The sequence below is a fragment of the Microbacterium sp. NPDC058269 genome (assembly GCF_042881445.1).
Classification (GTDB): domain Bacteria; phylum Actinomycetota; class Actinomycetes; order Actinomycetales; family Microbacteriaceae; genus Microbacterium.
Window position 1 is genome coordinate 394,413 of the sequence record NZ_JBHVXT010000001.1, and the last position, 56,778, is coordinate 451,190.

At 68.5% G+C, this 56,778-nt stretch carries 53 protein-coding genes, 2 tRNA genes and 1 other RNA gene (2 of these 56 running past the window's edge); 12 read left to right on the plus strand and 44 right to left on the minus strand.

Translation table 11 applies throughout. From position 1 onward, the window contains the following. The 5 genes in view from ACFVWL_RS01900 to ACFVWL_RS01920 are tightly spaced (at most 60 nt apart) and all read right to left on the minus strand, a layout consistent with a single transcriptional unit that may run on beyond the window. A protein-coding gene (locus ACFVWL_RS01900) for a helicase (protein WP_387177807.1) crosses the window boundary here: on the minus strand, positions 1-225 show its 5' portion. It extends 102 nt beyond the left edge of the window; 225 of the gene's 327 nt are visible here — the first part of the coding sequence; the start codon lies at positions 223-225; the stop codon falls past the left edge of the window. Then, complete coding sequence (locus tag ACFVWL_RS01905) at positions 225-575, minus strand: TadE family type IV pilus minor pilin (RefSeq protein WP_387180897.1); 351 nt, start codon at positions 573-575, stop codon at positions 225-227. Before ACFVWL_RS01905 ends, ACFVWL_RS01900 begins: the two co-directional genes overlap by 1 nt. A 44-nt stretch (positions 576-619) precedes the next feature. Further along, positions 620-817, minus strand: coding sequence for a DUF4244 domain-containing protein (locus ACFVWL_RS01910; RefSeq protein ID WP_387177810.1), 198 nt, complete (start codon positions 815-817; stop codon positions 620-622). 60 nt (positions 818-877) lie between these two features. Beyond that, on the minus strand, positions 878-1,774 hold the full coding sequence (locus tag ACFVWL_RS01915) for a type II secretion system F family protein (RefSeq protein ID WP_387180900.1): 897 nt from the start codon (positions 1,772-1,774) through the stop codon (positions 878-880). Next, positions 1,774-2,781 carry a TadA family conjugal transfer-associated ATPase gene (locus tag ACFVWL_RS01920; RefSeq protein ID WP_387177813.1) on the minus strand — a complete coding sequence of 336 codons (1,008 nt, stop codon included), beginning with the start codon at positions 2,779-2,781 and terminating at the stop codon, positions 1,774-1,776. The genes ACFVWL_RS01915 and ACFVWL_RS01920 overlap by 1 nt, the downstream gene beginning before the upstream one ends. Positions 2,782-3,188: 407 nt before the next feature. Between ACFVWL_RS01920 and acs the strand changes: the two genes are divergently transcribed. Beyond that, positions 3,189-5,156, plus strand: a complete 1,968-nt coding sequence (gene acs, locus ACFVWL_RS01925) for an acetate--CoA ligase (RefSeq protein ID WP_387177816.1) — start codon at positions 3,189-3,191, stop codon at positions 5,154-5,156. An 87-nt stretch (positions 5,157-5,243) separates the two neighbouring features. Here acs and ACFVWL_RS01930 read toward each other — a convergent pair whose 3' ends face one another. Both ACFVWL_RS01930 and ACFVWL_RS01935 read right to left on the minus strand, forming a co-directional pair. Then, positions 5,244-5,702 (minus strand): RidA family protein, encoded by a 459-nt coding sequence (locus ACFVWL_RS01930; RefSeq protein ID WP_387177819.1) that lies wholly within the window; start codon positions 5,700-5,702, stop codon positions 5,244-5,246. Next, positions 5,699-5,923, minus strand: a complete 225-nt coding sequence (locus ACFVWL_RS01935) for a hypothetical protein (RefSeq protein ID WP_028503378.1) — start codon at positions 5,921-5,923, stop codon at positions 5,699-5,701. Before ACFVWL_RS01935 ends, ACFVWL_RS01930 begins: the two co-directional genes overlap by 4 nt. Before the next feature lie 89 nt (positions 5,924-6,012). Between ACFVWL_RS01935 and ACFVWL_RS01940 the strand changes: the two genes are divergently transcribed. The 6 genes from ACFVWL_RS01940 to ACFVWL_RS01965 all read left to right on the plus strand — a co-directional run bounded on the left by ACFVWL_RS01940 (position 6,013) and on the right by ACFVWL_RS01965 (position 11,828). Then, positions 6,013-8,574, plus strand: a complete 2,562-nt coding sequence (locus ACFVWL_RS01940) for a transglycosylase domain-containing protein (protein ID WP_387177822.1) — start codon at positions 6,013-6,015, stop codon at positions 8,572-8,574. After that, positions 8,565-9,506 carry a metallophosphoesterase gene (locus ACFVWL_RS01945; protein WP_387177824.1) on the plus strand — a complete coding sequence of 314 codons (942 nt, stop codon included), beginning with the start codon at positions 8,565-8,567 and terminating at the stop codon, positions 9,504-9,506. Before ACFVWL_RS01940 ends, ACFVWL_RS01945 begins: the two co-directional genes overlap by 10 nt. Before the next feature lie 55 nt (positions 9,507-9,561). Beyond that, a tRNA-Pro gene (locus tag ACFVWL_RS01950) sits at positions 9,562-9,638 on the plus strand. Between the two features lie 66 nt (positions 9,639-9,704). Continuing rightward, complete coding sequence (locus ACFVWL_RS01955) at positions 9,705-10,181, plus strand: VanZ family protein (RefSeq protein WP_387177825.1); 477 nt, start codon at positions 9,705-9,707, stop codon at positions 10,179-10,181. Then, entirely contained in the window at positions 10,178-10,933 is a 756-nt protein-coding gene (locus ACFVWL_RS01960) for an HAD-IIB family hydrolase (protein WP_387177828.1), read from the plus strand. The genes ACFVWL_RS01955 and ACFVWL_RS01960 overlap by 4 nt, the downstream gene beginning before the upstream one ends. Positions 10,934-10,985: 52 nt before the next feature. Beyond that, positions 10,986-11,828: a DUF1295 domain-containing protein gene (locus ACFVWL_RS01965; protein WP_387177831.1), complete on the plus strand. Its 843-nt coding sequence runs from the start codon at positions 10,986-10,988 to the stop codon at positions 11,826-11,828. 46 nt (positions 11,829-11,874) lie between these two features. Here the strand turns inward: ACFVWL_RS01965 and ACFVWL_RS01970 are convergent, their stop codons facing one another. From ACFVWL_RS01970 to ffs, 16 genes are all read right to left on the minus strand, one after another. Next, positions 11,875-13,134 carry an alpha-hydroxy-acid oxidizing protein gene (locus ACFVWL_RS01970; RefSeq protein WP_387177834.1) on the minus strand — a complete coding sequence of 420 codons (1,260 nt, stop codon included), beginning with the start codon at positions 13,132-13,134 and terminating at the stop codon, positions 11,875-11,877. Positions 13,135-13,144: 10 nt separating this feature from the next. Beyond that, on the minus strand, positions 13,145-13,867 hold the full coding sequence (locus ACFVWL_RS01975; protein ID WP_387177836.1) for a FadR/GntR family transcriptional regulator: 723 nt from the start codon (positions 13,865-13,867) through the stop codon (positions 13,145-13,147). A 214-nt stretch (positions 13,868-14,081) separates the two neighbouring features. Continuing rightward, positions 14,082-14,735, minus strand: a complete 654-nt coding sequence (locus ACFVWL_RS01980) for a thymidine kinase (protein WP_387177839.1) — start codon at positions 14,733-14,735, stop codon at positions 14,082-14,084. 9 nt (positions 14,736-14,744) lie between these two features. Continuing rightward, positions 14,745-16,217: a malate:quinone oxidoreductase gene (locus ACFVWL_RS01985; RefSeq protein WP_387177842.1), complete on the minus strand. Its 1,473-nt coding sequence runs from the start codon at positions 16,215-16,217 to the stop codon at positions 14,745-14,747. Between the two features lie 83 nt (positions 16,218-16,300). After that, the gene (locus tag ACFVWL_RS01990) at positions 16,301-17,371 is read right to left on the minus strand and encodes an aspartate-semialdehyde dehydrogenase (RefSeq protein WP_387177845.1); all 1,071 of its coding nucleotides are present in this window, start codon (positions 17,369-17,371) and stop codon (positions 16,301-16,303) included. A 180-nt stretch (positions 17,372-17,551) separates the two neighbouring features. After that, complete coding sequence (locus ACFVWL_RS01995; RefSeq protein WP_387177848.1) at positions 17,552-18,832, minus strand: aspartate kinase; 1,281 nt, start codon at positions 18,830-18,832, stop codon at positions 17,552-17,554. Between the two features lie 122 nt (positions 18,833-18,954). Beyond that, a complete protein-coding gene (locus tag ACFVWL_RS02000) occupies positions 18,955-19,872 on the minus strand; it encodes a DMT family transporter (protein WP_387177851.1) in 918 nt (305 codons plus the stop codon). Next, positions 19,869-20,462 (minus strand): recombination mediator RecR, encoded by a 594-nt coding sequence (recR, locus tag ACFVWL_RS02005; protein ID WP_017829084.1) that lies wholly within the window; start codon positions 20,460-20,462, stop codon positions 19,869-19,871. Before recR ends, ACFVWL_RS02000 begins: the two co-directional genes overlap by 4 nt. Beyond that, positions 20,462-22,753 (minus strand): DNA polymerase III subunit gamma and tau, encoded by a 2,292-nt coding sequence (locus tag ACFVWL_RS02010; RefSeq protein WP_387177853.1) that lies wholly within the window; start codon positions 22,751-22,753, stop codon positions 20,462-20,464. Before ACFVWL_RS02010 ends, recR begins: the two co-directional genes overlap by 1 nt. 45 nt (positions 22,754-22,798) lie before the next feature. Next, the gene (locus ACFVWL_RS02015) at positions 22,799-25,303 is read right to left on the minus strand and encodes a glycoside hydrolase family 65 protein (protein WP_387177855.1); all 2,505 of its coding nucleotides are present in this window, start codon (positions 25,301-25,303) and stop codon (positions 22,799-22,801) included. After that, on the minus strand, positions 25,300-26,058 hold the full coding sequence (locus ACFVWL_RS02020; protein ID WP_387177858.1) for an HAD family hydrolase: 759 nt from the start codon (positions 26,056-26,058) through the stop codon (positions 25,300-25,302). Before ACFVWL_RS02020 ends, ACFVWL_RS02015 begins: the two co-directional genes overlap by 4 nt. Before the next feature lie 100 nt (positions 26,059-26,158). Beyond that, positions 26,159-27,379, minus strand: a complete 1,221-nt coding sequence (locus ACFVWL_RS02025) for an acetate/propionate family kinase (protein WP_387177861.1) — start codon at positions 27,377-27,379, stop codon at positions 26,159-26,161. Next, positions 27,376-29,508 (minus strand): phosphate acetyltransferase, encoded by a 2,133-nt coding sequence (gene pta, locus ACFVWL_RS02030; protein WP_387177863.1) that lies wholly within the window; start codon positions 29,506-29,508, stop codon positions 27,376-27,378. Before pta ends, ACFVWL_RS02025 begins: the two co-directional genes overlap by 4 nt. 66 nt (positions 29,509-29,574) lie before the next feature. Then, positions 29,575-30,279: a hypothetical protein gene (locus tag ACFVWL_RS02035; protein WP_387177865.1), complete on the minus strand. Its 705-nt coding sequence runs from the start codon at positions 30,277-30,279 to the stop codon at positions 29,575-29,577. Further along, a complete protein-coding gene (locus ACFVWL_RS02040; protein WP_387177868.1) occupies positions 30,276-30,887 on the minus strand; it encodes a rhomboid family intramembrane serine protease in 612 nt (203 codons plus the stop codon). Before ACFVWL_RS02040 ends, ACFVWL_RS02035 begins: the two co-directional genes overlap by 4 nt. 66 nt (positions 30,888-30,953) lie before the next feature. Then, an RNA gene (ffs, locus tag ACFVWL_RS02045) (signal recognition particle sRNA small type) lies at positions 30,954-31,050 on the minus strand. 144 nt (positions 31,051-31,194) lie between these two features. Between ffs and ACFVWL_RS02050 the strand changes: the two genes are divergently transcribed. The 3 genes from ACFVWL_RS02050 to ACFVWL_RS02060 are packed head-to-tail and all read left to right on the plus strand — an operon-like array spanning position 31,195 to position 35,637. After that, positions 31,195-32,184 carry an AAA family ATPase gene (locus tag ACFVWL_RS02050; RefSeq protein ID WP_387177871.1) on the plus strand — a complete coding sequence of 330 codons (990 nt, stop codon included), beginning with the start codon at positions 31,195-31,197 and terminating at the stop codon, positions 32,182-32,184. An 11-nt stretch (positions 32,185-32,195) separates the two neighbouring features. Then, on the plus strand, positions 32,196-33,386 hold the full coding sequence (locus ACFVWL_RS02055; protein ID WP_387177874.1) for a DUF58 domain-containing protein: 1,191 nt from the start codon (positions 32,196-32,198) through the stop codon (positions 33,384-33,386). Further along, complete coding sequence (locus ACFVWL_RS02060) at positions 33,373-35,637, plus strand: transglutaminaseTgpA domain-containing protein (protein WP_387177876.1); 2,265 nt, start codon at positions 33,373-33,375, stop codon at positions 35,635-35,637. Before ACFVWL_RS02055 ends, ACFVWL_RS02060 begins: the two co-directional genes overlap by 14 nt. A gap of 49 nt (positions 35,638-35,686) precedes the next feature. Here ACFVWL_RS02060 and ACFVWL_RS02065 read toward each other — a convergent pair whose 3' ends face one another. The 13 genes from ACFVWL_RS02065 to mpaB (ACFVWL_RS02125) form a co-directional block, all read right to left on the minus strand. Continuing rightward, entirely contained in the window at positions 35,687-36,577 is an 891-nt protein-coding gene (locus ACFVWL_RS02065; protein WP_387177878.1) for a rhodanese-related sulfurtransferase, read from the minus strand. A gap of 64 nt (positions 36,578-36,641) precedes the next feature. After that, positions 36,642-37,376 (minus strand): hypothetical protein, encoded by a 735-nt coding sequence (locus tag ACFVWL_RS02070; RefSeq protein ID WP_387177881.1) that lies wholly within the window; start codon positions 37,374-37,376, stop codon positions 36,642-36,644. After that, on the minus strand, positions 37,373-38,101 hold the full coding sequence (locus ACFVWL_RS02075; protein WP_387177882.1) for an ABC transporter permease: 729 nt from the start codon (positions 38,099-38,101) through the stop codon (positions 37,373-37,375). The genes ACFVWL_RS02070 and ACFVWL_RS02075 overlap by 4 nt, the downstream gene beginning before the upstream one ends. Beyond that, entirely contained in the window at positions 38,098-38,814 is a 717-nt protein-coding gene (locus ACFVWL_RS02080) for an ATP-binding cassette domain-containing protein (RefSeq protein WP_387177885.1), read from the minus strand. The genes ACFVWL_RS02075 and ACFVWL_RS02080 overlap by 4 nt, the downstream gene beginning before the upstream one ends. A 2-nt stretch (positions 38,815-38,816) precedes the next feature. Next, positions 38,817-40,499, minus strand: coding sequence for a daptide biosynthesis intramembrane metalloprotease (gene mpaP, locus ACFVWL_RS02085; RefSeq protein WP_387177888.1), 1,683 nt, complete (start codon positions 40,497-40,499; stop codon positions 38,817-38,819). Continuing rightward, complete coding sequence (mpaM, locus tag ACFVWL_RS02090) at positions 40,486-41,313, minus strand: daptide-type RiPP biosynthesis methyltransferase (RefSeq protein WP_387177891.1); 828 nt, start codon at positions 41,311-41,313, stop codon at positions 40,486-40,488. The genes mpaP and mpaM overlap by 14 nt, the downstream gene beginning before the upstream one ends. A gap of 63 nt (positions 41,314-41,376) precedes the next feature. Further along, positions 41,377-41,496, minus strand: a complete 120-nt coding sequence (mpaA3, locus tag ACFVWL_RS02095) for an MpaA3 family daptide-type RiPP (protein WP_387177893.1) — start codon at positions 41,494-41,496, stop codon at positions 41,377-41,379. Positions 41,497-41,531: 35 nt separating this feature from the next. Then, on the minus strand, positions 41,532-41,657 hold the full coding sequence (gene mpaA2 / locus ACFVWL_RS02100; protein WP_387177896.1) for an MpaA2 family daptide-type RiPP: 126 nt from the start codon (positions 41,655-41,657) through the stop codon (positions 41,532-41,534). A gap of 39 nt (positions 41,658-41,696) precedes the next feature. Further along, on the minus strand, positions 41,697-41,831 hold the full coding sequence (mpaA1, locus tag ACFVWL_RS02105) for an MpaA1 family daptide-type RiPP (RefSeq protein WP_387177899.1): 135 nt from the start codon (positions 41,829-41,831) through the stop codon (positions 41,697-41,699). Between the two features lie 57 nt (positions 41,832-41,888). Beyond that, the gene (gene mpaC / locus ACFVWL_RS02110) at positions 41,889-43,016 is read right to left on the minus strand and encodes a daptide-type RiPP biosynthesis dehydogenase (protein WP_387177902.1); all 1,128 of its coding nucleotides are present in this window, start codon (positions 43,014-43,016) and stop codon (positions 41,889-41,891) included. After that, complete coding sequence (gene mpaD / locus ACFVWL_RS02115) at positions 43,013-44,266, minus strand: daptide-type RiPP biosynthesis aminotransferase (RefSeq protein ID WP_387177905.1); 1,254 nt, start codon at positions 44,264-44,266, stop codon at positions 43,013-43,015. The genes mpaC and mpaD overlap by 4 nt, the downstream gene beginning before the upstream one ends. Further along, positions 44,263-45,312 carry a daptide biosynthesis RiPP recognition protein gene (mpaB, locus tag ACFVWL_RS02120; protein WP_387177907.1) on the minus strand — a complete coding sequence of 350 codons (1,050 nt, stop codon included), beginning with the start codon at positions 45,310-45,312 and terminating at the stop codon, positions 44,263-44,265. The genes mpaD and mpaB (ACFVWL_RS02120) overlap by 4 nt, the downstream gene beginning before the upstream one ends. Next, positions 45,312-46,385: a daptide biosynthesis RiPP recognition protein gene (mpaB, locus tag ACFVWL_RS02125; protein WP_387177910.1), complete on the minus strand. Its 1,074-nt coding sequence runs from the start codon at positions 46,383-46,385 to the stop codon at positions 45,312-45,314. The genes mpaB (ACFVWL_RS02120) and mpaB (ACFVWL_RS02125) overlap by 1 nt, the downstream gene beginning before the upstream one ends. Before the next feature lie 182 nt (positions 46,386-46,567). Between mpaB (ACFVWL_RS02125) and ACFVWL_RS02130 the strand changes: the two genes are divergently transcribed. Continuing rightward, positions 46,568-46,655, plus strand: a tRNA-Ser gene (locus ACFVWL_RS02130). A 67-nt stretch (positions 46,656-46,722) separates the two neighbouring features. Here ACFVWL_RS02130 and ACFVWL_RS02135 read toward each other — a convergent pair. The 8 genes from ACFVWL_RS02135 to ACFVWL_RS02170 all read right to left on the minus strand — a co-directional run bounded on the left by ACFVWL_RS02135 (position 46,723) and on the right by ACFVWL_RS02170 (position 55,825). Further along, positions 46,723-47,325 carry a GNAT family N-acetyltransferase gene (locus ACFVWL_RS02135; protein ID WP_387177912.1) on the minus strand — a complete coding sequence of 201 codons (603 nt, stop codon included), beginning with the start codon at positions 47,323-47,325 and terminating at the stop codon, positions 46,723-46,725. A 29-nt stretch (positions 47,326-47,354) separates the two neighbouring features. After that, a complete protein-coding gene (locus ACFVWL_RS02140; RefSeq protein ID WP_387177914.1) occupies positions 47,355-47,984 on the minus strand; it encodes a phosphatase PAP2 family protein in 630 nt (209 codons plus the stop codon). A 31-nt stretch (positions 47,985-48,015) separates the two neighbouring features. Beyond that, positions 48,016-49,428 carry a multidrug effflux MFS transporter gene (locus tag ACFVWL_RS02145; protein WP_387177917.1) on the minus strand — a complete coding sequence of 471 codons (1,413 nt, stop codon included), beginning with the start codon at positions 49,426-49,428 and terminating at the stop codon, positions 48,016-48,018. A gap of 160 nt (positions 49,429-49,588) precedes the next feature. Next, positions 49,589-50,743 carry a cystathionine gamma-synthase gene (locus ACFVWL_RS02150; protein ID WP_387177920.1) on the minus strand — a complete coding sequence of 385 codons (1,155 nt, stop codon included), beginning with the start codon at positions 50,741-50,743 and terminating at the stop codon, positions 49,589-49,591. A 92-nt stretch (positions 50,744-50,835) separates the two neighbouring features. Then, positions 50,836-52,212: a cystathionine beta-synthase gene (locus ACFVWL_RS02155; RefSeq protein ID WP_387177923.1), complete on the minus strand. Its 1,377-nt coding sequence runs from the start codon at positions 52,210-52,212 to the stop codon at positions 50,836-50,838. A 96-nt stretch (positions 52,213-52,308) separates the two neighbouring features. Beyond that, positions 52,309-53,271 carry a carbohydrate ABC transporter permease gene (locus tag ACFVWL_RS02160; protein WP_387177926.1) on the minus strand — a complete coding sequence of 321 codons (963 nt, stop codon included), beginning with the start codon at positions 53,269-53,271 and terminating at the stop codon, positions 52,309-52,311. Next, the gene (locus ACFVWL_RS02165; RefSeq protein ID WP_387177928.1) at positions 53,268-54,407 is read right to left on the minus strand and encodes a carbohydrate ABC transporter permease; all 1,140 of its coding nucleotides are present in this window, start codon (positions 54,405-54,407) and stop codon (positions 53,268-53,270) included. The genes ACFVWL_RS02160 and ACFVWL_RS02165 overlap by 4 nt, the downstream gene beginning before the upstream one ends. A 101-nt stretch (positions 54,408-54,508) precedes the next feature. Further along, a complete protein-coding gene (locus tag ACFVWL_RS02170; protein ID WP_387177930.1) occupies positions 54,509-55,825 on the minus strand; it encodes an ABC transporter substrate-binding protein in 1,317 nt (438 codons plus the stop codon). Positions 55,826-56,111: 286 nt separating this feature from the next. Here ACFVWL_RS02170 and ACFVWL_RS02175 point away from each other — a divergent pair, with 286 nt between their 5' ends. Then, positions 56,112-56,778: the 5' portion of a LacI family DNA-binding transcriptional regulator gene (locus ACFVWL_RS02175; protein ID WP_387177933.1), read on the plus strand. 338 nt of this gene lie beyond the right edge of the window; the window shows 667 of its 1,005 coding nt (coding positions 1-667); its start codon is at positions 56,112-56,114; the stop codon falls past the right edge of the window.

The window sequence follows — 56,778 nt, forward strand, 5'->3', positions numbered from 1 at the left end:
GGTGAGGGTGGCGCCTGCGGCCAGCGCGACCCTCCCGGCGAGGGCGCACGGCTGCTCATCGGTCGGCACCGCGCCGCTCGCGGCGTCTGCAGCGGCGAGCGCCGCGGCATCGGCTGCGCCCGCCGCACGTTGCGCCGTCACGGCCGCGCCGCCGACGGCCGCGAGACCGAGAGACAGAGCGGCCGCGACAGCGAGAACCCCGGCTGCCAAGGCCGACCCGGCCATCACAGCCCCCCGTCGAGCGCGCAGCTCGAGGCCCGAAGCGGCACACGGATGAGCGCCCCGATCGACAACTCGAGCGAGGTGGTGACGCACACGAGGTCGCCCGAGAGCGAGGACGACATCCCCGCCCCCGACACTGCCGTGTGCACCACGCGCTCCGCTGCCGCCTGCCCTTCGCCGCGTCCGAGAAGACGCGCCGCATCAGCGGAAGCATCCTGCAGCGCCACCTGGCGGGACGCTGCTCCGAGTGCCCCCGCACCGAGCAGAAGCGCGAGCACGACCGCGGGGAGCGCGAGCGCCAACTCCGCCGAGACGGATCCGCGGTCGCCCGCGTGTCGCGGCACTCGAGGCATTCCCCCCGAGCGGCGCGGATTCCTCGCCCGTCTCATGGCGTCCATCACGACACCGTCAATGCCCGCCGCACGAGATCGGTGAGGATACCGCGCACCTCGTCCGATCGCATGATGACGACGAGCAGCCCGGCGAAGGCGACGGCGGCCATCGTCGTGATCGCATACTCGGCTGTGGCCGCCCCGGTGTCGTCGCCGAACAGTGCCGCGGCGCGTCGTCGGTCGAGTGCGGGAATGCTGTTCATGGTGTTCCTTCTTTCTGTCGGATGCGTGGGCATCGGATGGTGCAGGAGTACTCGTGTCGGTCATAGCGACATCGGTGTGGATGCGAGGACGCTGAGCAGGAGCGGCGCGACCCCGAGGAGGAGGAACGCGGGCAGCGTGCAGACGCCCAGCGGGAACAGCAGTCGTGTCGAGAGCTTCGCGGCCCGCAGGCGCCCCTGCACCCTGGCGGAATGCCGCTCCTGGGCCGCAGACGCGCGAAGCAGTTCTACCGCCGGCACCCCTGCTGCACGAGACAGCTCGAGCACGGCCCTGACCCGTTCCTCGCTGCCCCCCGAGGTGGAGGTCTGCGAGACCAGGTGCAGGGCGCGATCGATGGAGGCGCCGCCGGAGAGGGCGACGGCGACCAGCTCTGCGCGCATTCCCGGGGTGCCAGGGGCCGGCCTCGCCCGTCGGAGCAGTCGTGCTGTCCACAACCGCGCAGCGACGACGAGGAGCAGCCCGACGACCACGCAGGCAGCACCGAGCACGTTCCCGAAGATCACACCGATGGTGTCGAACCCGAGCGCGAACCCGAGGAGCAGCCCGGCGAAGGGCATCCACAGCAGCAGGCGCGCTGTCCCCGCCGGTTCCGCCAGCGCGATGCGCACGTCGTCGGCGGCGGCCGCCGCGTCCCGCAGAGCCTCCGCGATCATTCGAAGGACCTCGGCGAGCGGCGCACCCACCGTCGTCGCGATCTCCCAGGCAGCGGCGAGATCGACCCAGGCCCCGCCCTCCGCCTCGATGGCGTCCGGGAGCGGGACGCCTCGATCGACCCGGTCGACCACGGCGCGTGCCTGCGGGTCATCGGTGTCCGCCAGATGCCGCCAGGCGACGACCGGCACCGCCCCCGCCTGCAGCAGCACGGCCAAGGTCTGCACCGATGTCGCGGCGTCCGCCCCGCCCATCTGCCCTCGTCGCGGCGCACGACGCAGCCGCATCACCACGGCTGCACCTCCTCGATGTCGAGCCGGTCGTCGACGATCACGAGCCGTCCGGCCTGGCGGATGCGACGCGCCCCTCCGGGGGCTCGGTCGAGGTGGAGGACGACGGTGAACGCGCTGACAGCCTGCCGCGCGAGAGCGACCGCATCCATCCCGGCGAGCGCGCCGAGGGCCTCGAGCCGGGCGGGGACGTCACGGAGCCCACTCGCGTGCAGAGTGCCCGCCCCGCCGTCGTGCCCGGTATTGAGAGCGGTGAGCAGCTCGCGGACCTCTTCTCCGCGGCACTCGCCGACCACCAGGCGATCAGGACGCATCCGGAGGGACTCCCGGACGAGCCGCGCAAGAGTGATGCCACCGGCGCCCTCGAGATTCGGCTGCCGCGCCTCGAGGGCAACATGGTGCGGGTGACGCGGGCGTAGCTCGGCGACATCTTCGATCGTCACGATGCGCTCGGCCGATGAGACCTCCGACAACAGCGCCGACAGCAACGTCGTCTTGCCGGTACCGGTTCCCCCGGTGATGAGGACGTTCGCCCGCTCGGCGACCAGACCGAGGAGCCAGGCCTGCTGGCGCGCGTCGAAGGCGCCGAGGGCCGCGAGAGCCTCGAGATCCGCGGCCCTCACTCGGGGAATGCGTATCGAGAGCGCGGTTCCCGTGGTCGAGACCGGAGAGAGAACGGCGTGTACCCGAACACCGGAGTCGAGGCGGACATCGACGCAGGGTGCCTGGTCGTCGAGATGGCGTCCCCCGAGCCCGACGAGCGCGACCGCGAGGTCTCGAACCTCCCTCTCCGACGCCCTCCATCCGATGGCCGGCTCGGCGCCGCTCCCCCGATCGACGAACAGCCCCCTCGCCCCGTTCACGAACACGTCGGTGACGCCATCGTCGAGGTGAGGGAGGAGTGGTCCGAACGCAGGATCCAGCCGGAGGGGCGCGGGCGAGGTTTCCACCCCGGACGCCACAGGGCGCTCTCCCCTGGGTTGGACGACGAAGGAATCAGGCATGACGGCGACGCTATTCGGCACGCCCAGGGTCAGAAGGAGCAGAGCGTCGGAAGCGTCAGCGTCTGTGAAGAAGCCACCTCATCGCAGCTCGGTGCAGGAGCCGGGGGCAGGATGCGCGATGCGCATGACGTGGGGAGCGCTCCCAAAGGGATGGGCGGCATCTCACGGGGGGAATGAGATGCCGCCCACGGCGGTCCACGATTGGGGGAATCGGGGCACGCCAAGGCCGGAATGAGAATTCGGCTGTCGTCGAGTGTACGCAAGGCGACCGTCCTGACAAAACCCGCACCACTACCGACTTTCGGCAGTATGCGCGAGGAGGACACGGGGATAGATTCGCCGTGACCTGGTCGCCCACCCCACGACCATGCTCGTAAGACCCGTATGCCGCAAAGGAGCGCCTGCCGATGAGCAGCCAGATCGACCACCTTCTCGACGAGACCCGGAAGTTCCCGCCGTCGGAGGAATTCGTCGCCCAATCCATCTCGTCTCCCGAGCTGTACGAGCGCGCCGCCGCCGACCGCGAGTCCTTCTGGGGCGAGCAGTCCCGAGAGCTGGTGCACTGGCACAAGCCGTTCACCCAGGTGCTCGACTGGAGCAACCCGCCCTTCGCGAAGTGGTTCGACGACGGCGAGCTCAACGTCGCCTACAACTGCCTCGACCGCCACGTCGACGCAGGAAACGGAGACCGGGTGGCCCTGCACTGGGAGGGCGAGCCCGGCGACTCCCGCCGCATCACGTACGCCGAACTCACCGACGAGGTCAAGCGCGTCGCCAACGTGCTCGAAGGACTCGGCATCGGCCAGGGCGACCGCGTCGCGATCTACCTGCCGATGATCCCCGAGGCGATCGCGTCGATGCTCGCGGTCGCACGCCTGGGCGCCATCCACTCGGTCGTCTTCGGCGGCTTCAGCGCCGACAGCCTGCGCTCGCGCATCGACGACGCCGGCGCCAAGCTCGTCATCACGGCCGACGGCGGCTACCGCAAGGGACGCGTCTCGGCGCTCAAACCCGCCGTCGACCAGGCTCTCGCCGACCGCGGCGACGGCGAGCAGCAGACCGTCGAGCACGTCCTGGTCGTCAAGCGCGGCGAGAACGAGGTCGAGTGGACCGACGGCCGCGACATCTGGTGGCACGACGCGGTCCCGGCGGCTTCCGCCGACCACACGGCCCAGGCCTTCCCCGCGGAGAACCCGCTCTTCATCCTCTACACGTCCGGCACCACCGGGAAGCCCAAGGGAATCCTGCACACCTCGGGCGGGTACCTGACCCAGGCGGCGTACTCGCACAAGTACGTGTTCGACCTGCACCCGGAGACCGACGTGTTCTGGTGCACCGCCGACATCGGCTGGATCACCGGCCACAGCTACGTCACCTACGGCCCCCTCGCCAACGGCGCGACCCAGGTGCTCTACGAAGGCACACCCGATGCGCCGCATCCCGGCCGGTGGTGGGAGATCATCGAGAAGTACAAGGTCTCGATCTTCTACACGGCGCCGACGGCGATCCGCTCCTTCATGAAGATCGGACGCAGCGTTCCGAAGAAGTTCGACCTGTCGTCGCTGCGCCTGCTCGGTTCCGTGGGAGAGCCGATCAACCCCGAGGCGTGGATGTGGTACCGCGACGTGATCGGCGCGGGCACGGCGCCCATCGTCGACACCTGGTGGCAGACCGAGACCGGCGCGATCATGGTGTCGGCGCTCCCGGGGGTCACAGAGACCAAACCCGGATCGGCACAGGTTCCGCTCCCCGGCATCACGATCGACGTGGTGGACGAGCAGGGAATCGAGGTCGGCAACGGCAACGGCGGACTGCTCGTGATCACCGAGCCGTGGCCGAGCATGCTGCGCGGGATCTGGGGCGACCCCGAGCGGTACCGCGAGACCTACTGGGAGAAGTTCGAAGACCAGGGCTACTACTTCGCCGGCGACGGCGCACGCCTCGACGAGGACGGCGATCTGTGGCTGCTCGGCCGCGTCGACGACGTCATGAACGTCTCGGGACACCGACTGTCGACTGCGGAGATCGAGTCGTCCCTGGTCGCGCACGAGGCGACGGCAGAGGCCGCCGTGGTCGGCGCTTCCGACGAGACGACCGGTCAGGCGGTCGTCGCCTTCGTCATCATCAAGGAGAGCTATCTCGCCGAGCATGAGCCGGCCGGCCTCGCCCAGCAGCTGCGCCTCTGGGTCGGAGAGCAGATCGGCGCCATCGCCCGTCCGCGTGACGTCTACATCGTCGGCGAACTGCCGAAGACGCGCTCCGGCAAGATCATGCGTCGCCTGCTCCGCGACGTCGCCGAGGGCCGCGAGGTCGGCGACACGACCACCCTGGCCGACACCGCGGTGATGAGCATCATCTCAGCGCAGGTGAAGTAGAACGACCCGCACATAGAGAACGCGCCTCCCCTGTCCGGGGAGGCGCGTTCTCTCGTTCGGAGGCGACGGCGGTGCCGCTGCCCGCGCTCAGGCGAGGAGGAAGGCGACCTCGACCTCGACCGGGCTGCCGAGCGGAAGCTCCGCGACGCCGACGGCCGCGCGGGCGTGCCGCCCGGCGTCGCCGAAGATCTCTCCGAGCACTTCGCTCGAACCGTTGATGACGCCGGGCTGACCGGTGAACCCCTCCGCAGAGGCGACGAAGCCCCCGACGCGGAGCACACCCGCGATGCGGTCGACGCCGCCGGCGGCATCCGCTGCTGCAGCGAGGGCGTTCAGGGCGCAGGTGCGGGCGTAGGTCTTCGCGTCCTCCGCGGAGACCTCGGCACCGACCTTGCCCACGGCCGGAAGCGCGCCGTCGACGAACGGCAGCTGCCCGGAGGTGTAGACCAGACCGCCGTGCACGACGGCCGGAACGTATGCGGCGACCGGGGCGGCGACAGCGGGGAGCTCGATGTCGAGCTCGACGAGACGCGCGGAGACGCTCATGCCTGGCCTCCCTCGAACTGGCGCGCGGCCTGCTCGGCGGCGGCGAGGCCGGCGTTCGTCGACGCCTCAGACGTCACGGGGCGCTTCAGATACGCGACGAGTCCGCCTTCCGGACCCTGCACGACCTGCACGAGCTCCCAGCCCTGCTTGCCCCAGTTGTTGAGGATGGCTGCCGTGTTGTGGATCAGCAGCGGCGTGGTGAGGTACTCCCACGTGGTCATGGCACTCCTGTCGATCGGGGCGCGACACCGGGATTCCGGGGCGAGCTCGTCAAAGGCGGTATTCAGGGAACTCCCCTACGATCAAGCGTATGCCCCAAAAGAATCGCACGGTGAGAGGCGTGCTCGGCGGTCTCGTCGGGCTCGTCGGTCTGAGCGCCGTCGCCGGTCTCCTCGTCACGGCCAGCGTCACCCCGGTGCTCGCGATGACCGGCCTCGCAGGCACCCAGGCTCTCACCCTCTTCGATCAGCTCCCCGAGAGCCTCAACCCGAGCACGCCGATGGAGCAGTCGACCATCTACGCGACTGCCCCGGACGGTTCGACGGTCGAGCTCGCCTCCTTCTACGAGCAGAACCGTGTCCCCGTCACCTACGAGCAGGTCTCCCCGTCGCTGTACGACGCGATCCTGTCGAGTGAGGACAAGAACTTCTACAGCCACGGCGGCGTCAACATCGGCGCCACGGTGAAGGCTCTCGTCGACAACGTGCGCGGCACCTCCAGCCGTGGCGCATCGACGATCAGCCAGCAGTACGTGAAGAACGTGCTCATCCAGAAGTGCGAGCAGGAAGTCGACACGACGTCGGACACCTACTCGGAAGACCTCCAGCAGTGCTGGCTCGACGCGACCAACGCGACCGGCGCCAAGGGCATCGAGCGCAAGCTGCAGGAGATGCGGTACGCGATCCAGATCGAGAAGGACTTCTCGAAGAACGACATCCTGCTCGGCTACCTGAACATCGCCAACTTCGGTGGCACCGTCTACGGCATCGAGGCCGCGGCGAACTACTACTTCTCGACGTCAGCGGCGAACCTCACGGTCGCACAGTCGGCGACCCTGGCGGGCATCGTGCAGAACCCCAACACGTATCGGATCGACAAGCCGGAAGGCACGATCACGAACGATGAGGGCGTCGTGCTGAACACCGCTGCTGACGGTTATGCGCTCACCAAGGACCGTCGTCACTACGTGCTCGGCCGCATGCTCGCCGACGGCAAGATCACTCAGGCGCAGTACGACGAGGCCGACGCCTCCGAGATCGCCCCCGCGCTGCACCCGCCGACGCAGGGCTGCGCCGCGGCGGGAACCAGTGCCTACTTCTGTCAGTACGTGAAGTCGATCGTCCTGAATGACGAGGCCTTCGGCAAGACCCCGCAGGAGCGTACCGATCTGCTCCGTCGCGGCGGTCTGAAGATCTACACGTCGCTGGACTACCGCATCCAGAACCCCGCCGCCGAGACGATGGCAGAGGTCGTTCCCGCCAACGCCGACAACCAGTACTTCGGTGCGGCCGGGGTCTCGGTCGAGGTCGGCACCGGTCGCATCCTCTCGATGACGCAGAACACGACGTTCACCGAGACGCCCACGGAAGACCAGGCGTACTCATCGCTGGTGTTCGCCGGTGACAAGGAGCACGGCAACTCCGGTGGCTTCCAGGTCGGCTCGACCTACAAGCTCTTCACCCTGATCGACTGGCTCGAGAAGGGCCACTCCGTCAACGAGGTGCTCAACGGTAGCGTGCAGACGAACCTGAAGATCCCCGTCTGCGGTGTGAAGCAGAACGCCGACACGAAGAAGATCGGCAACTTCGGCGGCGGCGGTGGCGGCACCGGTTCCGTGCTGAGCTTCACCAAGAACTCACTCAACAGTGGTTACTTCGCCATGGCGTCGAAGCTCGACATCTGCGAGATCAACAAGGTCGCCGACCGTATGGGTGTCACGCTCGCGAACGGCGGCAAGGTCACCGATGAGAACGTCCCGTTCGATGTCCTCGGGCCGAAGAACATCTCCCCATTGGCGATGGCGAACGCCTACGCGACCGTCGCCAGCGGCGGCAAGTACTGCACGCCGCGCGCGATCGATCGCGTCGTCGGCGCCGACGGTCAGGATCGTGAGCTGCCTGCCTCGTCGTGCACCGACGGCGTGCTCCAGCCCGAGGTCGCGGCGACGGCAGCATTCGCGCTGCAGAGCGTGATGGGCGGCGGGGGCACCGGCTCCCGAGCCAACCCCAACGACGGGACGCCCCTGATCGGCAAGACCGGTACTCACGATCGATGGTCGACCATGATGATCGAGTCCAGCACCAAGGTCGCGACCGCGGTGTGGGCGGGCCGCTGGCAAGGTCAGGCGGATATCTACCAGAAGCGTTTCAACGGCTGGAACCTCAACGACATGCGATACCCGGTGGCCAAGGCCGCACAGGCGGCAGCCAACGCCGCGTACCCCGGAGATGCCTTCCCCAAGCCCGACGGCAAGCTGACCCGACAGCAGCTGGAGACCGTTCCGAGCGTTGTGGGCAAGTCCGTGGAAGAGGCGACCGCCATTCTGACGGACGCGGGCTTCCAGGTCTCGGTCGGAGGAGCCGTGGACAGCGACCTCGCTGCCGGTCTCGTCGCCGGGCAGGACCCGACTGGCGAGGCGGCAAGCGGTGCGACCGTCACACTCACGACGAGCAACGGACAGGGAACCACGGTTCCCGCGAACCTCGTCGGGATGTCGAGAGCCCAGGCGACGGCCGCGCTCGGTGCCGCAGGCTTCACCAACATCGAGTTCGACAACTCGTGCAACCCGCCGACATCCGTCGTGGGCAACTCCGACCCTGCGCCGGGTACGGCGACCAGCAAATCCACATCCGTGCGTGTGACGTGCCAGTAGACGCACGCCGTGCCGCACACCCGGCCCTCGTCGCGCTCGGCGCGGCGGGGGCCGCGGGTGCAGCCGCCGCGATCTGGGGCATCGGCATCGAGAGGTACCTGTTCACGGTGCGTGAGGCCACCGCCCCTGCGCTCCCGCCCGGCTCCGCGCCGCTGCGCATCCTGCACATCTCCGATGCGCACATGGCACCGTGGCAGCACCGCAAGCAGGACTGGCTCGCGTCTCTGGCAGAGCTCAAGCCCGACCTCATCGTGAACACCGGAGACAACCTCGGTCACGAAAGGGGCCTCGAGGGCATCCGTCGCGCCTTCGCCCCTCTCGCCGGCATCCCCGGCGTGTTCGTGCACGGCTCGAACGACGTCGCCGCTCCTTCACCCCGCAACCCGTTGCGCTATTTTCTCGGCCCGTCCAAGAAGCACCACAAGCCGGAGCTGCTCGACACCGAGGCGATGGACCGGTACTTCACCGACGAGCTCGGCTGGGCCGACCTGAACAACGCGGCAGCGCGCCTCACCGTCGCCGACACCGAGGTCGACCTGTTCGGCGTCAACGATGCCCACCGCGACTGGGACCGCCTGGAAGAGCTTCCCCACGCCATCGCCGCGCTCGGCACGCGCACGGCCGCGACTCCGGTGCTGGGTGTCACCCACGCTCCCTATCAGCGTGTGCTCAACGGCTTCATCGATCTCGAAGCCGACGCGATCCTCGGCGGTCACACGCACGGCGGTCAGGTCCGGCTTCCGGGATACGGCGCTCTCGTGGCGAACTGCGACATTCCCTTGAAGCAGGCGAGAGGGCTGAGCACATGGTCGCACGACGGCCGCGCCGTGCCACTCAACGTCAGCGCCGGCTGCGGTCACTCGATCTACGCGCCCGTGCGCTTCGCGTGCCGGCCCGAGGCGACGCTGTTGACGCTGACCGCGCGAGGCTGATCCGGCCTCGATTCGGCGCAGGGAGCATTTCCCTGTAGACTCGGAGGGTTGCAAACGGGGTGTGGCGCAGCTTGGTAGCGCGCTTCGTTCGGGACGAAGAGGTCGCAGGTTCAAATCCTGTCACCCCGACCAGTGACACCGGAAGGCCGCCCTCAGGGGCGGCCTTCTCTGTACCGGGATCGCGCACGAAGGGACCGCATGAGCTCTCTGCTCCCGCCGCCGCGCCGTTTCACCCGCGCCTGGGCTCTCGCCCTCGGCATCCCGTTCCTCATCGGCCTCGCTGCTCTCACCCTCACCCCGTCGCGAGTCGAGCAGTCCATGCCGAACCTGCTCGATCTCGTGCTCGCCGCGGCCCACCGTCTCGGCTGGGAGTCGCTCGACTTCACCCGGCTGGAGATCATCGCGAACGTGCTCGTGTTCGTCCCGGTCGGCATCCTCGCCTTCCTGCTTCTCCCCCGTCGAGTGTGGTTTCTCGCACTGCTGGTCGGCCCGCTGCTGTCTGCGGCCATCGAGACCGCACAGCGCGTTGCTCTCCCCCACCGGGCCGCGACTCTGAATGATGTCGTCGCCAACTCCACGGGCGCGATCCTCGGGGTCGCCCTCGCGGTCGTGTTCACCCTGCTGCTCGCCCCGAGATCCTCCCAGCGTTCACCTTCTAGGCTGGAGACATCATGACCGCGCCCATACTCGTCGCCTTCGATCTCGATGACACGCTCGCTCCCTCGAAGGGTCTGATCGACCCGCGGATCGCCTCGCTGCTGCGCGCTCTCCTGCGCACGGTGGACGTCGCCATCATCTCCGGCGGCAACGAAGCGCAGTTCCGCTCGCAGGTGGTGTCTCGCCTCGACGACGCCGATGCCGCGGATCTCGCCCGGCTGCACCTGCTGCCGACGTGCGGCACGCGGTACCTCCGCCACGACGGCACGGATTTCACCCCCGTCTATGCCCATGACCTCAGCGACGCCGAGAAGCAGGCCGCGCTGACGGCCCTACGCGAAGAGGCCGAGCGCCTCGGGCTGTGGGAGGCGGACCCCTGGGGTGAGATCCTCGAGGATCGCGGTTCGCAGATCACCTTCTCCGCCTTGGGCCAGAGCGCCCCGCGCGAGGCGAAGCACGACTGGGACCCGACCGGCGCCAAGCGCGGTGCTCTGCGCGATGCGGTCGCCGCGCGTCTTCCCGGTCTCGAGGTGCGCTCGGGAGGATCGACGTCGATCGACATCACCCAGGCCGGCATCGACAAGGCGTTCGGGATGCGTCAGCTCGCCGAACGCACCGGGATCGCCCTCACCGACATGCTGTTCTACGGCGACCGACTCGACGAGGGCGGGAACGACTACCCGGTGCTCGCGATCGGCGTCCCCTCCGTCGCTGTAGAGGGCTGGGAAGACACCGCCGACAAGCTCGACGCTCTTCTGCTGACGCTCTGACCTTCACGGTGTCGCGCAGCGCGACGCGGCAGGTGGGTCCTAGCATGGCGTCATGGATGCCCTGCTGATCGTCATCATCGTCGCCGCGGTCACCAGTGCCGCCTGCTGGTTGCTCTCCCTCATCACCCGCGACACCTCCTGGGTCGACCGCGCGTGGTCGATCGTGCCGGTGGCCTACGTGTGGATCTTCGTGGCCGGAGCCTTCGTGAACGGTGACGGATCCGCTCGCGTGGTCCTCATGGGCGTGCTCGCGACCGCATGGGGAGCACGGCTGACTTTCAACTTCGCCCGCAAAGGCGGCTACACGGGGATGGAGGACTATCGCTGGGCCATCCTGCGCGGACGGATGCGACCCTGGCAGTTCCAGATCTTCAACGTGTTGTTCATCGTCTGCTATCAGATGGCGCTGCTCGTGCTCATCACGCTGCCTGCCCTGGTCGCCGCCCAGCACCCCTCGGCGCTCACCGGGTGGGATGCGCTGTTCATCGCCGCATTCCTCGCCTTCCTGGTCGGAGAGACGGTGGCCGATCAGCAGCAGTGGCTGTTCCACCAGCGCAAGGAACAGGCGGGCGGCACACTCGCGCCGGGCTTCGCCACGACGGGCCTGTTCCGGTACAGCCGGCACCCGAACTTCTTCTTCGAACAGGCGCAGTGGTGGGCCTTCTACGCGATCGGCGCGACCGCCGCGGTCACCGGCGGCGCGGGGTTCATCGGTGGGGCGCTGAATCCGACCATCGTCGGACCCGCGCTGCTGACCGTGCTGTTCATCGGCTCGACGATCTTCACCGAGTCGATCACGGCCTCGAAATACCCCGCATACGCCGATTACCGCCGCACGACCTCGATGCTGGTGCCATGGGCCCCACGCACGCGTGCGGTGGCGACGCAATCCTGAGACTGCGTGGCCACCGCACGGGCAGGACTGCCGTTCGAGCAGGAGCTCAGTGCGTGCGGACCTCGGCAGCGGCGCGTACGACCGGCACCAGCCGGGTCAGCTGAGTCACGTGCGCCGGCTCGAGCTCGGCGAGAGACGCAACGCCCAGCAGCCGCATCGTGCGCTCGATCTCGCTGCGCAGGATCGCGATCGTGCGGTCGACCCCCTGACGTCCACCGGCCATCAGCCCGTAGAGGTAGGCCCGTCCGATGAGTGTGAAATCGGCTCCGAGCGCCACGGCCGCCACGATGTCCGCACCGTTCATGATGCCGGTGTCGATCATGACCGTGAAGTCGTCGCCGACGGCCTTGCGCACCTCGGGCAGCAGGTGGAACGGGATCGGCGCGCGGTCGAGCTGGCGCCCGCCGTGGTTCGAGAGCACGATGCCATCGACTCCGGCATCGCGCAGGCGCACCGAGTCCTCGACGTTCTGCACGCCCTTGATCACGATCTTGCCCGGCCAGATGTCGCGGATGACCGCGAGGTCGTCGTAGCTGATCGTCGGGTCCATCGCCGCGTCCAGCAGCTCACCGACGGTGCCCCCGGTCGTGCTGAGGGAGGCGAACTCGAGCTTCGGGGTGGTGAGGAAGTCGTACCACCACCAGGGCCGCGGGATCGCGTTGATAATGGTGCCGAGAGTCAGCTGCGGGGGGATGCTGAAGCCGTTGCGCTTGTCGCGCAGGCGCGCACCGGCGACCGGGGTGTCCACCGTGAACTGCAGGGTGTCGAACCCCGCAGCGGCCGCCCGACGGGTGAGCTCGTAGGAGATCTCGCGATCGCGCATGACGTAGAGCTGGAACCAGTTGCGCCCGTTCGGGTTCGCCGCCTTCACCCCCTCGATCGAGGTGGTGCCGAGGGTCGACAGCGTGAACGGGATACCGGCGGCTGCCGCAGCTCCCGCGCCCGCGGTCTCCCCCTCGGTCTGCATCAGGCGGGTGAACCCGGTGGGCGCGATTCCGAACGGCAGCGCGGACGGACCGCCGAGAATCTCGACGCTCGTGTCGACCGTGGGCGCCGGGCGGAGGATGCCGGGGTGGAACTCCACGTCCTGGAACGCCTGCCGCGCCCGGGTCAGGGACAGTTCGCCTTCGGCGGCGCCGTCGGTGTAGTCGAAGGCGGCCTTCGGCGTGCGTCGCTTGGCGATGAGCCGCAGGTCGTCGATCGTGAGAGCACCCTCCAGCCGTCGCTTGCGTCCGTCGAGTTCGGGCTTCTTGAACTTCATCAGCTCGAGGAGTTCGACGGGGTTCGGGAACTGGCGCTGCACCATGATGTGCCTCTCAGATCTGGGGGTGGATGTCACGGGTGAGACCCGCGGACGTGTAGTAGCCGGTGATGTGCGTGTGGACCAGGGAGCGTGCCGCCTCGACGTCGGCGGCATCGATCGCGGCGACGAGTGCGCGGTGCTCGGCACGGAGCCGGGTCGCCATCGCCTCCCAATCCGGGATCGCGGAGACTCCCGCCTGCACATAGGACTCGATCGAGGAGCGGAGGCCCGCCATCATCGCGGCGATGACCGTGTTGCCGCTGGCCTCTGCGAGGGAGAGGTGCAGTTGGGCATCGAGGGCGAGGAACTCCGACGGGGCGAGGTCCGGGGCGTCCATCGCTGTGAGCAGTTCGTGCGCGCGGCTCGTGTCACGGTCGGGTGCGCCCGCCATCGCGGCGACGACTGCGTCTTCGAGCACCAGACGCGTGCGCACGACATCATCGAGCGGGAAGCCCTGGGCCGCCACCTGCAGCCGCAGCAGGGCCGACATGCCGCCCGTGGGAGTGGCGATGACGATCGCCCCCGACTGCGGGCCGGAGCCGGTCGCGGTGCGGATGAGCCCCATCACCTCGAGGACGCGGAACGCCTCTCGCACGCTCGAGCGCCCGACGCCGAGCGCGGTGGCGAGATCGCGCTCGGACGGCAGCCGGTCACCCGGGCCGAGACGAGCGTCGAGGAGGTCGCGTTCGATGTGCTCGAGCACGAGTCGCCATGCGCGTGCCGGCTGGTCCGCCATCGATCCTCCTGTGGTCTGACCACAGAGTACCGCGTGTGGTCAGACCACGCAAACGAGCGGGCTCGATCCCCTCGCTGCGTGCGCAACTCAGGAAGAAGACGACGAAGTGCGTCACAGACGGCTCTTCGCGGCGCGGGGCCGACAGTCTTCCTGAATTGTGCACGACTGCGCGACGGCGCCGGCCGATGGGCGCGTCGACGGATCGGGCGAGGACTCAGCCCAGGCGTCCGCCGGACTCTTCGAGATAGCAGGTGCCGCAGAGGGACTCATAGGTGGTCAGCTCAGGTGACGCGGATCCGGTCGAACCCTCATCGATCGCGACCTGGTCGCCGTCGAACACGAAACGGCCGCCGACGACACGGCCGTTGAACACGGCCTTCCGTCCGCACCGGCAGATGGTCTTGAGCTCTTCGAGCGAGTGCGAGATCGCCAACAGGCGCGCGGATCCGGGGAACGCGTGCGTGAGGAAGTCGTTTCGGATGCCGTACGCGATCACCGGGATGCCGTCGACCACCGCGATGCGGAAGAGGTCGTCGACCTGGGCCGGAGTCAGGAACTGCGCCTCGTCGATCAGCAGGCATGCCACGTCGCGGGGACCTTCGGGGAGCAGCTCGTCGTCCGACGCATGCCGCATGCGTCCGCGATGCTCGGCGAAGATCACACGGGCATCGTCATCGGGGGCGATGAGGAAGTCGACCTGACGCGTGACGCCCAGTCGGCTCTCGATCTCGGACGCACCCTTGGTGTCGATGGCCGGCTTCGCGAGCAGCACGCGCTGTCCACGCTCTTCGTAGTTGTACGCGGCCTGCAGCAGAGCTGTCGACTTGCCGGAGTTCATCGCGCCGTAGCGGAAGTAGAGCTTCGCCACGGTGCGACCTCAGACGTTGATGCCGAGTGCGGCCGCGGTGGCTTCGGTCGACTTCGCCGCGAGCGCCGGATTCTCGTTCAGCTTCTCGCCGAACGTGGGGATCAGTGCGCGCAGCTCGGGCTCCCAGCCCGGGTACTCCGCGGGGAAGCACTTCTTGAGCAGGTCGAGCATGATCGGCACAGCGGTCGAGGCTCCGGGAGAGGCGCCGAGCAGGCCCGCGATCGATCCGTCGGCCGCCGCGACGACCTCGGTGCCGAACTGCAGGATGCCACCCTTCTTCGGGTCCTTCTTCATGACCTGGGCACGCTGGCCGGCGTCGATGAGCGTCCAGTCCTCGTCCTTCGCGGTCGGCATGAACGTGCGCAGGCTGTCGACCTTCTTGGCGTGGTTCTTCAGCAGCTCGCTGACGAGGTACGTGATGAGGTCGGGGTTCTTCACCGCCACCTGCAGCATCGGCAGCAGGTTGTGCGCACGCACCTGCGAGACGATGTCGAGCATCGATCCGTTCTTCAGGAACTTCGGGCTGAACGTCGCGAACGGACCGAACATGAGCGAGGCCTCGCCGTCGACGACACGGGTGTCGAGGTGCGGGACCGACATGGGCGGAGCACCCACCGACGCCTGCGAGTACACCTTCGCCTTGTGCTGAGCGACGACGGTGGGGTTCGTGGTCTTGAGGAACTGTCCACCGATCGGGAAGACGCCGTAGCCCTTGATCTCCGGGATGCCCGAGTTCTGCAGCAGCTTGAGAGCCCAGCCGCCCGCCCCGACGAACACGAAGCGCGCCTTGACCTCGCTCGGGGTGTGCCCGATGCTGTTGCGGTACTTGACCAGCCAGGTGCCGTCCTTCTGCTTCTTCAGACTGCGCACCTCGTGGTTGGTGCGCAACGTGACGCCCGAATCGGTGAGGTGATCGAAGAGCTGGTGCGTGAGCGCGCCGAAATCGACGTCGGTGCCTGCGGGCACGCGGGTCGCGGCGAAGGGCTCACCCTTGACGCGGTGCTGCATGAGGAGCGGCGCCCACTTGTTGATGACGCGGGAGTCCTCGCTGTACTCGATACCGGCGAACAGAGGCTGCTTCTTCAGCACCTCGTACCGGCTCTTGAGGTACGCGACATCCTTCTCCCCCCGCACGAACGTCATGTGCGGCGTCGCGTTGATGAAGGTCGACGGCGCGTCGAGCACACCCTTCTCGACCAGCGACGACCAGAACTGGCGGCTCTGCTGGAACTGCTCGTTGATCGAGACCGCCTTGGCGGGATCGAGCGGAGCATCGCCCTGCTGCGGCATGTAGTTCAGCTCACACAGGGCGGCGTGCCCCGTGCCGGCGTTGTTCCACGGGTTGGAGCTCTCCTGAGCCACCTCGGAGAGTCGCTCGAAGGCGACGATCTTCCACTCCGGCTGCAGCTCGTGCAGGAGAGTACCCAGGGTGGCGCTCATGATGCCACCGCCGATCAGGACGACATCGACGTTTTCAGTCACCGAGCCAGTCTAGTTCGCGGGCGCGCCGTCGCAGACCATGCGCCCCGGTTCCGCCAGAGCACTTCCACATGGCGGTAATACCGTCAGGCTATGACCGCCAGGCGCTCGGCCAGGATCTCCGCGATCTGCACGGCGTTCAGCGCGGCGCCCTTGCGCAGGTTGTCGTTGCTGAGGAACAGCACGAGACCCTTGCCCTCGGGAGCCGACTGGTCGGCACGGATGCGACCGACGAAGCTCGGGTCCTTGCCCGCGGCCTGGAGCGGCGTGGGAACCTCGTCGAGCACGACGCCGGGAGCGGCACTCAGCACCTCGCGCGCACGCTCGGGTGTGATATCGCGGGTGAACTCGACGTTGATCGAGAGGGAGTGCCCGGTGAAGACCGGGACCCGCACGCAGGTGCCCGCGACGCGGAGGCCCGGGAGTTCGAGGATCTTGCGGCTCTCGTTGCGGAGCTTCTTCTCTTCGTCGGTCTCGTTGTCGCCGTCGTCGACGAGATTGCCGGCGAAGGGGATCACGTCGAACGCGATCGGGGCGATGTACTTCTCGGGCTCGGGGAAGTCGACCGCCGATCCGTCGTGCACGAGGCGGAGGGTGTCGCCCTGGGCGAGCACTCCCTCGACCTGTCCGAGGAGTTCCTGGGCGCCGGCGAGACCCGAGCCGGAGACGGCCTGGTAGGTCGACACGATCAGGCGCTCGAGCCCGGCCTCGGCGTGCAGCGCCTTCAGCACGGGCATCGCAGCCATCGTGGTGCAGTTCGGGTTCGCGATGATGCCCTTGGGGCGCTCGTCGATCGCGTGCGGGTTGACCTCACTGACCACGAGCGGCACCTCGGGGTCCATGCGCCAGGCGCTGGAGTTGTCGACGACCACGGCGCCGGCGGCGGCGAAGCGCGGCGCGTACGCGCGGCTCGCGGTGGCCCCGGCGGAGAACAGTGCGATGTCGATGCCGGTGGCATCCGCCGTCTCGACGTCTTCGACGATGACCGTCGCGCCGCCGAACTCGATCGCCGTGCCCGCGGAGCGCGCGGAGGAGAACAGCCGCAGGTCGCGGATCGGGAACGACCGCTCGGCGAGAATCTCGCGCATCACGGTGCCCACCTGGCCGGTGGCGCCGACGATGGCGACGGAGAGTCCTGATTCGGAGATGCGGGTCATGATGTTCCTTGGCGTCGTGCGGTACTGCGTACGAGGCTTCGGGCGCGGCGTCGGGGTGCGGAAGCTGCGCCTGGCGCCGGTGTCAGGGTTTCGGTGAGTCTACCGTGCCCCGGTAGGCGGCCGGCCCTGCGGTCCGGGCTCTCGCACGGACGGCAGGAAAACGGCGGTGAACGGCAGAGATCAGCGGCCGGTGCCGGCGTGGACCGTGGCCTCGGCGTCGCCGTCGAGCCCGTAGGCGGTGTGCACGGTGCGCGCAGCCTCGGTCAGGTCGGTGTCGCGCAGCACCACGGAGATGCGGATCTCGGAGGTCGAGATCATCTCGATGTTGATGCCCCCGGCCGACAGTGCCTCGAAAAGCGTGGCGGAGACGCCGGAGTGTGTGCGCATCCCCGCACCGACGACCGACAGCTTGCCGATCTGGTCGTCGTGGATCAGGTTCTGGAACCCCACCTCGGTCTGCTCGCCGGCGAGGGCCTTGAGGGCCGCCGCCGCATCCGCCTTGGGCACCGTGAAGGAGATGTCGGTGCGCCCGGTGGCCGATACGTTCTGCACGATCATGTCGACGTTCGCGCCCGACTTCGCGACGATCTTGAAGATCTCGGCTGCCTTGCCCGGCACGTCGGGCACACCCGCGACCGTGATCTTGGCCTGGCTGAAGTCGGTGGCGATGCCGGCGACGATCGGTTCTTCCATGACTGCTCCCTCGGCTTCGCGAGGGTTCTTCATACCCTCGCCCAGAACGTATGTGCCCTCGGCCGACGAGAACGTCGACCGAGCGTGAATGAGGACGCCATGACGGCGTGCGTACTCGACGGCGCGGATGTACAGCACCTTGGCCCCGTTGGCGGCGAGCTCGAGCATCTCCTCACTGGAGACGTGATCGAGCTTCTGCGCCTTCGGGATCACCCGCGGGTCGGCCGTGAAGATGCCGTCGACGTCGCTGTAGATCTCGCAGACGTCGGCATCGAGGGCGGCGGCGAGGGCGACGGCGGTGGTGTCGGAGCCACCACGACCGAGCGTGGTGATGTCACGGGTGTCACGGTTGAAGCCCTGGAACCCGGCCACGATCACGATCGCGCCCTCGTCGAGAGCTTCACGCAGACGCACGGGAGTGACGTCGACGATGCGAGCGGCACCGTGCTGCGAGTCGGTGATCATGCCCGCCTGGCTGCCCGTGAACGAGCGCGCCTCGAAGCCCATGGAGTGGATCGCCATGGCCAGCAGCGCCATCGAGATGCGCTCTCCGCTGGAGAGCAGCATGTCGAGTTCACGCGGGGCGGGGATCGGCGCGACCTCGTTCGCGAGCTCGAGCAGCTCGTCAGTGGTGTCGCCCATCGCGCTCACGGCCACGACCACGTCGTGGCCGGCACGACGTGTGTCGACGATGCGCTTGGCGACGCGCTTGATGCTCTCTGCGTCGGCGACGGACGAGCCGCCGTACTTCTGCACGATGAGGGCCACGATCACTCCCTGGGATGACGGGCGGATCCGCCCACGCTCATTCTACGATCGGCGGGTATGCCCCGTTGCGCATGTGACACCGCGCCGGGTCTCGGCGGTGAGGACTCGTGCGCGTGGCGAGGCTAGAGGGAGGGCGGGAGGGCCTGGGGAGAGACCGGACGCAGCCGTCCACCGGTGGCGGCGAACCAGCAGCCGATGATGATCAGCGGGAAGCCGAGCAGCAGGCCGGGGGTCAGCGGCTCGGCGAGGACGAGCGCCCCGAGGATGATCGCGACCACCGGATTCACGTAGGTGAACAGCGGTGCGCGCACCGGCCCCACCTCGCGGATGAGCGCGAAGAACGCCAGGAACGCCACGGCCGTGCAGATCACGGCGAGCGCGAGGAGCGCGGCTATCGACGGCAGGGTGGGCACCTGGTGCTGGGTGAGCAGACCGATGGGGAGGTAGAAGATCCCGATCATGAGCAGCGACAGGGTGATGGTGCCGAGAGAGGGGACGTCGTTGAGCTTGCGTGCCACGATGAAGGGGGCGATCGCGTACAGCACGGCGACCAGGAGCACCTCCCCTGCAGCGAGGAGGCTGACTTCGCCTCCGAAGAGCCCGGGGCCCGCGACCACGATCCCGACGCCGATGAATCCGACGAGCAGTCCGATTCCGCGGGCGGGCCGGAGCACCCCCCGGTCTCCCCCGCCGAGGGCGATCAGCGCAGCGAACAGCGGAACAGTGGCCACAAGCAGACCCGTCATCCCGGAAGGCAAGGTCATCTCGGCGTGTCCGAGCAGCAGGAAGGGCCCCGCCATCTCGACCGCGCCGAAGGCGAGCACCCACGGCCAGTGCTTCAGAGCGGCACGTAGGGCACCGCTGCGGAGGGCGAACGGCAGCAGCAGCAGAGCAGCGATCAGCGTGCGCCCGGCCACGATCGCCGGCGGAGAGAACGACTCGACCGCGACGCTGATGAACAGGTACGGCACGCCCCACAGCAGTGCCATGGCTCCGAAGAGGAGCCAGCCGCGACGCGAGAAGCCCGCGTTCGGGCTCACAGGATGCGCCGGCCCTCGAAGGCGCGGCCGAGGGTGACCTCGTCGGCGTACTCGAGGTCGCCACCGACGGGCAGCCCTGAAGCGAGGCGCGAGACGGTGATCTGCATCGTCGTCAGCAGCCGGCTGAGGTAGCTCGCGGTCGCCTCCCCCTCGAGGTTCGGGTTGGTGGCGAGGATGACCTCCTGCACCGTGCCGTCGGCGAGGCGGGTCATGAGCTGGGCGATGCGCAGATCGTCCGGTCCGATACCGGCGATGGGACTGATCGCTCCGCCGAGCACATGGTAGAGCCCACGGAACTCCCTGGTGCGCTCGATGGCCGCGACGTCTTTCGCATCTTCGACCACACAGATCAACGCCTGGCTGCGACGCGGGTCGCGGCAGATGGCGCAGCGCTCCTGCTCGGCGACGTTGCCGCAGATCTCGCAGAACCGCACGCGGATGCGGATCTCGCTGAGCAGCTCGGCGAGACGCGCGACGTCGAACGTCGGGGTCTGCAGGATGTGGAACGCGATCCTCTGGGCGGACTTCGGGCCGATGCCGGGGAGCCGACCGAACTCGTCGATCAGCTCCTGAACGATGCCGTCATACATCAGGAGAACCTCGTCGGGGGCTCGTAGGGCTCTTCGCGCAGGAACGTCGCGCCGAGCACCTGGCGGATCACAGCCTCACCGTAACGCTGCACTCCCCCGACGGAGGGCGAGCGCTCGATGACGACCGGCGGAGTGGCGACGGTCGTGCGCTGCATCTGCGGCGCGGACCGTTCGGGGGGAGCCTGGCGCGCCGCGGTCGGCTCGGCGGGAGGCTCGTACGACGGGTCGTACGGAGGCTCGTCGTCGAAGGCGGGGGCCTCGTCGTCACCCGGGAGCGGGGGCTCGTCACGGTCGACGGCACCGTCCGACGGGGGAACCGGAGCCGATGCCGCAGCCTCGACCTCTTCGGGCTCGTCATCGACGGGAAGGGGTGCCGACGGCGCCGGGACGTCACGCACCGGCTCCTCGTGCGCGGTCGGGATCGGCGCGACGGCCCATTCCGTCACCGACGAAGCGGATGCGCCACGGACCTGCGGACGAGGGGAACCCGCTGACGCAGGCTCCGATGCGGGAGCGGAATCGGCCGGAGCCGAAGAGCCCGACGACGCGGGCTGACGTGGGGCTCCCCCGGCGGGCATCGGCGCGGGAAGATACTTCACCCGCACGCCGAGCTCGTTCTCGATCGCGGAGCGCAGATGGTCGGAAGGCCCGGATCCCGGAGTCGTCCCCTTGAACTTCGCGACGTCGTGCTGGCTGGTGAATCCGAGCGTCAGCACCTCGGTTTCGGTGACGTACGCCAGCGGCTGCACGGCCGTGGCCAGCAGCCAGGACGTGCGGCTGATGCTCTCGAGACGGGTGAGCACCGCGGGCCACGCCGCACGGACGCGTTCGAACGTGACCGGACCCTGCGGGGCCGCGGGCTCCGCAGCCGAGGCCTCCGGGGCTGCACCCACGGTCTCGCCTGCACCCTCGCCGGCCGGGGCCTGCGCGGCAGGAGCGGATGCAGATTCCGCGGCGGCGGGCTCTGGCGTCGGCGCAGCCGGCGTCGGCGTCGGCGTCGGCGCGGACGGTGTCGCAGCAGCAGCCGCCGGAGCAGCCGCAGCTGCGGCAGTCGCCACCGGAGCGGTCGCCGCCGGAGCAGTCGCAGCAGCCGGAGCATTCGCAGCCGATGTCGGACGGGCGGGGACCGCAACACGTTCTCCCGCGAGAGCGGGTGCTGCGGCCGCGGCGTCGGTGGCTCCCGCGAGAACGCGCGCGACCATGAGCTCGAGGTGCAGGCGCGGCGATGTGGCGCCCGACATGTCGTCGAGGGCCGCACTCACCACGTCGGCCGTGCGCGAGAGCCGTGCAGAGCCGAAAGCGGCGGCCTGGGCACGCATGCGCTCCAGGTCGTCTTCCGCGATGCCGCGCAGGACGGCCGAGGCGCCGGCGCCCACCGCAGCGATCACGATGAGGTCGCGCAAGCGCTCGAGCAGGTCGTCGACAAAGCGACGAGGGTCCTGCCCCGTCTGCACCACGCGGTCGATCGCGGGGAAGGCGGCTGCGGCGTCGCCGGCGGCGAGCGCATCGACGATCTCGTCGAGGAGGGCGGCGTGCGTGTACCCGAGCAGGGAGACGGCGCGCGCGTAGCCGACGGTGACGGTCTCGGACCCGGCGGGTGCGTCGGAGCCGGCGATCAGCTGGTCGAGCAGCGAGAGCGTGTCTCGGGGGGAGCCGCCACCGGCGCGGACCACGAGTGGGAGCACCCCCTGTTCGACGATCACGCCCTCTTCGGCGCACAGCTTGGCGACGTATTCGAGCATCGCGGCAGGCGGCACGAGCCGGAACGGGTAGTGGTGCGTGCGGGAGCGGATGGTGCCGAGCACCTTCTCGGGCTCGGTGGTCGCGAAGATGAACTTGACGTGCTCCGGCGGCTCTTCGACGAGCTTGAGCAGCGCGTTGAAGCCCTGCGGCGTCACCATGTGCGCCTCGTCGAGGATGAAGATCTTGTACCGGTCGCGGCTGGGGGCGAATGTCGCCCTCTCGCGCAGGTCGCGCGCGTCGTCGACGCCGTTGTGGCTCGCGGCGTCGATCTCGACGACGTCGAGCGATCCACCGCCGGCGCGCGACAGCTCGACACAGCTCGGGCAGACGCCGCAGGGCACGTCGGTCGGGCCCTCGGCGCAGTTCAGGCAGCGTGCCAGGATGCGCGCGGAGGTGGTCTTCCCGCACCCGCGGGGCCCGGAGAACAGGTAGGCGTGGCCGACCCGGTCACCGCGCAGCGCCGTCATGAGCGGATCGGTCACCTGGGACTGCCCGATCATCTCGCCGAACGTCTCGGGTCGGTAGCGGCGGTAGAGGGCTGTGGTCACCTCAACAGCCTACGGCGTGCCACCGACCTTCGGCGGGCCGGAGCGTCAGTCGAACGCCTCGATCACCGGGATCGACGTCGTAATCACGGGAACGGAGGCCGACATGCGGGTGCCGTCCTCGCGTCGGGCGTCGGCGAACTGCCGGAGCGTCGGACGACCGGGGAGCAGAGGACCCTGATCGGCCAGCGGCACGACGACCTCGTCCTCGACCGTCGCGATGTACGCGGCCTCCCGCACACTGAACGGAACCGGGGGTCCGCTGCGCACCTGTACGCGCAGCTCGTCCTTCGTCACCGTCACGTGCAGATTCGAGCCCTGCCATTGCAGCGGGAACGACAGCGACGGCCAGCTCGCCGGGAGCCGCGGGTCGAAGCTCAGGTCGCCGGCGTAGTCGCGCATACCGCCGAAACCGCACACCAGCGCTGTCCACACCCCGCCCGCCGAGGCGACGTGCACGCCGTCCGCCGCGTTGTGGTGCAGGTCGTGGAGGTCGACGAACAGCGACTGCTCGAAGTACTTCTGTGCGAGGTCCTGGTAGCCCACCTCGGCCGCCAGGATCGACTGCACGACTGCCGAGAGGGTCGAGTCACCCGTGGTCAGCGGGTCGTAGTAGTCGAAGTCGGCCTTCTTCTCCTCGGGCGTGAAGTGGTTGCCCTGCAAGAAGAGCGCGAGCACGACATCGGCCTGCTTGAGCACCTGGAACCGGTAGATCACCAGGGGGTGGAAGTGCAGCAGCAGCGGGCGCTGCTCAGCGGGCGTGTTGGCGAGATCCCACACCTCGCGCTCGAGGAACAGGGAATCCTGCGGGTGGATGCCGAGGCCCTCGCTGTAGGGGATGTACATGGCCTCTGCGGCGCGGTCCCAGGCTTCGGCCTCACCGGGCCCGAGGCCCGTGCGGTCGACCAGCTTCACGTAGTCGTCGGGGTAGCTCTCCCGGATCTCGCGCACGATCTTGGCCGCATAGCGCAGGTTGTAGCGCGCCATCACGTTCGTGTAGAGGTTGTCGTTCACGACCGTCGTGTACTCGTCCGGGCCCGTGACGCCGTGGATGTGGAAGGTCTCGATCCCGTCCCCGGGTGTTCCCTCGATGAGGCGGGAAGCGCGCCAGAACCCGAGGGTCGCCCACAGTCGGGCCGTCTCGATCGCGATGTCGGCGCCCTCGCGCCGCAGGAACTCCTCGTCGCCCGTCGCGCGCACGTACTTGCCGAGAGCGAAGCTGATGTCGGCGTTGATGTGGTACTGCGCGGTACCGGCGGCGTAGTATGCCGAGGCTTCCTCGCCGTTGATGGTGCGCCACGGGAAGAGCGCCCCCGCTTCGTTGAGCTGCGCGGCACGACGGCGCGCGGCCGGGAGCATCGCCACGCGGGCGCGCAGCGCGTTGTACGCCCACCGCGGCGTCGTGTAGGTGAGGAACGGGAGCACGTAGATCTCGGTGTCCCAGAAGTAGTGACCGCTGTATCCCGACCCCGAGACGCCCTTGGCGGGCACTCCGGCGCCGTCGGCGCGTGCCGACGCCTGCGCGAGCTGGAACAGGCACCAGCGCGTCGCCTGCTGCAGGTCGTCGCGTCCGCCGATCTGCACGTCGCTGCGCTCCCAGAACGCGTCGAGCCATTCCCGCTGGCGACGGAACACGGTCTCGACGCCCTCGTCGGCCGCACGGTCGAGTGATCGACGGCAGCGGTCGACGAGCTCACGGGGGGGCACGCCTCGCGACGTGTGGTAGCTGACGAGCTTGGTCACCGTGATCGGCACACCGGCCTTCGCCTGCACGCGGAACACGTTCTTCGCGATGTCGGGCTCCACGAGCGTGCGGGCGTTGTACTCGTTCTCGGTCTCGACGATGTGGTCGGCGACCACCGCGACGGTCATGCCCGAATCGGCGACGCGGTACGACAGCGCAGAGCGCAGTCCGTCCTGCCAGTGCTCGGCGGGCTCCAGCACGCGGTCGGCGATCTTCTCGGCCTTGCGCGGGTCGAACGCAGCCGCCTTCGTGCCGATCGGGGTGCCCGCATAGACGCCGGCGCCGTCCTGCCGGTTGAGCAGCTGGCAGCTGATCGTCACGGGGGCGTCGGCGTTCTCCACCACGACCTCGAGCCGCAGGACCGCGAGGTGGCGCTCCTCGAAGCTGACGATGCGCTCGTCCCGCATGCGCACGCGCTTGCCCGAGGGCGTCTCCCAGACCACGTGGCGCTCGAGCACACCGGTGCGCAGGTCGAGGGTGCGCCGGTACTCGCGCACGTCGGCGTCGTCGAGCGAGATCGGCTCATCGTCGACGTAGACGCGCATGACCTTCGCGTCGGGGGCGTTGACGATCGTCTGGCCGACCTCGGCGAAGCCGTAGGCCTGCTCGGCGTGACGGATCGGCCAGGTCTCGTGCAGCCCGTTGATGAAGGTGCCGTGCTCCTGGGCGCCCCGCCCCTCGATGTGGTTGCCGCGCAGGCCGAGGTAGCCGTTGCCGACGGAGAACAGCGTCTCGCCGACGCCCTCCTCCGAGTAGTGCGTGTCGATCAGACGCCACGGGTCGACGGGGAAGCGGTCGCGGTCGATCATGCGGTCTCCGGGATGTCGGTGCGGGAAGAAGGAAGGAAGACGGCGAGATCGTCGACCACGACGGTGGCGCCGGCGGAGCGCAGGGCGTCGGCACCCGTGCCGCGGTCGACGCCGACCACGGTCGCGAAGCCTGCTGCGGCAGCGGATGCGGCGCCGGATGTGGCGTCCTCGACGGCGACGGCACGAGCCGGGTCGACGCCGAGGGCCGTGGCACCGGCGGCGAACATGTCGGCGGCGGGCTTCGAGGCGAGTCCGTCGCGCTCGGCGACGACGCCGTCGACGACGATCCGGAAGAAGGAGCGGAGGCCTGCAGCGCCCAGGACCTCTTCGGCGTTCTTGGAGCTCGACACAACGCCGAGCGGGATGCCCGCGGCGTGCAGGCTCTCGACCAGCGCGAGCGAACCGGGGTACGGCGCGATGCCCTGACCTCGCAATGACGCGGCGAACGCGGCGTTCTTGCGGTTGCCGATGCCGCCCACGGTCTCGGCCGACGGGTCGTCGTCGATATCACCCCAGGGCAGCTCGACGTTGCGACTGTGCATCAGGCTCGCGACGCCGTCGTAGCGCTTCTTGCCGTCGACGTAGTCGTAGTAGTCGGCGTCGGTGTAGGGCGGGGTGATGCCCCATCGCGCGAACACGTCGTCGAAGACCGACTTCCAGGCACGCATGTGCACCTCGGCGGTGGGGGTGAGCACGCCGTCGAGGTCGAAGAGCACGCCGTCGGCGTGGAACAGGTCGGGCAGTGCTTCAGGCACAGAGCCTCCAGGAGAAGGGCGATCGTCGGGCCGGCACCTCTCCGTGCCACTGTGCAAGCGTAATGCGGTGGCGCGCCACGGGGTAACCCCCGCGGACGGATCAGAGCAGCTCGGTGGTCTGCCGCGCGATCTGCAGCTCCTCGTCGGTCGGCACGACGAGAACCGTCACCGGGGACGCGTCCGTCGAGATCCGGCGGATGCCGCGCTCTCGAGCCTCGTTCCTGGCGCGGTCGATCTCCACACCCGCGAAGCCGAGCGTGGCCATCGCGGCAGCGCGCACCGGTGCGGCGTTCTCCCCCACACCCGCGGTGAAGGAGATCACATCCACTCCCCCGAGCTGTGCGATGTAGGCACCCGCGTAGGCGCGCAGCCGGTGCACATACACGTCGAACGCGAGCATCGCCGCCTCTTCCCCTGCTTCGACGCCCGCGAGGATGTCGCGCATGTCGCTACGCCCGGCCAGTCCCGCGAGCCCGCTGCGGGTGTTGAGCAGCGAGTCGAGGTCATCGATGGAGAGGCCGGCGCGGCGCGACAGGTGCACGAGCGCCGCCGGGTCGATGTCGCCGGAGCGCGTGCCCATGACGAGTCCCTCGAGCGGAGTGAGACCCATCGAGGTCTCGACCGAGCGGCCGCCGTCGACCGCGGTCACCGACGCCCCGTTGCCGAGGTGGAACACCAGCTGGCGGAGGTCGGTGAGGTCACGGCCGAGGAACGCGGCGGCCGACTCGCTCACGTACTGGTGGCTCGTACCGTGGAAGCCGTAGCGGCGCACCCGATGCTCTGCGGCGAGCGCGGCGTCGATCGCATAGGTGTAGGCGGCGGGCGGGAGCGTCTGATGGAAGGCCGTGTCGAACACCGCGACGTGCGGCACCTCGTCGAACACGGCCCGTGCGGCGAGGATGCCGGCGAGATTCGCGGGGTTGTGCAGCGGGGCGAGCACGGCGAGCTCGTCGATCTGCCGCTCCACATCGGCGTCGATCAGCGTCGGGGCGTAGAAGCGCGCGCCACCATGGACCACGCGATGCCCGACCGCGACGGGGCGGTGCTCATCGAGCGACGGTCCGTGCGCGGCGAACTGCTCGCGCATCACCTCGAAGGCGGCGGCATGATCGGCGATCGGTCGTTCGCTGCGGTAGGTCGCGTCGAGCATGGTCGGCACGGCGTCGCCGTCGACCTCGGGGCGTACCGTGTGCGCCACGGGGCTGAGGTCCTGACCGATGCGCTCGATCAGTCCGCTCGCGAGCAGGTTCTCCTGCTCGATGTCGATCAGGCTGTACTTCAGCGACGAGGATCCGCTGTTGATCACCAGGATCGCGCTCATGCCGCACCCTCCGTCTGCTCGGCGCCCTGCGCCTGGATGGCGGTGATCGCCACCGTGTTGACGATGTCATCGACCAGGGCGCCGCGGGAGAGGTCGTTGATGGGCTTGTTGAGCCCCTGCAGCACCGGTCCGATCGCGACGGCTCCGGCCGAACGCTGCACGGCCTTGTAGGTGTTGTTGCCGGTGTTCAGGTCGGGGAAGACGAACACGGTCGCCCGTCCGGCCACGGCGGAGCCCGGGAGCTTGGCCTTGGCCACGGCCGCATCCGCCGCCGCGTCGTACTGGATCGGGCCCTCGACGGGCAGTTCGGGGGCACGCTCGCGTACGAGGGCGGTGGCGGCGCGCACCTTGTCGACATCCGCCCCGGTTCCGGACTCCCCCGTCGAGTACGACAGCATGGCGACGCGCGGATCGATGCCGAACTGCCGCGCGGTCGTGGCGGAGGAGATCGCGATGTCGGCGAGCTGCTCGCTGGTCGGGTCGGGGATCACGGCGCAGTCGCCGTAGACGAGCACCCGGTCGGCGAGCGCCATCAGGAACACGCTCGAGACCACGTTCACGCCCGGCTTGGTCTTGATGATCTCGAACGACGGGCGGATGGTGTGCGCGGTCGTGTGGGCAGCGCCGGACACCATGCCGTCGGCAAGCCCGAGATGCACCATCATCGTGCCGAAGTACGACACGTCGGTCACGGTGTCCGCGGCCTGGGCGAGCGTGATGCCCTTGTGTGCTCGCAGGCGCGCGTACTCCGCGGCGAAGCGCTCGACGAGTTCGGGATCGGTCGGGCTGAGCACCTGGGCGGCGGTGATGTCGATGCCGAGCTCGACGGCGCGGGCACGGATGGAGGCCTCGTCTCCGAGGATCGTGAGATCGGCCACCTCCCTCGCGAGCAGCGTCGCTGCGGCGCGAAGGATGCGATCGTCGTCGCCCTCCGGCAGCACGATGCGTCGCCGGTCGGCGCGGGCGCGTTCGATGAGTCCGTACTGGAACATCAGCGGCGTCACGACATGGGCCTCGGCGAGACCGAGTTGTTCGGTGAGCTCGGCGATGTCGACGTGGGCCTGGAAGAGCCCGAGCGCGCGGTCGTACCGGGTGCGCGAATCGGCGGAGATGCGTCCCCGGGTGCTCATCACACGCACCGCCGTGTCGTAGGTGCCGAGGTCGGTCGTGATGATCGGCACCGAGGAGGCGAAGCCGTCGAGCAGACGCACGATCGGCTCCGGCAGCGGGAACGGACCGTTCAGGATGATGCCGGCGATGCGGGGGAACGTCCCGGACGAGTCGGCGAGCAGCGCAGCCAGCAGCACCTCGGTGCGGTCGGCGGGAATCACCACGACGGCTTCCTCGGTGAGTCGCGGCAGCACGTTCACCATCGACATGCCGGCCACGACGATCGTCAGCGCTTCCCTGGTCAGGCGGTCGTCATCGCCTTTGAGCAGGGTGCCGTCGACCGCGGCGAGGATGCCGCGGATCGACGGGGCCACGAGCGCGCGGTCCTCGGGGATCGCCCACACCGGGGTGGTCTCCGCGGGGAGGGCCGCATGCACGGCGTCGATGATGTCGTCGAGCGCTTCGGGGTCGGCGCGGTTGACGGCGACGGCGAACAGCTCCGCCCGCTCCTCTGTCAACTCGGACAAGGCGAGGGCGGCGATCTGCGCGATCGCCGCGGCGGGGCGCGCCGTCGTGGTTCCCAGCTGCTCGGCCTGACGCTGCTGGTCGCGGCCGCTGAGAACGAGGAGCACCGGCGCTCCGAGGTTGGCGGCGATCCTGGCGTTGAATCCGAGTTCGGCGGGGCTGGCGACATCGGTGTAGTCGCTGCCGATGACGACGACCGCGTCACACTGCGCCTCGACCGCCTTGAAGCGCGCCACGATGGTCGACAGCGCGCCCTCGGGATCTGCTCGCACATCGTCGTAGGTGACGCCGATGCAGTCGTCGTAGTCGAGGTTCACGCCGTCGTGCGCGAGCATCAGCTCGAGGATCTCGTCGCGGGCCGTGACGGAGCGGGCGATGGGACGGAACACGCCCACCCGCGGCGAGACGCGCATCAGGGCGTCGAGCGTCCCGAGGGCGATCGTCGATTTTCCGGTATGGCCTTCGGCCGAGGTGATGTAGATGCTCTGCGCCACGACTTCAGCTTAGGCGTGGCGTCCGTGAACCCACCGAGCGTCTCACCGGGTCTAATCCCCGCAACGTCACTCGCACGGACCAGACATCGCGTCGACGACCGCCGTCGCATCCGCCTGGAATCGCGAGTAGTAGTCGCGGTCGGTGTTGATCTGCACGCGGTGGATCGCGTGGGAGGGCTCCATCGTCTGCCAGTCGGGGAGCCGTCCGAGACGGTCGAAGAACAGCGTCGTCGCGGTCGCCGGGTCCATCCGCTGCTCGGCACTCCCCCACCACTCCTGCTGCTGGAACAGGCCGATACTGGTCGTGCGCGTCCCGTCGGGGTTGGTGAATCCGCTCGTCTCCCAGTCGCCGTAGTCGATGTTGCGCAGACTGCTCTCGCCCATCGCCGTCATCACCCCGAGGATCTGCCCCTCCCGCGCGAAGCCGAGCGTCCCCGCCGTGCGGATGATGGTCGCGGCGTTCTCGAGCTGCTCACCGCTCCATCCCTCGATACCCGCCTCGGGGAAGGTCTGCGGATCGTCGATGCAGATCGGGGCGGGATCGCGCGCGAGCCCGAGCGGGATGAGGACGAAGAGACAGACCACGACGGCGAGCGCACCAGCCGAGAGCAGCACCCGCTGCAGGATCTTCCGCCGACGCAGGCGGTTCGCCGCCTGCCGTCGAGCACCGGGCCTGCGGCGCCTCCCCGTGCTCTTCGTGGTCTTGCGTCTGCCCGCCCGCTTCGTGGTCGCCCGCCTGCGCTTCGCTCGCGATGCCGGTGCGGCACTCATGGCCTGAGGGTTCCCCCGGCTGGTCGAGGACGGCGTCCGACGAGAGCCGCGATGCCGCCCCCGACCGCGCCGAACAGGTGGCCCTGCCAGGAGATGCCCTCGGCGACGCCGAAGACTCCGGCGAGCATGGATCCGCCGTAGAGCGCGATGACGACGACCGCGATCACGGCGTAGAGGATGCGATGCGCGACGCGACCGGGTGCGAACACCCGCATCACGACGTACCCGAAGTAACCGAAGACCAGCCCCGACGCGCCGACGGTCAGGGTGCCGGGGGCGTTGAACACCCAGGTGCCGATGCCGCCGACGATCGCGACGATGGCCGTGACTGCCCAGAACCGGCGCGTCCCCTCCACCGCCACGAGACAGCCGAGCACCAGGAAGGGCACGGAGTTGCCGATGAGATGCTGCCAGTTCGCGTGCAGGAGCGGACCGAGCACGACACCGCCGAGGCCGGAGACGTCCCACGACCGCAGTCCGAAACCGGTGAAGGAGCCGGGAAGGATCGCGTCGACGAACTGCACCACCCACATCGCGAGGAGAAGGAGCACCGGCGAGGCGAAACGGCCGAGCGGATGCTGCGTCTTCGGGGGCGGGGTGACGGTCACCGGACGATTGTCGCAGGTGCAGCCCGGAGGGGACTGAGCGTCTGCCCGGGAAAGACAGCGGGCAAAGAAAATGACTCTCCGCGCACCCAGCAGAGCCCGGTTACCCTTGCTGCGTTTCCGCCCTGGGGGAATTGGCCTGGATGCCGCCACGCGGAGAGCCGTCAACCATCCTAACCCGACCGGCGCGATGCTCCGAACCGCACCTCGCCTTCCCCTGCATCCTCAGGGGAACCTGCCAGAGCGATGCGTCCCGTGCAGGGTTACGATCGAGTCACGCGCACTGCAGCGCCGATGTGAGAGGGAACGCATGCCAGAGAACGCCCCCGTGATCGCGGTATCGATGGATGCCGAGAGGTTCGCCGCGCAGACATCCGCGATCCTCGGCTCGATCGGCCAGGTCATCGACGGCAAGCCGGACGCCGTGCGCAGCGCTCTCGTGTGCCTCCTCGCCGAGGGGCATCTGCTCATCGAAGATGTTCCCGGAGTCGGCAAGACCATGCTGGCCCGGGCGCTGGCCGCGAGCGTGGATGCGACGGTGCGCCGCATCCAGTTCACCCCCGACCTGCTTCCCGGTGACGTCACGGGCGTCTCCGTCTACAACCCCGTGGATCGCGAGTTCGAGTTCAAGCGCGGCGCGGTGTTCGCGCACATCGTGATCGCCGACGAGATCAACCGGTCCTCCCCCAAGACGCAGTCCGCCCTGCTGGAGGCGATGGAGGAGGGCCAGGTCACGGTCGACGGCGCCACGCATCTGCTGCCTCAGCCGTTCCTGGTCGTCGCGACCCAGAACCCCCTGGAGATGGAGGGCACCTACGCCCTCCCCGAAGCGCAGCGCGACCGTTTCATGATGCGCATCTCGATGGGCTACCCGGATGCAGCCGCCGAGGCCCTCATGCTGCGCCAGCGCGATGTCGTCAGCCCACTCGCCGCCGTGTCGCCCGTCGCGGACGCGGCATCCATCGCTCACCTCATCTCCTGGGCGCGTTCGGTGCACGTGGCTCCCGCTCTCGAGGAGTACGCGGTCGCCCTCGCACAGGCCACCCGCTCGGACCCCAACCTCCACCTCGGTGCCAGCCCCCGGGCCACCCTGCAGCTGGTCAGGGCCGCGAAGGTGTGGGCCGCCCTCGACGGGCGCGAGTACGTGATCCCCGACGACATCACGGCACTGCTCATCCCGGTCCTCGCACACCGTCTGCTTCCGGCGCGCGGCGCGCATCGCGCCGGCGCACAGCCGGTCGAGGCCGCCCTCACCCAGATCGTCGAACGGGTGCGCGTCCCCGTGGCGACGCGCTCCTGACAGAGCACATCATGCGAAGACGTCGATCCCTCACCGGCCGTGGTGCCGGAGCGCTCGTCGCCGCTCTCGGCTGCATGATCGCCGCGAACCTCCTCGGCACGCGCATCCTGCTCTATATCGGCGTCTTGCTCGCGGCGGTCACCCTCTTCTCGCTCCTCGCGGTCCGGCTGCCGCGACGATCCGGCACCGTCACTCGTCAGATCTCGACCGACCTTCTCACGGTGTCCGAGACGTCGCGGGTGACCGTGCGGTTCTCGCTGCGTGCCATCCGCGTGCCGCGGGGGCTCTGGCATGATGTGCTCCCCGATGCGGTCTCCGGCGACTCCGGCGGCGAGTATCCGCCGGAGACCGGACAGCTCAGCTACCTGATCACCGGCGTCCGACGGGGAGTCTGGCCGCTCGGCCCGCTGATGCTGCGCACGGTCGATCCGTTCGGTCTGGCGCAGCGCGAGCAGGCGTTCGGAGAGACCCGAAGCGTGACGGTCGTCCCCGAGGTGCTGGCCCTCGCCCCGCTGGCCGTGCGGGTCGGGGCCGCAGGCGGGACCGCGCACACCTCGTCGACCAGACTCGGACAGGGCAGCGACAATCTCTCGCCGCGGGGATACATCCCCGGTGATTCGATGCGTCGCATCCACTGGCGGGCGACGGCGCACCGCGGTCAGCTGATGGTGCGCCAGGAAGAGGAGGAGTCCAGCCCCGACGCGGTGGTCGTGCTCGACCGGAGCGCTCGTCGCTGGGACGCCGCGGGAACGGCGGCCGATCCGGCATACGAAGCCGCCGTCTCCCTGTGCGCCTCCGCGGCCGTGCATCTCGCTTCCGAGGGCTACAGCGTCGACGTGCTCGACAGTGCAGGAACCCTGCTCGGCGCGCTTCACGGACACGAAGACGACCGCGACGGCCTGCTCGCGGCTCTCGCGATGGTCACGCCGCGCGGTGAGAGCCGCGACCTGATGGCGCTCATCGGCGGAACCCCACCCGGCCCGCTGGTCTACATCACCGGCCGCCTGGACGAGGAGGATGCCGCCCTGCTGCGTTCGGCGGGAGCCGCTGCGCCGATGCTGTTCAGCACCGAGCTGCTCCCCGGCGCCACCGAGGCCTCCACTCGACACGGATGGACCGTTGCGCCGCTCGGGGACGACATCTCCGCGGCCTGGGCCGACGCGGTCTCGGCCAGGATCGGAGTCGGCGATGTTCCGCGCTGAGCACGCTCCACCGGCATCGGCAGCCGTGCACAGGCCCGCGTTCTGGCACCGAGACCATGAGGAGCCGGCCGGGATAGTCGGCACCGGGGCGCTCGCGGCTGTGGCGGCACTCGTGGCGATGTGGCCGTTCACCTCGGTCATCTCTCCCGGGGCGTGGTCCCTCACCGTCATCACGGTGATCGTCGCCGTGGCAGGTACCGGGATGCTGACGCGGCACCTCCTGCGACGACGATCCGAGTGGGTGCAGGACCTCGTCACCCTCGCCGTGCAGGTCGTGATCGCCATCGCCGCCGTGACGCTGCTCATCGCCGGGGACACCGCCATCTTCGGGATCATCCCCACCTCCGCGACGCTGACGCTATTCGGAGTGCTCGGCGCATCGGCGGTCGAGGCCGTCGTGTTCGGCTCCGCACCGCTGGACCCTTCGCCCGGCCTCGCGGCCGCGATGGGTGTCGGTTTCGCGGTGGTCGCGATTCTCCTCGACCACCTGGTGACGCACCGTTCGGCGGTGCTGGCGGTCCTGCTGACCGGAGTCGTCGGCGCGGTGCCGATGATCGTCACACTCGGCGATACGAACGTCGTGTGGTTCGTGCTCTTCGGCGCGACCGCCCTCCTCCTCCTGCGATACACCGCGCGGAGGCATCCGGAATCCCCACGCCGCTCCTCCACGTCGCTCGCGGTCGCGGTCGGAGCCGCCGCGCTGGCGACGACCGTGGCCATCGCCCCGATGCTGCCCGTGACGGCGAGCCTCGCCGGCAACGGAGTCGGCGTCACGGTCGACGCGTCGCTGCGCCTCGGCGACGACCTGCGTCAGCCCAACCCGGTCGAGGTCCTCACCGTGGCCGCGAAGGGCGACACCGCACCGTATCTGCGTCTGACCACGCTCTCCCGCTTCGACGGCCGTGTGTGGCAGCCGGACGACGGCGACCTGCAGTCGCAGAACGACGGATTCGGTCCTCCGGAATGGGGCGAGGACATCGCGACGGAGGAGCAGAACACCTCGATCCGCGTGCTGCGGATGTCGAGCGCCTGGCTCCCCGTGCCCTACCCCGCCACCGCCGTGCAGGGACTGAGCAACGCGTGGCGGATCGCCCCCGAGAACCGCACGCTCTACTCCCGGGGTGCCGACGCGGTCGGAAACGACTACACGGTCACTTCCTCGCGGCTCATCCCCACCCTCGAGCAGATCCGCGCGCTCGACGCCGCCGCGCCTGTCGTCGATCCGGACGCCGAGCCGGTCGAGCTTCCCGGCATCATCGCCGAGCTCGCTGACGACGTCACCGCAGCGGCGAGCACCGACTACGACCGGCTCATCGCGCTGCAGAACTGGTTCCGGTCGCAGTTCGCCTACTCGCTGGAGACACCCGTGGAAGAGGGCTTCGACGGCACAGGAGCAGAGGCCGTCGCGGAGTTCCTCGAGGCACGATCCGGGTACTGCGTGCACTTCGCCGGGGCGTTCGCGCTGATGGCGGAGAGCCTGGGCATGCAGGTGCGCATCGTCGTCGGGTATCTTCCCGGCTCGATGACCGACGAGAAGCGCGGCAGTGAATCCGTGTTCTCGGTGACCAGCGATCGGCTGCACTCGTGGCCGGAGGTGCTGTTCCCCGGCCTCGGATGGGTGCCGTTCGAGCCCACGGCGTCTCTGGGGGTGCCCACGGCTTTCCGCCCCGGAGTGACGCAGGGCAGCGGCACCGGAGGCCCGTCGACGCCGGCCCCGTCTACGGCACCGCAGGCCGAGCAGACGTCGGGGCCCGAGGTCGATCGCAACGATGCCGGTGGCAACACGGCAAGTGGCGACGACCTACGCCGCCTCGACTCGACGCCGGTCGTCTTCACCGCGCTCGGCGTCGTCGTGCTGCTCCTGCTTCCTGCGGTGATCCGCCTCGTCGAACGCCGCATACGCCTCAACCGGGCGCGCCGTGGAGATCCGGCGGCGGCATGGGCCGAGCTCCGGGACACACTGATCGACCTGCAGATGCCCGTATCGGACGCCGACACTCCGCGCGTGCGCGCAGCCGGTCTGGTGCAGCGGAACGGCGTGGGAGCGGAGACGATGCGACACCTGACCGATGCGGTCGAGCGTTCGAACTACGCGCGCTCCGGCGAGGCGACGGACGATCTCGCCGCACCGCTGGGCGAGGTGCTCGGGAGCCTGCGGCAGAGCGCCGACCGGGCGACGAGGGTGCGCGCGGTCCTCATGCCGCGTTCGCTGTATGCGCCGCGAGCCGCAGAGCCCGGCGTGACGGTCTGACCCATCGGGCGGCTCCTGGTCAGGCCGCTCCTGGTCAGGCCGCTCCTGGTCAGGCCGCGTGGGCGGTGCAGGGCACGGCGACGCAGTCTTCGCACACCACGAACTGCGATCGACACGACAGGTCGGGACAGTTCGCGGTGCGCTTGGTCGCCGCTCCACACCCGACGCATTCTCCGATGACGGCTGCATGATCGGAGAAGTCGACGGACCCCCGACCGTCGAAGACGTAGAGCGACCCGTCCCAGAGGCCGTCGTCGCCGTACTTCTCGCCGTACCGGACGATGCCACCCTCGAGCTGGTACACCTCGCCGAAGCCGCGGGCCGTCATCAGACTCGACAGCACCTCGCAGCGGATCCCGCCGGTGCAGTACGTGACAACGGGCTTGCCTTTGAGATCGTCGTAGACGCCCGAGTCGAGAAGCTCGACGAAGTCCCTGGTGGTCTCCGTGTCGGGCACGACCGCACCGCGGAAGCGACCGATCTGCGCTTCGAGCGCGTTCCTGCCGTCGAAGAAGACCACGTCATCGCCGCGCTCGTCGATCAGATCGTGCAGGTCTTCGGGCGTCAGACGAGTGCCGCCGCCGACCACGCCGTTCTCATCGACCCGGAGCTCACCCGGGGCACCGAACGACACGATCTCTTCGCGCACCTTGACGCTGAGTTTCGGGAAGTCGATGCTTCGACCCTCGGCATCCACCCCGGTGCCCTCGCTCCATTTGATGTCGGCGTCGGCGAACGGCCGGTAGGAACGGAACGAACGCAGCCACTTCTTCAGCGCACCGATGTCGCCCCCGAGGGTGCCGTTGATCCCGTCCTTCGAGATGAGCAGACGTCCGCGCAGGCCCAGCGCCTCGCCGAGGTCGCGCTGCCAGACACGGATGGCCTCGGGGTCGGCGAGAGGGGTGAAGGCGTAGAAGAGAACGATCTTGGGTGTTGCCACCTAGGGATCCTACGTCGTCGACCTCGGTGCCGATCCGAACTCCCGCCGATGCCGCGCGTGGCCGCTACTTCACGTCGCGCTTCATGAACGAGACGCCCCCGGCGAGGAGAGCCAGCAGCACCCATCCCGCCGTCACCCCTCTGGCCTGCCAGCCGTCGAGACGGTCCTCCGGCATGATTCCCACGGCGGTGACGTCGAACCCCACGGCCTCGAGCATCACGAGGGGCGGGAGGAAGGCGGCCACGGCACCCCAGAACACCGTGAGAAGCAAGGCTGCGCTCATCGACATGGATGCCACGAAGAGAGCCACCAGATGCACCTGCACGATCACTCCCAGCCCCAGGCCCCAGAGCCCCGCGACAGCACCGAACGCCAGCGTGCTCCCGACGGCAGACCACTCCGCCGCTACGCCGCCCATCGTGACGATCAGTGCGAGGTGGCCGCCCAAGGCAGCCGCGAGAGCCACGACCGCTCCGCCGACGGCCGCGGCGGGCACTCTGGCAAGGAAGAGCGCCCACCGCGGCTCCATCGTCAGGCGCTGAGCGATGACTCCATCGCGCCGGTCGATCGTGTAGCGGAAGGAACCGTAGACGGCCGCGAGAACTCCGCCATACGTGGCGAGCATGACGTGGAACGTCTCGATGAACGCTGCTCGGGCGTCGGCCGGTGCAGCCGCGATGTCCGGCGGGACGCTCGTGGCCAGGGAGAGCGACATCACGAACGCCGCGGCCACCATCCCGAGCAGCACGACGTCGCCCGTGAGACTGTACGCCTGGACTCGAAGCGCCCTGCCGATCACGCGAGGCCCCGGCGTCCTCTGAGCCAGGCGAGGGCGACCAGCCCGATGGTCCATGCGAGTCCGACTCCGAGGGCTGGTGCGAACTCGAGCAGTCGATCCTGGTACCCGGGGACGCCCAGTGCGGCGATGGCCAATCCGGGCGAGAACCTCGCCACCTCCGGCGCCGTGCGCAACAACGCGAAGTCCACGACCATCGGAAGGACGAGGACCAGCGCTGCCGTCGCGTAGTAGTTCCGGGTGATCCAACCGACGGATCCGCCGAGGAACGCACCGAGGACCACACCGACCAGAGCGCCGGTGTACAACTGCCACGAGTCCGGGGTGAGCGTGAGCGTCAGCCCGTTCTGCAGCAGCACGACGGCGACACCCACTGTCCAGAGAATGAAGATGCAGACGGACAGGGTGACCGCGGCGAGCGCCCCCGCAACCATCTTTCCCCAGAACGCGCGACGGAAACCTACTCCGGTGAGTGTTCTGTCCATCGAGGCGTAGTAGTACTCGCGGGTGACCGCGTACGCACTGACGAATGCCGCGGAGATGACGGACCAGGCGAGCGGCTCCAGAAGACGAGAGGTGGCGAGACTCGAATCGACACCGACGAAGTCGAAGCGGGAGCCGTCGGAGAACAGCACGAAGGCAGGCATGAGAAGGGCGACGAGGTAGACCGGCAGGACCGAGGGCCCGCTGACTGCACGTAGCGCCTCACTGCGGATCGCGTTCTTCATGCGGTCGTCCCTCCCACGAGATCGAAGTACTTGCTCTCGAGCGAGTCGGCTTCGCTCGAGACGAGGTCGCTCAGCCGCCCGGCGAAGAGCGCACGCCTCTTGATCACGACGACCTCATCCACGAACTGCTCCAGTTCCGCCAGCTGATGGCTGGCGACCAGCACGGTGCCGCCGCGTTCGGCGAATCCCCGGAGGAACCTTCGGAGCCACCGGATGCCATCGGGGTCGAGCCCGTTCGCCGGCTCGTCCAGGATGAGCGTCCGAGGGGATCCGACGAGAGCGGTGGCCAGGCCGAGTCGCTGGGCCATCCCCGTCGAGAACGTCTTCACGCGGCGACGCGCATCCGCGGTGAGCCCCACCTCCTCGAGCACCTCGTCGACACGGCTGCGAGCCGCACCGGCCGCCAGCCGGGAGATCTCCAGATGTCTCCTCGCGGAGATACCCACCTCGAAGCCGAACCCATCCATGTGGACGCCGACGTGCGAAGCGGGGTCGTCGAGCGCAGAGAAGGGCACGCCGTCGATGACGCTGTCGCCGCTCGTCGGGGTCAGCAGGCCGACGAGCGCTCGCAGCGTCGTCGACTTCCCCGCCCCATTCGGTCCGAGAAGGCCGACGACCGCTCCACGTGGCACGACGAATGACAGCTCCTCGACGGCTGTGCGGTGGCCGTACCTCTTCGTGAGTCCTCTGACTTCAATGGCGTGATCGTTCATGCTCATCCTTCTTCCTCTCTCTCGCTCTGAAGAGTCGACAGGGGGAGCGTCACGCCCGTCGTCCAGAGCGCCTGCCACAGGTTTCCCACTCCGATCTCGACGCGTGCCTGCCCCGTCGACGGCAGCCTCCCGCTCTCCTCGGACACGTCCACGCCGGCGACGATCACCGCGGGGACCGACACACCGTCTGCCTGGACCGGGAAGAGCGCATCGAGTGGCGCCGTCGTCGGTCTCGGTGGCTCTGGCCTGGTCGTTCCCGCGCCGACCGTCTCGTTCGCAAGAATGCCGTTGCTCATCAGGACGACAGGGGCGCCGTACGGTATCTCCCCCTCGGCGTCCTCCCCCGCCTGCAGAAGCACCACCTGGCCGCCGTGCGTGGAGAAGCCGAACGTGGATGTCGACGGCACCGGGATGACGAGGCCGACGATGGCGATGCTCGCGACGAGTGCGGTCCCGACGGCGGCGAACCGAAGCCGCGAGACGCCCGAGCGGAGCACGCGTCGCAGGGCCCGCACCAGCAGGACGACGCCGACGAGGACGACCACAGCTTCCAGCGCGACCACGAGCAGGCCGAGAACCGGTCCGCCCCCGGCGAGCGCTCGTGCGGTGCGGCCGACGGCGAACAGCACCAGCGCGGCGGGGGCGACGAGGCTGGCGAGACCGAACGGGACGCTCCACCACCTGTCCAGGAGTCTGCTCGTGCGCTGTCCGCCGAACAGGAGCCGAGCCAAGAAGCTCGCGCCATCGTCGATGGCTCGTCCCCGGAGATTCGGCTCATCGAGCGCACTCATGAGCGCGATGTATCCGTCGAACCGCACGAACGGGATCAGGTTCACGACAACGATGGCGGCGCAGGAGAGCGCGAGCAGCAGCAGCGTCTGACGGATGACCTGTGGGGGGAATGCGAGCGCGGCGAGAAGTGCGACAGCGGAGACGGTCGCGTGCACGGCGGGGCCTGCCAAGGCGATCGCCACGCGTTGCCGGCGGTCCGGGAGACGCCAGCCATCGGTCACGTCCACGAAGAATGCGGGGGTGAGATAGAAGAGCATGAAGCCCGCCCGGCGGGGCCTCCCGCCGAAGCGGGTGAGCGTGAGTCCGTGGGCGGCTTCATGGAGCAGCGTCATGAGCGAAAGCGCAGCGACGAGAATCACGAGGCCGGTCAGCGGCAACGGCATGGTGAGGACGTTCAGGAGTTCTCTCGCCTGGAGGATCGCGGCCAGCAGCCCGAGGACGAGCAGGGTGGCGACCGATGCCAGCACCACGCGACGCGACAGCGGGACGACCAGATGGTCCAGTCTGCGGAAGATGCCGGGTGCATGGAGCGTCGCGATCTGCAGGGTGAAAGGGGGACGATAGGTCAGGCGTCCTGGGGGGAGCTTCGTGTCGCCTTCCAGGAGTCCGCTGGCGCGGAAACGCTGGGCGAGGTGAAGAAAGCTCTCCAGCGACTCGGATTCCGCGAAACGCCCGTGCAGATCGCGAAGCGCCGTCTCGCCGTTCATCGCCGTCAACAGGTCGACCACCGTCCGAGAGACCCGCGACGAGGGCACGCCGTGGACCATCGCGATCCATACCGCTTCATCCGCGACCTCCTCGAAGGCGACGCCGGAAGAGAGCCGCGGGCAGGCCTCGGCGTCGAGCAGAGACCTCTCACGAGATCGTCCGCGAGGGGAGCTAGTCGGAGGCACCGTCATCCTCCGCTGCGGGCGACCCCGCCCAGGACGTGGTGAGAAGGAGGATCTCCACCCCGCTGTCCGTTCGGACGGGAGATATGGCTGGCACCGCGAAGCCCGTGTCGACGAGCTCCCGCGCGAGGATGTGATGGTCGAGCACATGCAGGCGGCTCGTGAGCACCGTCACCTCCGCGCCGGCAGTGATGTCGGCGACGCGGACCCAGTTGACGACACGTGCCGAACCTCCCTCTTCCATCTGCTGCGCGAAGAGGTAGGCCTCCTCCCCCTGGGGCCCGGGAACACCGATCTCCTGGTCTCTCGGTATCGCGAGGCTCTGCGCCGAAGCGCCTCCTGCGACAGTGAAGGCGAATACCCCACCCGCCGCGAGGTGACGCCGCACGGCCGCATAGAGCCGCGACCGTCCGTCGCTGTCGAGCAAGGTGATGGACGTCGCCCCGATGACGACGAGTCCGTATCGGCGTCCCAGAGAGAAGTCGCGCATGTCCGCGACGATGCACTCCACCGTCGATTCCTCGGGCAATGCACGACGAAGGTGCGAGAGCATATCGTCGGAGAGATCGATCGCGGTGACGTCTCTTCCCGATCTCACCAGCGGAATCGTCAATCTCCCGCCGCCGGCGGCGATATCGAGGATGGGGCCCTCGGCCTGTCTCGCGAGCGCCAGCATCTCTCTGATCTCGGCACGGTCAGAACCGACCAGCCGCTCATAGAAATCGGTGCCGACGCCCGCGTAGAGGTCTAGCTCTCGGGGAACCGCACCGACCATCGCGAGTCGCGCGGATACTGCTTCGGTGATCAATCCTGACATTCACACATCGCCTCTCAGGGGGGGGTAGGGTGCGGACGTGCGAAGTGCGCCCGCACCCCTCGTTCAGGTTGCGATCGCTGCCGCTCCGCCGATGATGGCAATGATGTAATTGGCGTGCTGCCACCATTCAAGCGGTGCGTCGATCTGTTCGAGTTCTACGAACTCCAGCGACGTCGTCTGCACTGTTCACCTCCTTTGTCGACCTTCGAATGGGGCTCTTATGTCAGAGCGAGAATTCCGATGATGACCCCTACGGCAAAACCCCGAATGTAGTCGTCGGTGTCGTTCAGGGCCTCCATGGCCTCGAGTTCGGTGAACTCGAGCGTCGGCATTGTGGTGTTCATTCTCACCTCCTTTCTTCTGTCGATATCTGTCACCAGCGGTCAGGTCGCTGCGGCTGCGCCGATCCCGATGAGGACCAGTGCACCTATCGCGCCCTGATAGAAGCTCTCCCAACTGGGGGCTTCCATCGTGTCCAATTCTTGGAACTGGATTGTGTTTTCAACTCTCTCGCCCATTCAATTCACCTCCTCTGGAATAAGTACCGGAGGTCGGCGGTCACCGCCGACCGAATCTCAGCTCCACCAGGAATCACGGAGCACATCACGGAAATCATCTGCGACAAGACCGGGGAGCATCGGGTGGCGATTTCCCCACGCCGTCTCGGTGGCGACGGCGATACGGTCGAGGTCAACCGGGCTCGGCCTCGGCGGATGCTCAATTCCCCAGCGGTCGATGAGTGCCGCGATACCGCTGGGCGGGTCGAGGGGCAATGCCATCCCGCCCGCGGCGTCTGCCCAGAAGCGCTCGAGGCCCTCTCGATCTCCCCAACGCACGTCTCCTGCACAGATCCGGCGCCAGACCGCGGCGATGACGGCTGCCGTGGCGACGATCTTGCGGACCTCCAACACGAAGGCGACCTCGTTCGCTGCGTACCAGTGGCGGGCGCTGTAGGGGTCCGGTCCGCGCAATGCCGCGCTGCGCTGGGTCGCGGCGCTCAAGCGTGCGAGGCGCATCCTTCCCGCGGACGAATGGAAGTCTCGAGTGGCCGTATCGAGGATCGCTCTGCCGAGAGCGAGGGCATCTCGGTTCTGCCTCGTGCTTCTGCGCGAACTCGTCGACGCGCCCGCCACACGGAGGAAGGCTTCCAACGCTCCTTCCCTGACCGCGGCGCGCGTGAGGGTGGTCAGGTTGCGCGGGTCGATGATCGCGTGACGAGGTCTCAGGGCACGCCCGACGATGAGCCGGTATCCGCTGTCGTTCTTGAGCACTCCGACGCTGTTCGTCTCCGACGAGGTCCCGAGCGTCGTCGGCACGGCGATGATGTCGACGGGCGGTAGCGCATGCGGCAAGAAGGTCAGCGCCGATCTCGAGGCATGCCCGATGGCGAAATCGAACACCCGCCCCGGAGCGAGAGCGAGCGCGGCGATCTTGCTGGCGTCGAGAACGGTTCCGCCGCCGACCGCCACGATGACCTTCGGCGGCCGACGGACCATCTGCCGGGCCAGAGTGACGACTGCCGCGACGTCGACGGAGGGAGCATCGATCTGGATCGTCCTCGTCGGGCGGCCGGACGGAACAGGGACTGCGGAGTCCACGATCATGAGGGTCTCGCGGTCCGCCGTGAGGCGCTTCGCCATCCGGCGAGCGGCCCCCTCCCCATGCCACAGGGTGGGGAGTCGTCCGTCGAACTCCGCGGTCATCCTGACGTTCCCTGCGCCACGCCCGCACGCACGGCCACATCCAGTTCGAGAAGCTCATCCGCGCTGAATCCGTACGCCGGAATCAGTTCGATCGAGCTCGGGCCCGGCTGCACCAGGACGCCGTTGTCCGCGATCGCGGAGACGACACGAAGGATGTCGGGCCCGGAGAGCAGACTCTCGTCCTGGTGGCGGAGCCCGAGTCCCACGAAGCACCCGCGCCCCGTGATCTCCTCGACCACACCGTCAGCCTCCCACCCGGCCGCGAGGCGAAGCAGGTCGACCCCCAGCGCTTGCGTGGTCGACTCCACGTCGATGCGCTGCAGTTCTTCGATCACCGCGAGGATGGCCGCACCGCAAGCCGGCGTCCCCGCCTGAGTCTCGCCGTGGACGAACGTCCACCCGCCGCCCACGAACTCGGATGCGACTCGATCCCCCACCAGGAGCGCCGCCGCACCCATCGCCCCGTTGGTCAGTGCCTTCGAGAGGATGAGGATGTCCGGTGGCGCGCCCCAGCTGTCGGTGGCGAACATCGTCCCGGTGCGACCGAAGCCCGTCGCGACCTCATCGGCGACGATCAGGAACCCGTACTCCTCGCGCAGAGCGAGCAGGTGCTGGACGAAGGTGTCGGACAGCGCGTAGGCGCCACTGCCCAGCACGGGTTCGACGAAGACCGACGCCACGCGCGCGCCCTCGCGCTGCAGCAGCAGTTCGAGTTCCTCGCCGTCGTCGCTGTGGGACACGTGCCGCACCGACCTGCGGTCGACCGCGTAGACGGATTGGAGGAGGTCGTCTCCACTCAGGGCATGACTGCCGTATGCCGTGCCGTGATAACTGCCCTTCAGACCGACGATCAGTGAGCGGGATGCGAGCCCCTTCTGCGCCCAGTACTGCCTGCCCAGCTTCATCGCCGCGTCGTTCGCCGCCCCGCCGGACGTCGAGAAGATGACGCGGCTGTAGCGGGCGGGGCCCGCGAGCTCGACCAGGGCCTCGGCGGCGAGTTCCGCGTACCGATGGGGTGCGCGGAACAGGGACAGATAGGAGGCGTCGTGATTCGCCTGGTTCACGGCTTCGACGACCGCCGGGTTGCCGAACCCGAGAGGGACATTCCAGAGACCGCTCGTCGCACAGAGACGTGTGGATCCGTCAGCGAAATCGATACGGTTGCCGGTCGCTCCGACGGCGACACGATCCGGTGCGAAGGTCGAGTCCGCGGGGAGCATCGAGGTCCACAGTGCGTGAGGGGAATTCACCTTTCAGCTCCCTTCGCCCGATCGGTGTATCCCCCACGCCGGCCCACATGGACGTTGAGTGCAGTGAGGGCTTCGAGGCACAGGGCGTGTGCGTGTGAAAGAGATGTGCCCAGCAGGCGAGCCACGCGCTCGGATGCGATCTCGGTAGAGCTCGAGGTCTGTATCACGGCGATGACACGGGCCGTCGACGGCGTGAGCAGCTGGCGCCGCAGGGTTCTGGTGTCTGCGAGCACGAAGCCGTCCGGGGTCTCGAGCAGGAACGGTTCCGCGGTCAGTGGTTCGGCATCCGAGAAGTCGTCGTCGATCGGGAACCAGCCGAATCCCGAGATCTTGGCGGTGCCGTTATCCAGACCGAGCATCTTCATGAGGTCCGTGGCGTTGAGGTAGCGTCCGATCCATTCACGGCTCGCCAGGTCTGCGGCGAGTGCATCGCCCGGCGCGACTCCTCCCAACGCCGCGGCGCGGGGCAGGGGGACGGCGAGCACGGAGGACAGTTCGTCGATGGTTCCGATGACTCGACCCTGCACACCGATGCCGACGCTGCCGTCCGCACTCACCCTCAGCGCCCTCGGAGCCTCCATCTCGCCCGGATTCTCGAGCGCGCTCCGGTCGGCGAGCAGCACCCGCGGGTCGATCAACGCCGACGGAAAGACCCCTGTCCGACGAGCGAGCTCGGCATCATCGAGGAAGACCTGCCAACTGGATGCGTCGAAGAAGCGCACCGCCGTGGGGCCGACGATCTGGACGAACGCGGCTGCGACATAGTCCTGGAGCTCGACGCCGCGTTCGCCGAAGAACAACTCGTCACCCGCGTCGCGCAGTGCACCTCGGTAGCGCACCTCCCTGCCGAGGCCGTCGTACGTCCCGCTCTCCGCAGGGAGGAGAACCACGTCGTCTCGGCGCGCCACCTCTGCGACATCGTCTGTGGGAGCTCCGCTCTCAATGAGGAACACCCGAGAGTGCTCCCGCGCCTGTCCGGTGATCCACTCGCGGAGGGCCCTCGCTCCGCCGAGTTCCGTTGCCTGCACGCGCCCACTGTCGTGCATCACAGGCCTTCTCGTCCGCTCGTGGTGAGATCGAGGCCCACCGCTGCGAACCTGATCTGGACCTCATGCACCAGAGAGGCGACGTTGCTCGTCCCCCTGCCGAGTTCGGCCGCGAGCAGTGCCACCGCCGCCGACTCATTCCCCGTCGCGATGAGGCATTCCGCCGCACGCGCGGTGTCGACGCCGAGTCGGGTTCGGCGCCGGCTCAGGGGATCGACCAGCACCCACTCGTCGCCGTCGCCGGTCAACAGGTACGGGGCGCTCGCGGAGACGACCCCCGGGAGCGCGGGGAGTTCGTCGAGCGCTCGCACGAGGTGTCCTCCGAAGCCCGAGATCGCGGGACGGGTCGGAACTCCGTCCCACCCCCGCAGCAGGTCGATCGCGGCGATGTAGCGCGCGAGCCATGGCCTGTCGTCGAGGTCGGCCTCGAGCATGCCGCGGTCGACGATCCGTGCGAACGCCCGCCCGCGGCCCGCGCCATGGATCGCGCGGCTCTCGATGGCCGACCACTCGTCACCCACGACACCGAGCAGGAGCCCGTCCGGACCGTCTCGGTACTCCCCTGCTGCGGTCACATGCACGCGATCGAGGAAGCCTCCTGCACTGTCGGTCCCGATGAAGGATGCGAAGGAGTCGAGGAGAACGGCGCCGCTCAGCAACTGATCGACGAAGACACCGGAGTCTCTCGCCGTGTCGGCGTCGCTGAAGAACGCGGCGATTCCCTCCGCGCTGCGCTGCCGGAGGACGGTGGGTCCCACGATCGAGATGAAAGGAGCCGCGACGTAGTCCCGCAGCTCGAACGTGCACCCCTCGCCGAGCATGACCTTGTCACCCGGCTCGCAGAGGTCGCCTTGGTATTCGACGACGCGCGAATCCCGCCGCCGCGCTGCGCCCGCCGGTGCAAAGATGACGTCGCCCGATCTGGCCTGGCTCATCACTGCCTCGAGGTGGTCCGCCGTCTCGAGGAAGAGCACCGTACCCTCGACGATCGTCCGCTTTCCCCTGACGTACTGCTCGAAGGCCAACGCGGAGCGGTGGCCGTTCCGTGCTGTCGTGATCGAGTTCACGCGCATGCTTCCCCCCGAGACGTCGCATCCCCAGCGAAGGCGATTCGTCCTCGCATGAGGCTATCCTGACGATAGGTGACATGCAATATTTCACATTTGACACCACGATCGCCACGCCATGTCGCCCTGTCATGTCGGCCTGTCCTGTCCACCTCCCCGCATCGGATAGGATGGACAGGTTGTTCCTTGGTGACGTGTCCGAGCGGCCGAAGGAGCACGCTTGGAAAGCGTGTGTTGTGCAAGCAACCGCGGGTTCGAATCCCGCCGTCACCGCCAAACACGAAAAGAGCCTCCGCGCCAGCGGGGGCTCTTTTCGTGTGTATCTCGCCTGAGCGGCCGGCGCTCAGTCCGCGAAGCGCACGCCGTAGATCTGACCGCCGGGCTCGGCCGGGAGTCGCGTCATCCCGAGTCGCTCGTAGAAGGCCGCGGCCCCGGCGTTGTTCGGATCGATGCCCAGATGCAGCCCCCGCACTCCGCGTCGGGTCAGCTCGGCGAACAGCGTCTGCATGAGCTGACGACCGAGTCCCTGCCCCTGGGTCTCCGCGAGCAGGTCGATGTGCAGATGTGCCGGGTACTCGGTTGCATTCGGCTCGATGCCGGCAGCGCGGCTGTACCCGTAGTCGATCATCCGATCCTCACGGGTGACGACCTCGGCGGGCCGGGGATGACGCTCCTCGAGAGCCGGCCACCACTCGTCCCGGAACCAGCTGTAGAACGCATCGGTGTCGTCGGTGGCCACGATGTAGCCGATCGTGCGCTCGTCGTCGCTCTCGACCACCCATGCGAGGTCCGGGTGTCGCTCGGCGTAGGGAACCGCGAACAGGTCGCCCCACAGCGAATCGTCGGACAGGATGCCGGTCGCATCCACCCCGGCATCGGCCGTCTTCACGCAGATCTCGTACAGCGCGGCACGATCGGTGGGGCGGTACGGGCGGATGCGAGACAAGACGACTCCTCTGGAGGGAACGGGTCCTCTCAGCCTATCGGCGCCTCGACCGGGGACTTCTTCTGCTGCACCCACGGGAGCAGCCACGCGGCGAGCACCAGCACGACGCCGGCGCCGACCAGCGCGCCGCCGAGGGTGTCGCTGGCCCAGTGCACCGAGAGGAACGTGCGCGAGAGCGCCATGGCGAGCACCCACGCCGCACCGACGATCGCGACCCAGACCCGCGGGAACAGCACCCAGAGCACCAGGGCGATGGTCGCCGCATTCGCCGTATGCCCGGAGGGGAAGGAGCCGTAGTCGCTCACCACGAGCATGTCGTCGGGTCGCGCACGTCCGAAGAGCTGCTTGAGCACCTGCACCCCGGCGGCACTCGCCGCGAAGCAGAGGGCGGCGAACAGCGCACCGCGCCACCGCCGTGCGAGCACGAGCGCCAGGATCGCCAGCAACGGCACCCCGAGGATGGCGACCCAGCCGCCGCCGATCCAGTTCAGGGCGAGGGCGAAGTCGACCATCCAGTCCGCACGCGCCCCGGCGATCGTCTCGTTCCACCAGTGGTCGAAGCCCGGCGTCTGCGGGTAGGCGAACACGACCACGGCACCCAGAACCGTCGCGAGCGCGAGGAGGCCCACTCCCCACCACAGCAGCATCCGCCTGTTCATCGTCCCATTCTGTCGGAAGACAGCTGAGCACTCAGGGAGCGAGCATCCCGACCGTGCGCGGACGCACGACGAACCACAGCGAAAGGATGCCGATCGCCGCGCAGCCGACCATGACGGAGGCCATGGTGGTCGCGGTGATCCCGGCGTCGTGCGAGAGCCAGCCGACGACGGGCGAGATGAGGCCGGCGACGCCGAAGTTCGTCGCGCCGATGATCGACGCGGCGGTCCCGGCAGCTTTTCCGTGGCGGTCGAGCGCCAGCACCTGCACGTTGGGGAACGTGAATCCGCACGCGGTCATGAAGACGAACAGCGGGATGACCGTGCCCCACAGCCCGAGGCCGAGCTGATCGGTGACGATGATCGCGACGCCGGCGATCAGCAGCACCGCGGTCGAGTAGGCCATGACCCACTGCGGTCCGAATCGCGCGGCCAGACGCGACGCGGTCTGCACGCCGACGACGACGCCGAGCGAGTTCACGGCGAACAGCAGACCGTACTGCTGCGCATCGAGGCCGTGGGTCACCTGGAACAGGAAGGGCGATGCCGACAGGTAGGAGAACAGCCCGGAGAACGTCATGCCGCCGATCACGAGCACACCGAGGAATACCCGGTCCGAGAGCACCGAACGGTAGCGCTGCAGCATGGTCGCACCGCCGCGACCCTGGCGTCGCGCGACCGGCAGCGTCTCCGGGATGAGCAGGATCGTCGACAGCAGCATCACCACGCCATAGGCGGCCAGGAAGACGAAGATCCCCCGCCACGGCATGAGGGTGAGCAGCCACGAGCCGATCAGGGGCGCGATGACCGGAGCCACCCCCGAGACCAGGGCGAGACGGGAGAGCATGACCACCAGCCGACGCCCGCCGAACAGGTCGCGCACGATGGCCATGGCCACGACGCCGCCGGCCGCGGCACCGACCCCCATGAGCACACGGGCGACGCTGAGCAGTGCGAGGTCGGGAGCGAAGGCCGCCCCGACGCTGGCGAGCACGTGCAGAGCTGTGACCGCGATGAGCGGCACCCGACGCCCGACCTTGTCGCTGAGCGGTCCGACCACGAGCTGACCGAGCGCGAAGCCGATCATCGTTCCGGTCAGGGTCAGCTGGATCGCGGCGGCCGTGGTCTGGAAGTCCTGCTCCAGCACCGGGAACGCCGGAAGGTACAGGTCGATCGTGAACGGGCCGAGGGCGGTGAGGGCTCCGAGCAGGATGATGTACAGCGTCCGGCGACCGAGGGAGATGGCATCGCCGGGGTGCAGCATGATCGGTGCGGTCGCGGGGTTCGCTCCGAGGGTGCGGATCGCGCCGGTCGCGGTGGGAATGCGGGTGCTTCCGGTCGCCGTGCGCTCGGTGGTGCGCTCCAGCTGCGGAGTCGTCGGTTCGTCGGAGGCGGAATCCTCTGCCTTCACGACGGGGAGGGAATCAGTGCGGGGAGCGTCGGACACGACGTCCTTCCAGAGTTCGGGGGGGTGCGTGGGTCGAATCGATTCGACCAGGGGAAGCCCCTATGTTACCGCCGCCCAGCCCTCCTCCGTCCCGCCGCACGGCGCAGACGCACCCCCGCATCGGCGCGGGGATGCGTCTCGGATCCGGCGTGATCCGCCGTCAGCGCGAGACGCGGTCGAGTCCCTGCTCGAGGTCGGCGATCAGGTCGTTCACGTCTTCGATGCCCACCGAGAGCCGCACGATGTTCTCGGGGACCGCGAGCTCGGTTCCGCGCACAGAGGCGTGCGTCATGTCCGGCGGGTAGCCGATGAGCGACTCGACGCCGCCGAGCGACTCGGCGAGCTGGAACACCGAGGTGCTCTCGACGAAGGCCCGTGCCGCACCGGCACCCGCGGCGAGGCCGAACGACAGCATCCCCCCGAATCCGCTCATCTGCGTCGCGGCGATCTCATGGCCGGGGTGCGAGGAGAGCCCGGGGAAGTACACCTGCGCGAACTCCGGGCGCGCCTGCGCCCACTCGGCGATGGCCTGCGCGTTCTCGGAGTGCTGACGCATCCGCAGCGCCAGCGTCTTGATCCCGCGGGTGGTCAACCAGGCGTCCAGCGGCGCCGAGACGGCGCCGACCGCGAACTGCTGGAACTTCACCTGGTCGAAGAACCGGTCGTCGGCGAACACCACCGCGCCGCCGAGCACATCCGAGTGCCCGCCGAGGTACTTGGTCGTCGAATGCACGACCGCATCGGCGCCGAGGGCGAGCGGCTGCTGCAGCGCCGGCGAGGCGAAGGTGTTGTCCACGACCACGATCAGGCCCGCCGCGTGCGCGATCTCGGCAATCAGGGCGATGTCGACGATCTTCAGGAGCGGATTGCTCGGCGTCTCCAGCCACACGATCTTCGTCTCGGGACGGATCGCCGCACGGAGCGCATCGACGTCGGAGAGCTCGACCGTCGTGGTCTCGATGCCCCAGGGCGCCAGGACCCGCGTGAGCAGTCTGTAGGTGCCGCCGTACACGTCGTTGCCGAGCAGGATGTGGTCGCCCGGTTTCAGGATCCCGCGCAGCAGCGCATCCTCCGCCGCGAGTCCCGACGCGAACGACAGCGCACTCGCGCCGCCCTCGAGGGCCGCGAGCTGCGTCTCGAGCGAGGAGCGCGTGGGGTTGCCCGCGCGGTTGTACTCGTAACCGGCACGCAGACCGCCGACGCTGTCCTGCACGTGCGTGGAGGACTGGTAGATCGGCGGGATGATCGCCCCCGTGACCGGGTCAGGGGCTTGTCCTGCGTGGATGGCTCGTGTGGCGAAAGCGTGATCGGACATGCCCCTCAGCCTACGTCCGCCCTCGCCGGGAGGGACTTCCGGTTACGCTCCGGGTCGAGCGGCTCCGCATCCCCTCCTCAGCGCAGCCCTCCTCAACGCGACAGGTACGCCAGCAGGTCCTGACGCGTGAGCACGGTGTGCGGCTTGCCGTCTTCGGTCACCAGCAACGCGTCGGCATCGGCGAGCGCGGCCTTGGCCTGCGCGACGGAGGTGTGGATGCCGACGAGCGGAAGCCTCTCCCCCACGTGCGCACCCACGGCGTCGGTCGCGTTGGCCTCACCGCGGAACAGCAGGTCGAGCAGTCCCTTCTCGTCGACCGTTCCCACCACCTCGCCCATCATGACCGGCGGTTCGGCACTGAGCACGACCAGCTGCGAGACGTCGTACTCGGTCATCATGCCGATGGCCTCGAGCACGGTGTCGGTCGGGTGGGCGTGCACCAGGTCGGGGATGCCGGCGCCCTGTCGCGACGGGCGAGCCGCGAGCACGTCGGCGACGGTCTCCCCGTCCTCCAGCTCACCGAAACCGTAGGAGCGCATCCATCCGTCGTTGAAGATCTTGCCCAGGTAGCCGCGCCCGCCGTCGGGGAGCAGCACGACCATCACGGCATCCGCCGGCAGGTCGCGCGCGACCCGCAGCGCACCGACGACGGCCATGCCGCTCGATCCGCCGACGAGGATGCCCTCCTCCCGGGCGAGACGTCGGGTCATCGCGAACGCCTCCGCATCGCCGACCGCAACGATCTCGTGCGGCACTGTGGGATCGTACGCACCGGGCCAGATGTCCTCCCCCACGCCCTCGACGAGGTACGGGCGACCGGTGCCGCCGCTGTAGACGCTGCCCTCGGGGTCGACGCCGACGATCCGTACCCGACCTTCCGAGACCTCCCGCAGGTACCGCCCCGTGCCCGTGATCGTGCCGCCGGTGCCCACGCCGGCCACGAAATGCGTGACCTCGCCGTCGGTGTCGCGCCAGATCTCGGGCCCCGTGGTCTCGTAGTGGCTGCGCGGACCGTTCGGGTTCTCGTACTGGTTCGGCTTGAAAGCCCCGGGAATCTCGCGGGTCAACCGGTCGCTCACGCTGTAGTAAGACTCCGGGCTGTCGGGGGCGACCGAGGTCGGGGTCACCACGACCTCGGCACCGTAGGCCCGCAGCACGTCGATCTTGTCTTCTCCGACCTTGTCCGGCAGCACGAACACGCACTTGTAACCGCGCTGCTGAGCGACCAGCGCCAGACCGACCCCCGTGTTGCCGCTGGTGGGTTCGACGATCGTGCCCCCGGGCTTCAGCTCGCCCGATGCCTCGGCGGCGTCGATGATGCGCGCCGCGATCCGGTCCTTCGACGAGCCACCGGGGTTGAGGTACTCGAGCTTCACGAGCACCGTGCACGCGACTCCCTCGGTGACGTGCTGGAGCTTCACGAGGGGCGTGTCGCCGACGAGGTCGACGATCGAGTCTGCGTACTTCATGACTTCAGGGTAGACGCGCGGATGCCGCGGCCGGGGTTGTGTTGCACCCGACCGCGGCATCCGTCCTCTCGAAAGGCCCCCGGTGTCTCTCGAAGGTCAGCCCTTCGTCGACCCGGCCAGCAGGCCGCGGACGAAGTAGCGCTGCAGAGCGAAGAACACGATCAGCGGCACGATGATCGACACGAAGGCGCCCGCCGTGAGCAGATACCAGTCGTTCCCTCTCGTACCCGTGATCTCGGCGAGCAGCTTGGTGATCGGAGCCGCAGCACCATCCGCGAACACCAGGCCGACGAGCAGGTCGTTCCACACCCACAGGAACTGGAAGATCGCGACGGACGCGATCGCCGGCATCGTCAGGGGCAGCACCACCCGGAAGAAGATCTGCCCGCGGGATGCGCCGTCGACGCGCGCCGCCTCGATGATCTCCCCCGGGATCTCCGACATGAAGTTGTGCAGGAGGTAGATCGCCAACGGCAGCGCGAACATGGTGTGCGCGATCCACACCTGGGCGTAACCCGAGGAAGCGCCCAGCGGCGTCGTGACCTGCAGTCCGAAGAGGTTGATGCCTCGGGAGAACGAGCTCAGCAGCGGCACCAATGCCATCTGGATCGGCACGATCTGCAGGGCGAACACGAAGATGAACAGCGCGTTGCGGCCCTTGAAGTCGATCCACGCGAACGCATACGCCGCCATCGAGGCGATCATCAGCGGCACGAGTGTCGCCGGGATGGTGATCGCGATCGAGTTGATGAACGACTCGAGGATGGTCAACTGGGTCGTGCCGGACTGCAGCACGTCGACGTAGTTCTCCAGCGTCACCTGCGGGTCGGCGAAGAACGTCCACCATCCGGTCGACTGGATCTGGTCGCGAGGACGGAACGACGAGATGAACAGCCCCAGCGTCGGAATGGTCCACAGGACCGCGATCACGATGGAGGCGACGGATGCCCACGGGCGCGACAGTTTCTTGCGCGTGCGCCCGGCAGCGCCGTCGAGGCCGCCTCCGGTCGTGATCGCGCGCGTGCTGACAGCGGTTTCGGACTTCACGGTGTCGGTCATCGGATCTCCCGCTGCTTCTTGATCTGGCGTGCGTTGTAGATGACGATCGGCAGCACCAGGATGAACAGGATGACCGAGAGCGCGGCACTGCGTCCGGCCTCGAACTTCGAGAACTGGGTGTACATCTCGTTCGCGAGCACCGAGGTGCCGTAGTTACCGGCGGTCATCGTCCGCACGATGTCGAACACCTTGAGAGAGGCGATCGAGATCGTGGTCAAGACCACGATGAGTGCGGGCCTGATCGACGGAATGGTCACCGAGATGAACCGCTCCCAGGCGTTCGCCCCGTCGAGCTCTGCGGCTTCGAGGAGCTCCTGCGGGACGCCCTTGATCGATGCCGACAGCAGCACCATCGCGAAACCGGTCTGCACCCAGATGAGCACGACGATGAGGAACAGGGTGTTCCACGGCTCGTTCAGCAGCCACTGCTGCGGCTCTCCCCCGAACCACACCATGATCTGGTTGAGGAGGCCGATCTGCTCGAACTGAGGCCCCCGGTACTCGTACATGAAGCGCCAGATGATGCCGGCGCCGACGAACGAGATGGCCATCGGCATGAACACGAGAACCTTGTAGATCTTCTCGCCGCGGGTGCGATCGATGAACACCGCGTAGGCGAGGCCGACGATCGTGGACACCGTGGGGACCAGGAGCACCCAGATGATCGTGTTGACGACGGCGGTGATCCCATCGGACTGCGTGAAGATCCACAGATAGTTGGCGAAACCGACGAAGTCCTTCCCCGACGAGTTCAGGAACGACGAGTACAACGTCTGGATCGACGGCAGGATCAGACCGACGATCAGCAGCAGGAGTGCCGGCGCCATGAAGGCGACGAGCTGGATCAGATACCCCGCACCGTCGCGTGATCGATAGTCCAGCCAGAAGAACAGCGCCCCGACGAGGACCGCCACTCCCATCGCCCAGTAATAGGAGTTGAAAAACCACATCACGGCGAGGGGAATGAGCAGACACATCGCCAGCCGGATGCCGGTGTACAGCGCTCCCCTGCGTGGAGCGATGTCCACGAGGAGCAGGATGACCGCCACGACCACCGCGAAAGCGATGACGACGGCGACCGCCTGCAGGATCGGCGGGAGCGAGCCGATCCACTGGAAGAAAATTGTCGCGTTCACGGATTCCCCTTCATCACGCGGAGCGGAGTGACGACCGCACATCGACGTGCGGGGTCATGAGAGCAGGAGGGCCGCCCCCAGAGGGCGGCCCTCCTGTCTTCTCAGCTGGCAGGCCAGCCCGTCTGGATCTGCGTGAGGACGTCGTCCGTGGAGGTGCCGTTGATCCACGCCACCATGCCCTTCCAGAACGTGCCGGCGCCGACGGCGCCCGGCATCAGGTCAGACGCGTCGAAGCGGAACGTCGTGTCCGGGTCCTGGAGGATCTTGATGGTCTCCTGCAGGATCGGGTCCTTCGCGTTCGCCGGGTCGAGCCCGTTGTTCGCGGAGGTGACGCCGCCGAGGCTGACGCGGCTGTTCGCCCACTCGGGGCTGGACAGGTACGCGAGCACCTTCTGCGTGGCCTCGGAGTCGGTGAACGCACCGACGATCTCACCGGCACCGGTGACAGCGGTGTCATCCGCAGACTCGCCCGGGAGCATGAAGGCCCAGACGTCGCCGTCCTCAGCGACCTTCGTGCCCTCGGGGTAGAAACCCGAGAGGAACGAGGCCTGGTGGGTCAGCGCGCACTCGCCGGCAGCGAGCTTGGGAGCGACGTCACCGAACGCGGTCGAGTTGATCGAGCGCACGTCACCGAAGCCGGCGTTGACGTTGGCCGGGTTCAGCAGGATCTCGCCGACCGAGTCGAACGCCTGCTTGATCTGCGGGTCGGTGAACGTGACCTCGTTGGTGACCCACTGGTCGTAGACATCCGGGCCCGACTGACGCAGCACGTAGTCCTCGATCCAGTCCGTTCCCGGCCATCCGGTCGCGGTGCCCGACTCGAAGCCTGCGCACCACGCGGGGGTTCCGGTCGTCGCCTGGATCTTCTCGGTGAGGGCGCCCATCTCGTCGAGCGTCTTCGGAACCTCGACGCCCCACTCCTTGAACTTGGCCGGCGAGTACCAGATCCAGCCCTTGACGTTGGCCATGAGCGGTGCACCGTAGAACGTGCCGTCGACCGTGCCGTACTTCACCCAGTCTTCGGTCCAGTACTCGTTGGCGTTCTTCTCGACCTCTTCAGGTGCGGGCTTCAGATAGTCCCGGTTGGCGAAGTCGGCGAACAGACCGGGCTGCGGGAAGATCGCGATGTCCGGCGGGTTTCCACCCTGGGCGCGCGTGCCGAGCTGGGTCTCGAAGTCCTGGCTGCCCTCGTACTTGATCGTGATGCCGTTCTCGTCGGCCCAGTCCTTCCAGGACTCCTGGAGGAGCTTCGCCTCATCATCGACGATCGTGCCGTAGATCGTGACGGTGGCGTCGCCTCCGTCGCCTCCGCCGGTGCCCGGTGCCCCTCCGGGAGCCCCGCATCCGGCGAGCGCGATGCCCGCGACCCCCAGCAGGGCGAGCGGCGCATAACGCCGGGAACGCTGTGACAGAGCCATGTGAATTCTCCTCTTCGAGTACAGGTTCCCGGCTGGTGCGACGCCACCCCGGGGCATCGTTAGGGAACCGATTCCAGGCCAACCTACTGGCCATCGGCACCCCGGCACAACACGCTAGGGTCACAAGCTCGCAACCATTCGATGCGCATACACCTCCGCCATGGGAGCGCTCCCTCACCTCCGCTCTGGAACCGGTTCCTTTTTCCGGCACCGGCGACTACGATTTGACGCGGCGCGTACCCCGCGTCGGGGCCACGCAGCTGCGTGATCAGGTCGAGGAGGACCGATGAGCACGATCGCGGACGTCGCGTCACGTGCCGGCGTATCGAAGGCCACCGCGAGCCGCGCCCTGAGCGGCCGAGGCTACGTGTCGGAGACGACCAGACTGCGGGTCGAGGATGCCGCGCGCGATCTCTCCTATGTGGCGCACTCCTCCGCGACGAGCTTGGCGACCGGGCGCACCCAGACCGTGGGCGTCGTGATGCCGCCCGTGGATCGATGGTTCTTCGCGGAGCTGCTCGCGGGGGTGCAGGAGTCGCTGTTCGCCCTCGACTACGACCTGTCGCTCTACGGTGTGCCCGAGGGATCGAAGACCAGAGAGCGGCTGTTCGAGAGCGTGCTCCCGGGGAAGCGCTTCGACGGGATCATCGCCGTCGGCATCCAGCCGAGTGCTCGCGAGCTCGAGCGGCTGCAGCAGACGGGGCGTCCGCTCGTGAGCGTCGGCCCGTACAGCGAGGGCTCGAGCGCGGTGTCGATCGACGACACCGCCGCCGCGCGCATCGCCACGGAGCACCTCATCGAACTCGGACACACCGACATCGCCTTCGTCGGCGGATCGACGGATGTGGCGGAGCTGAGCTTCGGGGATGCGCAACGGCTGGAGGGCTACCGCGGCGCGCTGCAGGCGGCCGGGCTCGCGGCGCACGCGCGCGTCGCCGGCGCGGCCCCGACCA

Excerpts from the sequence above, each read along its gene's own strand:
- ACFVWL_RS01905 (WP_387180897.1), bottom strand. The coding sequence starts at position 575 with ATGCCTCGAGTGCCGCGACACGCGGGCGACCGCGGATCCGTCTCGGCG.
- ACFVWL_RS01910 (WP_387177810.1), bottom strand. The coding sequence starts at position 817 with ATGAACAGCATTCCCGCACTCGACCGACGACGCGCCGCGGCACTGTTC.
- ACFVWL_RS01915 (WP_387180900.1), bottom strand. The coding sequence starts at position 1,774 with ATGCGGCTGCGTCGTGCGCCGCGACGAGGGCAGATGGGCGGGGCGGAC.
- ACFVWL_RS01920 (WP_387177813.1), bottom strand. The coding sequence starts at position 2,781 with ATGCCTGATTCCTTCGTCGTCCAACCCAGGGGAGAGCGCCCTGTGGCG.
- acs (WP_387177816.1), top strand. The coding sequence starts at position 3,189 with ATGAGCAGCCAGATCGACCACCTTCTCGACGAGACCCGGAAGTTCCCG.
- ACFVWL_RS01930 (WP_387177819.1), bottom strand. The coding sequence starts at position 5,702 with ATGAGCGTCTCCGCGCGTCTCGTCGAGCTCGACATCGAGCTCCCCGCT.
- ACFVWL_RS01935 (WP_028503378.1), bottom strand. The coding sequence starts at position 5,923 with ATGACCACGTGGGAGTACCTCACCACGCCGCTGCTGATCCACAACACG.
- ACFVWL_RS01940 (WP_387177822.1), top strand. The coding sequence starts at position 6,013 with ATGCCCCAAAAGAATCGCACGGTGAGAGGCGTGCTCGGCGGTCTCGTC.
- ACFVWL_RS01955 (WP_387177825.1), top strand. The coding sequence starts at position 9,705 with ATGAGCTCTCTGCTCCCGCCGCCGCGCCGTTTCACCCGCGCCTGGGCT.
- ACFVWL_RS01960 (WP_387177828.1), top strand. The coding sequence starts at position 10,178 with ATGACCGCGCCCATACTCGTCGCCTTCGATCTCGATGACACGCTCGCT.
- ACFVWL_RS01965 (WP_387177831.1), top strand. The coding sequence starts at position 10,986 with ATGGATGCCCTGCTGATCGTCATCATCGTCGCCGCGGTCACCAGTGCC.
- ACFVWL_RS01970 (WP_387177834.1), bottom strand. The coding sequence starts at position 13,134 with ATGGTGCAGCGCCAGTTCCCGAACCCCGTCGAACTCCTCGAGCTGATG.
- ACFVWL_RS01975 (WP_387177836.1), bottom strand. The coding sequence starts at position 13,867 with ATGGCGGACCAGCCGGCACGCGCATGGCGACTCGTGCTCGAGCACATC.
- ACFVWL_RS01990 (WP_387177845.1), bottom strand. The coding sequence starts at position 17,371 with ATGACCCGCATCTCCGAATCAGGACTCTCCGTCGCCATCGTCGGCGCC.
- recR (WP_017829084.1), bottom strand. The coding sequence starts at position 20,462 with ATGTATGACGGCATCGTTCAGGAGCTGATCGACGAGTTCGGTCGGCTC.
- ACFVWL_RS02015 (WP_387177855.1), bottom strand. The coding sequence starts at position 25,303 with ATGATCGACCGCGACCGCTTCCCCGTCGACCCGTGGCGTCTGATCGAC.
- ACFVWL_RS02025 (WP_387177861.1), bottom strand. The coding sequence starts at position 27,379 with ATGAGCGCGATCCTGGTGATCAACAGCGGATCCTCGTCGCTGAAGTAC.
- ACFVWL_RS02035 (WP_387177865.1), bottom strand. The coding sequence starts at position 30,279 with ATGAGTGCCGCACCGGCATCGCGAGCGAAGCGCAGGCGGGCGACCACG.
- ACFVWL_RS02050 (WP_387177871.1), top strand. The coding sequence starts at position 31,195 with ATGCCAGAGAACGCCCCCGTGATCGCGGTATCGATGGATGCCGAGAGG.
- ACFVWL_RS02055 (WP_387177874.1), top strand. The coding sequence starts at position 32,196 with ATGCGAAGACGTCGATCCCTCACCGGCCGTGGTGCCGGAGCGCTCGTC.
- ACFVWL_RS02060 (WP_387177876.1), top strand. The coding sequence starts at position 33,373 with ATGTTCCGCGCTGAGCACGCTCCACCGGCATCGGCAGCCGTGCACAGG.
- ACFVWL_RS02075 (WP_387177882.1), bottom strand. The coding sequence starts at position 38,101 with ATGAAGAACGCGATCCGCAGTGAGGCGCTACGTGCAGTCAGCGGGCCC.
- ACFVWL_RS02080 (WP_387177885.1), bottom strand. The coding sequence starts at position 38,814 with ATGAACGATCACGCCATTGAAGTCAGAGGACTCACGAAGAGGTACGGC.
- mpaM (WP_387177891.1), bottom strand. The coding sequence starts at position 41,313 with ATGTCAGGATTGATCACCGAAGCAGTATCCGCGCGACTCGCGATGGTC.
- mpaA2 (WP_387177896.1), bottom strand. The coding sequence starts at position 41,657 with ATGAACACCACAATGCCGACGCTCGAGTTCACCGAACTCGAGGCCATG.
- mpaA1 (WP_387177899.1), bottom strand. The coding sequence starts at position 41,831 with ATGGGCGAGAGAGTTGAAAACACAATCCAGTTCCAAGAATTGGACACG.
- mpaC (WP_387177902.1), bottom strand. The coding sequence starts at position 43,016 with ATGACCGCGGAGTTCGACGGACGACTCCCCACCCTGTGGCATGGGGAG.
- mpaB (WP_387177907.1), bottom strand. The coding sequence starts at position 45,312 with ATGCACGACAGTGGGCGCGTGCAGGCAACGGAACTCGGCGGAGCGAGG.
- mpaB (WP_387177910.1), bottom strand. The coding sequence starts at position 46,385 with ATGCGCGTGAACTCGATCACGACAGCACGGAACGGCCACCGCTCCGCG.
- ACFVWL_RS02140 (WP_387177914.1), bottom strand. The coding sequence starts at position 47,984 with ATGAACAGGCGGATGCTGCTGTGGTGGGGAGTGGGCCTCCTCGCGCTC.
- ACFVWL_RS02150 (WP_387177920.1), bottom strand. The coding sequence starts at position 50,743 with ATGTCCGATCACGCTTTCGCCACACGAGCCATCCACGCAGGACAAGCC.
- ACFVWL_RS02155 (WP_387177923.1), bottom strand. The coding sequence starts at position 52,212 with ATGAAGTACGCAGACTCGATCGTCGACCTCGTCGGCGACACGCCCCTC.
- ACFVWL_RS02160 (WP_387177926.1), bottom strand. The coding sequence starts at position 53,271 with ATGACCGACACCGTGAAGTCCGAAACCGCTGTCAGCACGCGCGCGATC.
- ACFVWL_RS02170 (WP_387177930.1), bottom strand. The coding sequence starts at position 55,825 with ATGGCTCTGTCACAGCGTTCCCGGCGTTATGCGCCGCTCGCCCTGCTG.